At 44.4% G+C, this 57,227-nt stretch carries 61 protein-coding genes (2 of these 61 running past the window's edge); 20 read left to right on the plus strand and 41 right to left on the minus strand.

The genetic code is table 11. The annotated features are described in order from the left end of the window. Positions 1-623 carry the 5' portion of a LacI family DNA-binding transcriptional regulator gene (locus tag FFM75_RS01795; RefSeq protein ID WP_137627484.1) on the minus strand. The gene continues 316 nt to the left of window position 1, outside the view, so the window shows 623 of its 939 coding nt (coding positions 1-623); the start codon lies at positions 621-623; its stop codon lies beyond the left edge, outside the window. Between the two features lie 323 nt (positions 624-946). Between FFM75_RS01795 and FFM75_RS01800 the strand changes: the two genes are divergently transcribed. Next, a complete protein-coding gene (locus tag FFM75_RS01800) occupies positions 947-1,810 on the plus strand; it encodes a MurR/RpiR family transcriptional regulator (RefSeq protein ID WP_137627485.1) in 864 nt (287 codons plus the stop codon). Positions 1,811-2,037: 227 nt separating this feature from the next. On the opposite strand, the gene FFM75_RS01805 is transcribed toward FFM75_RS01800, so the two are convergent. Beyond that, on the minus strand, positions 2,038-3,018 hold the full coding sequence (locus tag FFM75_RS01805; RefSeq protein WP_137627486.1) for a Gfo/Idh/MocA family protein: 981 nt from the start codon (positions 3,016-3,018) through the stop codon (positions 2,038-2,040). Between the two features lie 14 nt (positions 3,019-3,032). Further along, positions 3,033-4,052, minus strand: coding sequence for a Gfo/Idh/MocA family oxidoreductase (locus FFM75_RS01810; RefSeq protein ID WP_137627487.1), 1,020 nt, complete (start codon positions 4,050-4,052; stop codon positions 3,033-3,035). Positions 4,053-4,268: 216 nt separating this feature from the next. Here FFM75_RS01810 and FFM75_RS01815 point away from each other — a divergent pair, with 216 nt between their 5' ends. The 3 genes from FFM75_RS01815 to FFM75_RS01825 all read left to right on the plus strand — a co-directional run bounded on the left by FFM75_RS01815 (position 4,269) and on the right by FFM75_RS01825 (position 9,208). Beyond that, complete coding sequence (locus FFM75_RS01815; protein ID WP_137627488.1) at positions 4,269-6,272, plus strand: Na+/H+ antiporter; 2,004 nt, start codon at positions 4,269-4,271, stop codon at positions 6,270-6,272. A 459-nt stretch (positions 6,273-6,731) separates the two neighbouring features. Further along, positions 6,732-8,483, plus strand: coding sequence for a 1-deoxy-D-xylulose-5-phosphate synthase (locus FFM75_RS01820; RefSeq protein ID WP_137627489.1), 1,752 nt, complete (start codon positions 6,732-6,734; stop codon positions 8,481-8,483). A gap of 167 nt (positions 8,484-8,650) precedes the next feature. After that, positions 8,651-9,208, plus strand: coding sequence for a cysteine hydrolase family protein (locus FFM75_RS01825; protein ID WP_171001410.1), 558 nt, complete (start codon positions 8,651-8,653; stop codon positions 9,206-9,208). 44 nt (positions 9,209-9,252) lie between these two features. Here FFM75_RS01825 and FFM75_RS01830 read toward each other — a convergent pair whose 3' ends face one another. The 5 genes from FFM75_RS01830 to FFM75_RS01850 form a co-directional block, all read right to left on the minus strand. Continuing rightward, on the minus strand, positions 9,253-9,882 hold the full coding sequence (locus FFM75_RS01830; RefSeq protein WP_137627491.1) for a hypothetical protein: 630 nt from the start codon (positions 9,880-9,882) through the stop codon (positions 9,253-9,255). A gap of 347 nt (positions 9,883-10,229) precedes the next feature. After that, complete coding sequence (locus tag FFM75_RS01835; protein ID WP_137627492.1) at positions 10,230-11,000, minus strand: ABC transporter permease; 771 nt, start codon at positions 10,998-11,000, stop codon at positions 10,230-10,232. After that, positions 10,993-11,703 (minus strand): ATP-binding cassette domain-containing protein, encoded by a 711-nt coding sequence (locus tag FFM75_RS01840; RefSeq protein ID WP_137627493.1) that lies wholly within the window; start codon positions 11,701-11,703, stop codon positions 10,993-10,995. The genes FFM75_RS01835 and FFM75_RS01840 overlap by 8 nt, the downstream gene beginning before the upstream one ends. Continuing rightward, positions 11,696-12,073: a GntR family transcriptional regulator gene (locus FFM75_RS01845; protein WP_137627494.1), complete on the minus strand. Its 378-nt coding sequence runs from the start codon at positions 12,071-12,073 to the stop codon at positions 11,696-11,698. The genes FFM75_RS01840 and FFM75_RS01845 overlap by 8 nt, the downstream gene beginning before the upstream one ends. A gap of 202 nt (positions 12,074-12,275) precedes the next feature. Then, positions 12,276-13,199 (minus strand): alpha/beta hydrolase, encoded by a 924-nt coding sequence (locus tag FFM75_RS01850; RefSeq protein ID WP_137627495.1) that lies wholly within the window; start codon positions 13,197-13,199, stop codon positions 12,276-12,278. A gap of 105 nt (positions 13,200-13,304) precedes the next feature. Between FFM75_RS01850 and FFM75_RS01855 the strand changes: the two genes are divergently transcribed. From FFM75_RS01855 to FFM75_RS01865, 3 genes are read left to right on the plus strand one after another with little or no spacing between them, the layout of a single operon-like run. Continuing rightward, the gene (locus tag FFM75_RS01855) at positions 13,305-15,107 is read left to right on the plus strand and encodes a M3 family oligoendopeptidase (protein WP_137627496.1); all 1,803 of its coding nucleotides are present in this window, start codon (positions 13,305-13,307) and stop codon (positions 15,105-15,107) included. Positions 15,108-15,127: 20 nt separating this feature from the next. After that, positions 15,128-15,544, plus strand: a complete 417-nt coding sequence (locus tag FFM75_RS01860; protein ID WP_137627497.1) for a helix-turn-helix domain-containing protein — start codon at positions 15,128-15,130, stop codon at positions 15,542-15,544. A 9-nt stretch (positions 15,545-15,553) separates the two neighbouring features. Then, the gene (locus FFM75_RS01865; RefSeq protein WP_137627498.1) at positions 15,554-16,411 is read left to right on the plus strand and encodes an SAM-dependent methyltransferase; all 858 of its coding nucleotides are present in this window, start codon (positions 15,554-15,556) and stop codon (positions 16,409-16,411) included. 130 nt (positions 16,412-16,541) lie between these two features. Here the strand turns inward: FFM75_RS01865 and FFM75_RS14110 are convergent, their stop codons facing one another. From FFM75_RS14110 to FFM75_RS01900, 8 genes are all read right to left on the minus strand, one after another. Continuing rightward, a complete protein-coding gene (locus tag FFM75_RS14110; protein WP_263390545.1) occupies positions 16,542-16,673 on the minus strand; it encodes a hypothetical protein in 132 nt (43 codons plus the stop codon). A 134-nt stretch (positions 16,674-16,807) separates the two neighbouring features. Continuing rightward, complete coding sequence (locus FFM75_RS01870; protein WP_137627499.1) at positions 16,808-17,398, minus strand: SdpI family protein; 591 nt, start codon at positions 17,396-17,398, stop codon at positions 16,808-16,810. A gap of 15 nt (positions 17,399-17,413) precedes the next feature. Beyond that, positions 17,414-17,698, minus strand: coding sequence for a LasU family protein (locus tag FFM75_RS01875; protein WP_137627500.1), 285 nt, complete (start codon positions 17,696-17,698; stop codon positions 17,414-17,416). Positions 17,699-18,040: 342 nt separating this feature from the next. Beyond that, a complete protein-coding gene (locus tag FFM75_RS01880; RefSeq protein ID WP_137627501.1) occupies positions 18,041-18,826 on the minus strand; it encodes an alpha/beta fold hydrolase in 786 nt (261 codons plus the stop codon). 119 nt (positions 18,827-18,945) lie between these two features. Next, a complete protein-coding gene (locus FFM75_RS01885; protein WP_137627502.1) occupies positions 18,946-19,266 on the minus strand; it encodes a thioredoxin family protein in 321 nt (106 codons plus the stop codon). 79 nt (positions 19,267-19,345) lie between these two features. Then, positions 19,346-20,467 carry an aminotransferase class I/II-fold pyridoxal phosphate-dependent enzyme gene (locus FFM75_RS01890; protein WP_137627503.1) on the minus strand — a complete coding sequence of 374 codons (1,122 nt, stop codon included), beginning with the start codon at positions 20,465-20,467 and terminating at the stop codon, positions 19,346-19,348. 540 nt (positions 20,468-21,007) lie between these two features. Next, a complete protein-coding gene (locus tag FFM75_RS01895) occupies positions 21,008-21,253 on the minus strand; it encodes a hypothetical protein (RefSeq protein WP_137627504.1) in 246 nt (81 codons plus the stop codon). Positions 21,254-21,371: 118 nt separating this feature from the next. Then, positions 21,372-22,073, minus strand: a complete 702-nt coding sequence (locus FFM75_RS01900; RefSeq protein WP_137627505.1) for a hypothetical protein — start codon at positions 22,071-22,073, stop codon at positions 21,372-21,374. A 245-nt stretch (positions 22,074-22,318) separates the two neighbouring features. On the opposite strand from FFM75_RS01900, the gene FFM75_RS01905 reads away from it, so the two are divergent. Continuing rightward, positions 22,319-22,756: a MerR family transcriptional regulator gene (locus FFM75_RS01905; protein WP_137627506.1), complete on the plus strand. Its 438-nt coding sequence runs from the start codon at positions 22,319-22,321 to the stop codon at positions 22,754-22,756. Between the two features lie 60 nt (positions 22,757-22,816). Here the strand turns inward: FFM75_RS01905 and FFM75_RS01910 are convergent, their stop codons facing one another. The 9 genes from FFM75_RS01910 to FFM75_RS01955 form a co-directional block, all read right to left on the minus strand. Further along, positions 22,817-24,154, minus strand: coding sequence for an MFS transporter (locus tag FFM75_RS01910; RefSeq protein WP_137627507.1), 1,338 nt, complete (start codon positions 24,152-24,154; stop codon positions 22,817-22,819). A gap of 127 nt (positions 24,155-24,281) precedes the next feature. Continuing rightward, the gene (locus tag FFM75_RS01915; protein WP_137627508.1) at positions 24,282-24,917 is read right to left on the minus strand and encodes an NAD(P)H-binding protein; all 636 of its coding nucleotides are present in this window, start codon (positions 24,915-24,917) and stop codon (positions 24,282-24,284) included. 114 nt (positions 24,918-25,031) lie between these two features. Beyond that, positions 25,032-25,448 (minus strand): MerR family transcriptional regulator, encoded by a 417-nt coding sequence (locus FFM75_RS01920; protein WP_137627509.1) that lies wholly within the window; start codon positions 25,446-25,448, stop codon positions 25,032-25,034. A 10-nt stretch (positions 25,449-25,458) separates the two neighbouring features. Further along, positions 25,459-26,112, minus strand: a complete 654-nt coding sequence (locus FFM75_RS01925; protein ID WP_137627510.1) for an NAD(P)H-binding protein — start codon at positions 26,110-26,112, stop codon at positions 25,459-25,461. A gap of 221 nt (positions 26,113-26,333) precedes the next feature. Then, a complete protein-coding gene (locus tag FFM75_RS01930; RefSeq protein ID WP_137627511.1) occupies positions 26,334-27,095 on the minus strand; it encodes a hypothetical protein in 762 nt (253 codons plus the stop codon). A 423-nt stretch (positions 27,096-27,518) separates the two neighbouring features. Beyond that, positions 27,519-27,779: a hypothetical protein gene (locus FFM75_RS01940; protein ID WP_137627512.1), complete on the minus strand. Its 261-nt coding sequence runs from the start codon at positions 27,777-27,779 to the stop codon at positions 27,519-27,521. A 637-nt stretch (positions 27,780-28,416) separates the two neighbouring features. Further along, positions 28,417-28,872 (minus strand): hypothetical protein, encoded by a 456-nt coding sequence (locus tag FFM75_RS01945; protein WP_137627513.1) that lies wholly within the window; start codon positions 28,870-28,872, stop codon positions 28,417-28,419. Positions 28,873-28,884: 12 nt separating this feature from the next. Beyond that, positions 28,885-29,265, minus strand: a complete 381-nt coding sequence (locus FFM75_RS01950) for a hypothetical protein (protein WP_137627514.1) — start codon at positions 29,263-29,265, stop codon at positions 28,885-28,887. A 22-nt stretch (positions 29,266-29,287) separates the two neighbouring features. After that, the gene (locus FFM75_RS01955; protein WP_137627515.1) at positions 29,288-30,301 is read right to left on the minus strand and encodes a lipoate--protein ligase; all 1,014 of its coding nucleotides are present in this window, start codon (positions 30,299-30,301) and stop codon (positions 29,288-29,290) included. A 774-nt stretch (positions 30,302-31,075) separates the two neighbouring features. Between FFM75_RS01955 and FFM75_RS01960 the strand changes: the two genes are divergently transcribed. Together FFM75_RS01960 and FFM75_RS01965 are read left to right on the plus strand one after the other, a co-directional pair. Beyond that, on the plus strand, positions 31,076-31,525 hold the full coding sequence (locus FFM75_RS01960; RefSeq protein WP_137627516.1) for a universal stress protein: 450 nt from the start codon (positions 31,076-31,078) through the stop codon (positions 31,523-31,525). Positions 31,526-31,581: 56 nt separating this feature from the next. Further along, on the plus strand, positions 31,582-32,487 hold the full coding sequence (locus FFM75_RS01965; protein ID WP_137627517.1) for an RluA family pseudouridine synthase: 906 nt from the start codon (positions 31,582-31,584) through the stop codon (positions 32,485-32,487). A gap of 367 nt (positions 32,488-32,854) precedes the next feature. Here the strand turns inward: FFM75_RS01965 and FFM75_RS01970 are convergent, their stop codons facing one another. The 3 genes from FFM75_RS01970 to FFM75_RS01980 all read right to left on the minus strand — a co-directional run bounded on the left by FFM75_RS01970 (position 32,855) and on the right by FFM75_RS01980 (position 36,719). Then, positions 32,855-35,221 (minus strand): phosphoketolase family protein, encoded by a 2,367-nt coding sequence (locus FFM75_RS01970; RefSeq protein WP_137627518.1) that lies wholly within the window; start codon positions 35,219-35,221, stop codon positions 32,855-32,857. Between the two features lie 233 nt (positions 35,222-35,454). Then, positions 35,455-35,835: a hypothetical protein gene (locus tag FFM75_RS01975; protein ID WP_223876585.1), complete on the minus strand. Its 381-nt coding sequence runs from the start codon at positions 35,833-35,835 to the stop codon at positions 35,455-35,457. Between the two features lie 164 nt (positions 35,836-35,999). Beyond that, positions 36,000-36,719: a GntR family transcriptional regulator gene (locus tag FFM75_RS01980; RefSeq protein ID WP_137627519.1), complete on the minus strand. Its 720-nt coding sequence runs from the start codon at positions 36,717-36,719 to the stop codon at positions 36,000-36,002. Between the two features lie 122 nt (positions 36,720-36,841). Between FFM75_RS01980 and ybaK the strand changes: the two genes are divergently transcribed. Together ybaK and FFM75_RS01990 are read left to right on the plus strand one after the other, a co-directional pair. After that, on the plus strand, positions 36,842-37,348 hold the full coding sequence (gene ybaK / locus FFM75_RS01985) for a Cys-tRNA(Pro) deacylase (protein ID WP_137627520.1): 507 nt from the start codon (positions 36,842-36,844) through the stop codon (positions 37,346-37,348). 4 nt (positions 37,349-37,352) lie between these two features. Next, positions 37,353-38,135 (plus strand): hypothetical protein, encoded by a 783-nt coding sequence (locus FFM75_RS01990; protein WP_137627521.1) that lies wholly within the window; start codon positions 37,353-37,355, stop codon positions 38,133-38,135. A gap of 62 nt (positions 38,136-38,197) precedes the next feature. On the opposite strand, the gene FFM75_RS01995 is transcribed toward FFM75_RS01990, so the two are convergent. From FFM75_RS01995 to FFM75_RS02005, 3 genes are all read right to left on the minus strand, one after another. Continuing rightward, the gene (locus FFM75_RS01995; RefSeq protein ID WP_137627522.1) at positions 38,198-38,854 is read right to left on the minus strand and encodes an HD domain-containing protein; all 657 of its coding nucleotides are present in this window, start codon (positions 38,852-38,854) and stop codon (positions 38,198-38,200) included. Between the two features lie 10 nt (positions 38,855-38,864). Further along, the gene (locus tag FFM75_RS02000; protein WP_137627523.1) at positions 38,865-39,614 is read right to left on the minus strand and encodes a LytR/AlgR family response regulator transcription factor; all 750 of its coding nucleotides are present in this window, start codon (positions 39,612-39,614) and stop codon (positions 38,865-38,867) included. A gap of 193 nt (positions 39,615-39,807) precedes the next feature. Beyond that, on the minus strand, positions 39,808-40,332 hold the full coding sequence (locus FFM75_RS02005) for a DUF1836 domain-containing protein (RefSeq protein ID WP_137627524.1): 525 nt from the start codon (positions 40,330-40,332) through the stop codon (positions 39,808-39,810). Positions 40,333-40,479: 147 nt separating this feature from the next. Here FFM75_RS02005 and FFM75_RS02010 point away from each other — a divergent pair, with 147 nt between their 5' ends. Further along, positions 40,480-40,860, plus strand: coding sequence for a hypothetical protein (locus FFM75_RS02010; RefSeq protein ID WP_137627525.1), 381 nt, complete (start codon positions 40,480-40,482; stop codon positions 40,858-40,860). A gap of 181 nt (positions 40,861-41,041) precedes the next feature. On the opposite strand, the gene FFM75_RS02015 is transcribed toward FFM75_RS02010, so the two are convergent. The 4 genes from FFM75_RS02015 to FFM75_RS02030 all read right to left on the minus strand — a co-directional run bounded on the left by FFM75_RS02015 (position 41,042) and on the right by FFM75_RS02030 (position 44,966). Next, positions 41,042-41,971, minus strand: coding sequence for a helix-turn-helix domain-containing protein (locus tag FFM75_RS02015; RefSeq protein WP_137627526.1), 930 nt, complete (start codon positions 41,969-41,971; stop codon positions 41,042-41,044). Between the two features lie 25 nt (positions 41,972-41,996). Then, positions 41,997-43,916 (minus strand): FAD-dependent oxidoreductase, encoded by a 1,920-nt coding sequence (locus FFM75_RS02020; protein WP_137627527.1) that lies wholly within the window; start codon positions 43,914-43,916, stop codon positions 41,997-41,999. Positions 43,917-44,177: 261 nt separating this feature from the next. Next, entirely contained in the window at positions 44,178-44,597 is a 420-nt protein-coding gene (locus FFM75_RS02025; RefSeq protein ID WP_137627528.1) for an Hsp20/alpha crystallin family protein, read from the minus strand. A 30-nt stretch (positions 44,598-44,627) separates the two neighbouring features. Continuing rightward, positions 44,628-44,966, minus strand: a complete 339-nt coding sequence (locus tag FFM75_RS02030) for a hypothetical protein (RefSeq protein WP_223876586.1) — start codon at positions 44,964-44,966, stop codon at positions 44,628-44,630. Between the two features lie 163 nt (positions 44,967-45,129). On the opposite strand from FFM75_RS02030, the gene FFM75_RS02035 reads away from it, so the two are divergent. Next, positions 45,130-46,500, plus strand: a complete 1,371-nt coding sequence (locus FFM75_RS02035) for a hemolysin family protein (protein ID WP_137627530.1) — start codon at positions 45,130-45,132, stop codon at positions 46,498-46,500. Between the two features lie 356 nt (positions 46,501-46,856). After that, positions 46,857-47,330, plus strand: coding sequence for a class Ib ribonucleoside-diphosphate reductase assembly flavoprotein NrdI (gene nrdI, locus FFM75_RS02040; protein ID WP_137627531.1), 474 nt, complete (start codon positions 46,857-46,859; stop codon positions 47,328-47,330). Positions 47,331-47,383: 53 nt separating this feature from the next. Here nrdI and FFM75_RS02045 read toward each other — a convergent pair whose 3' ends face one another. The 3 genes from FFM75_RS02045 to FFM75_RS02055 all read right to left on the minus strand — a co-directional run bounded on the left by FFM75_RS02045 (position 47,384) and on the right by FFM75_RS02055 (position 49,898). Further along, positions 47,384-48,553, minus strand: a complete 1,170-nt coding sequence (locus tag FFM75_RS02045) for an MDR family MFS transporter (protein WP_137627532.1) — start codon at positions 48,551-48,553, stop codon at positions 47,384-47,386. Positions 48,554-48,605: 52 nt separating this feature from the next. After that, positions 48,606-48,926 (minus strand): LlsX family protein, encoded by a 321-nt coding sequence (locus FFM75_RS02050; RefSeq protein ID WP_137627533.1) that lies wholly within the window; start codon positions 48,924-48,926, stop codon positions 48,606-48,608. 150 nt (positions 48,927-49,076) lie between these two features. Next, on the minus strand, positions 49,077-49,898 hold the full coding sequence (locus tag FFM75_RS02055) for an Ig-like domain-containing protein (protein WP_137627534.1): 822 nt from the start codon (positions 49,896-49,898) through the stop codon (positions 49,077-49,079). A 218-nt stretch (positions 49,899-50,116) separates the two neighbouring features. On the opposite strand from FFM75_RS02055, the gene FFM75_RS02060 reads away from it, so the two are divergent. Then, complete coding sequence (locus tag FFM75_RS02060; RefSeq protein ID WP_137627535.1) at positions 50,117-50,470, plus strand: SdpI family protein; 354 nt, start codon at positions 50,117-50,119, stop codon at positions 50,468-50,470. A gap of 34 nt (positions 50,471-50,504) precedes the next feature. Here FFM75_RS02060 and pdxR read toward each other — a convergent pair whose 3' ends face one another. Further along, positions 50,505-51,890 (minus strand): MocR-like pyridoxine biosynthesis transcription factor PdxR, encoded by a 1,386-nt coding sequence (gene pdxR / locus FFM75_RS02065; RefSeq protein ID WP_137627536.1) that lies wholly within the window; start codon positions 51,888-51,890, stop codon positions 50,505-50,507. Positions 51,891-51,990: 100 nt separating this feature from the next. Between pdxR and FFM75_RS02070 the strand changes: the two genes are divergently transcribed. The 3 genes from FFM75_RS02070 (at position 51,991) to FFM75_RS14115 (ending at position 54,241) form a co-directional block, all read left to right on the plus strand. Continuing rightward, positions 51,991-53,154, plus strand: coding sequence for an aminotransferase class I/II-fold pyridoxal phosphate-dependent enzyme (locus FFM75_RS02070; RefSeq protein WP_137627537.1), 1,164 nt, complete (start codon positions 51,991-51,993; stop codon positions 53,152-53,154). 13 nt (positions 53,155-53,167) lie between these two features. Then, positions 53,168-54,040 (plus strand): 4-hydroxy-tetrahydrodipicolinate synthase, encoded by an 873-nt coding sequence (gene dapA, locus FFM75_RS02075; protein WP_137627538.1) that lies wholly within the window; start codon positions 53,168-53,170, stop codon positions 54,038-54,040. A gap of 69 nt (positions 54,041-54,109) precedes the next feature. After that, complete coding sequence (locus FFM75_RS14115) at positions 54,110-54,241, plus strand: hypothetical protein (protein WP_263390546.1); 132 nt, start codon at positions 54,110-54,112, stop codon at positions 54,239-54,241. A 58-nt stretch (positions 54,242-54,299) separates the two neighbouring features. Here the strand turns inward: FFM75_RS14115 and FFM75_RS02080 are convergent, their stop codons facing one another. Continuing rightward, positions 54,300-54,938: an SDR family oxidoreductase gene (locus tag FFM75_RS02080; protein ID WP_137627539.1), complete on the minus strand. Its 639-nt coding sequence runs from the start codon at positions 54,936-54,938 to the stop codon at positions 54,300-54,302. A 142-nt stretch (positions 54,939-55,080) separates the two neighbouring features. On the opposite strand from FFM75_RS02080, the gene FFM75_RS02085 reads away from it, so the two are divergent. After that, positions 55,081-55,602: a GNAT family N-acetyltransferase gene (locus FFM75_RS02085; RefSeq protein WP_137627540.1), complete on the plus strand. Its 522-nt coding sequence runs from the start codon at positions 55,081-55,083 to the stop codon at positions 55,600-55,602. 123 nt (positions 55,603-55,725) lie between these two features. Here the strand turns inward: FFM75_RS02085 and addA are convergent, their stop codons facing one another. Continuing rightward, positions 55,726-57,227 carry the 3' portion of a helicase-exonuclease AddAB subunit AddA gene (gene addA / locus FFM75_RS02090; RefSeq protein ID WP_137627541.1) on the minus strand. Its footprint extends 2,251 nt past the window's final position, so only the last 1,502 of its 3,753 coding nucleotides appear in the window; its start codon lies off the right edge, out of view — the gene reads right to left on this strand; it ends in the stop codon at positions 55,726-55,728.

Genomic DNA, 57,227 nt, shown 5'->3' on the forward strand with positions numbered 1-57,227 from the left:
CTAGCGAGTTTGCCATAAACTTGCTGATAGGCGCTCCGCGTCACACGGGTGCTGGCACTGATCACATTGTTACGGCTCAAAACGACCCCCATCTTTTGATAGCCATGGGCTTGTGCCCAACGCAAAGCATTCACATACGATGCTTCGCGATCAGTGTAAGCCGCGGCTAACGTCCGATCAGTCCCTGGATCTTCGCAACAAACGATCTGCCCGTACTTGCGATAACGCTCCAATGTTTCCAAAGAGCTGCTCCGCGACGTAAAAATCAACGCATCATATGCTTTACTACGCAGTTGATCTAAATATCGCCGTTCAATCGTCATGTCATAATTAGTTGGTAACAAGGTAATCTTGTACCCGGCTGCAAAGGCAGCACTCACGATGCCATCAATGATTCGTGCAAAATATGGATGATTGGCATAGGGCATGACCACCCCAACCGTCTTCGTGCGACCATTACTTAAATCCCGTGCGACTCGATTGGGGACGTAGTCAAGTTGACGCATAATCGCTTCTACTTTGGCCCGCTTTTCATCAGCCACATATTTTTGGTGATTGATCACCCGCGATACTGTCGAAACGGAATAGCCCGACAGCCGGGCAATATCATGAATATTTGTCATCTACTTCCCACTCCTATCCTCCATATTGTACCGTTAGATAGGGGCCTTTGCACTCGCAATTGTGACCGATTACAATTTGACACGACCAATGCTCACGGTGACCGCCTGAGAATGTCTATACATTAGTTTATGAAACCGGTCCCAGGTCAAGCACAAAGTTGCCCCTTTTTAAAACTTTTTTCATTCAACTGTCACGTCAAACCGCATTGTAGCTAGCCGTTACACGTTATGACGCTTAAGTCCCCCTTCAAAAAAACTTGACGGCTGTTCAAGTTCAGTTGCTTCAACTATACTTTAGCTATACTCACAAATGAGGTGTCTACATGTTAATTCTGGATCAACTTCAACAAACCACTGATTTTACGGCAACCGAAAAACGAATCGCGGCCTATATTTTAGCCCACTTGCCAGCCGTAACGACCATTTACATTAAAGACTTGGCCACGGCGACATATACCTCGCATTCGGCCATTATTCGACTAGCTCAAAAGTTAGGTTACCACGGCTACCGTGACTTTCAACACGCTTTAAGTGCCGCCGCCGTGACGCAAGCGCACACGGTTCAAGCTGTGGATGTCAACTTTCCAGTCGCACCGGACGATGATGAACAAACCATTGCCAAAAAGATGGCCGACCTCACCGTTACGACCGTACAAAAGTCGTTTGCCCAACTCGATGTCCCGGCACTGCGGGCATTAGCCGCGCAACTGACCCAAGCACAACGTATTTTCATCTTTGCACAGGGTGACTCGCAAATGCGTGCTCGTAGTTTTCAAAATAAATTAATCAAAATCAACAAATTCGCCATCATCGCCGATGAATACGCCGACGATGCTTGGAATGCCGCTAACGTGGGCCCTAAAGACTGTGCCTTTTTTATTTCATATAACGGGACGACCCACGTCCATCAGCAATACGCACAGTATTTCCATGACCAACACTTACCTAGTTTACTCTTAACCGGCAATCCCAACTCACCACTGATTCCACTGGTGCAACACGACTTAGTTTCCGTTCAAGCTGAGACTAGCTTTGCTAAGATTGGGACTTTTGCCTCCCAAGCGGCCTTTGAATATTTACTCGACAGCTTATTCGCTGTGATGTATGCCCAGGACTTGAAGCACCATTTGACTGACCTACAACATAAGCAACAGTTGATTCAGGGCGGCCCGTTAGAAAACAAGTGAGCTTTAGCGCCAACTTGAATCAAAGGAGCCACCACTATTCTAGCTAGTGGTGACTCCTTTATTGTGTCTGAATGATCATCATAATTTAGCTGACCGGAAGCGACAACGAATCAGTATCTAAAAGTTCTTGTTCCAGACGCTGGGTCATGTTGTGCAAATTATAAGTGTCATTAAACAATGACATTCCAGAACCCAGTTAGGCGTTTGCCCACATGGACGGCCAATCTTTATTGACCTAAGCTAAGTTGGGCATCGGCTAAAGCCGCATCGACCACTGCCATCACTTGCTTGGAGTGTGCTAACTGTGTTTTGACGAATGCCATATCGTGGTCAGCAATCACCCGGTCAAAGCGTGCAAATTCCGCAAACATCCGATGCGGATGACGATTTAATTGCTGCGTTTTGCTAGCAGCACCACGGACTTGTTCAGTGTAACTTTCAACCGTATTAGTGGGCCCATTAACGACAATTGAGCCATCAGTGCCTTGAATGGTTGACTTAACTGGCGCATCGCAATCTTTAGCGCCAATACAGACAACTTGTACGCCGGGGTAAGTCAACGTCAGCACACCTGATGTATCGATATCACGCGCCACATTGGCTGCATAGTGCACGCTCGTTGGCGCCCCTAACAAGCCCACGACGAAGTGAATATTATAAATGTTCAAATCCATTAATGCCCCACCACCCAGTTTCGGGTTAAACGCTGGTAACACGACGCCTGCTTTAAATTGGTCATACCGCGATGAATATTGGGAATAGTTGCATTCAATGATTTTTAAACTGCCCAAGTCTGGTAACGCTTGTTTGATCGCTTGGTAGTTCGGTAAGTACTGATTCGTAATCGCTTCGACCAAGACAACATCTTGACTTAAAGCAAGTTTTTCTAACTCAGCTAGTTGGGTGCTATCTAAAGTAAAAGGCTTTTCACAGATGACATTTTTGCCTTGTTCCAAAGCTTGTTTCGTAAATTGATAATGCAATGCGTTTGGTAACGCGACATAGACCGTATCAATCGATGCATCGGCTAACAACAAATCATAATCCGTATAAACTTTAGCAATACCATACTTTGTCTGCAAAGCCTGGGCTTTGGTGACACTGCGCGGTGCACTCAAAATCCCAGCCAATTCAATTTCTGGTAAATCACCGACCATTGTTAAAAAGTCCGTGACAATTTTACCGGTTCCTAAAATGCCTAAGCGCATAGTACTTCCTCCTATTACTGTTTGACTTGTTGAATGCCTGCTTCTAATAATTCCAGTTGTAAGATGGTTTCTTCATCTTTAACGATTTTGGGTTGGCCATTAATAATACTGTCGTAGACCCCTTGATAAACTCGGCTATAATCGCCGACTTCCGAAACCACTTTTTCTTCATGATATTGTTGATCAGCATCCATATACGTTAGCGTCCCATAGTCAACTGGCCGATCGACGCCAAAGTCCGCATGGTTCGGCATGTAAAAATGCTTCAAATCATATTCTTGCCGATCAGTAGTCGCTTTCATGAACATCCCTTGCTTGCCATAAACCACAAAACTTGGCCGCGGTTTGATCCGGAAATAACTGGATTTAACCGATACTTTCAACGTGCCGTAATACAAATCAATATCAAAATAATCATTCATCCGATTCGGCCCTAATAATTGACGCACATCATTATGGACATCGTCTGGCCGCCCAAAATAGCTAATGACTTGATCTAAAGTATGACACGCATGGCCATATAAGTAACTCGTCGCCAGTGAGAAGTGGTCCACATTAGTTGGGACTTCTGGGCGAAAATAATCAAAAGACATTTCAACTTCTAACAAGTCCCCCAACTTACCACTTTCGATAACGCGTTGCACCGTTAAGAAATCTGAATCAAAACGCCGATTTTGATAACATTGGACGAGTAATCCTTTTTGCTTGGCTAAGGCAAACAACGCTTTAGCTTCCGCCGAGGTTTCGGTGAAGGGCTTTTCAACTAGCACATGCTTGCCATGATTTAACACATCTTTGGCTACTGCATAATGCGTGTGACTGGGCGTTGAAACCACCACTAATTGAATCTCGGGATCATCGTAAATGTCATTGATGTCCGTCGTATAATGCACACCATCAATCGGCGTCCAAGCTTGACGACCTGAACGCGAATAAATTGTCTTCACTTTGATCTTGTCTTTGAGTTTTAACGCGTATGGTAAATGATAGCGATTAGCACTCTTCCCATTACCGATATAAGCAATTGTTAGCATTTAAAAGCCCTCCACTTAAGTTGATAGCTTCATTATACTGAATCCCCACCCCATTCATAGCTAAGACACACAAACTGGTCACTAGGTTCAAAGCTAGTGCAGTATTCGACTTTTAACTGAACACTGGGTTTAGTGGCAAATGCGACTTTAGTGTCACAATTAATTAAATTGCGGTAAACTTAGAAAAATTAACTAATTTACAAGGGGGAATTTCGAGTGTCGACGGTTTTTCTAGTCTTACTCTTAATCGCCGCGGTGGTCGGGGCCAACGCCATCTATGCGCGATTCACCTTAGTGCCAGTCGCCTTTTTACAAATTGCAGCTGGGCTACTACTCTCACTCATTCCGCTCTATCGAAACTTCGAATTAGAGCCGGAAATTTTTTTGCTGGTCATTATTTCAGTCTTAATGTTTAATGATGGCCAAAATACCAATGTCCGTAAGTTATCGCATCAATTAGGGACCACCTTATCACTTGCTGTGGTCCTCGCAATCGTGACCATTCTGATTGTTGGTACGGTCACCCATTTCTTAATTCCGGCCTTTTCCTTAGCGTTATCGCTAGCATTAGGGGCAATTATCACCCCAACCGACGCGGTCGCCGTTTCGTCAATCACAACGAAGGTCTCAGTTCCCGGCGAAGTGATGGATACTTTGGAAAACGAATCTTTATTTAATGATGCGTCCGGTATCGTGGCCTTTAACTTGGCAATTGCTGCGGTTACGACCGGCCAATTTTCAGTGATGCATGGTATCGGTAATTTTCTCTATGTCTTTGTCGGCGGGATTATTGTCGGGTTAATCCTCGGTTACGTCATCGTGGCCATTCGAATCCAGCTGATTAATATGCATGTGGATACGCCATCGGTAATCGTACCGTATACATTGCTGACCCCTTTCGTCGTTTATTTGGTTGCCGAAGCGGCCGGTGTCTCAGGGATTTTAGCGGTTGTTGCCACCGGTTTGATTCATGGCGTGCAACAAGAACGCCTCCGATTAACGACGTCGCGCCTGCAAATCGTCATGAGTACCACTTGGTCAATTATCGCTAGTATCTTAAATGGGATCGTCTTCGTCTTACTAGGCGTCTCGCTGCCTAGTGTCATCAGCCATTTACAACAACGTGACACGAGTTCCGTCGCGATTCTAGTCGGCATCGGTATCTTGCTTTATCTCGTCATGACCTTAGTGCGGTTCTTATGGACCCAGTTTGACTTCGCTAAGATTCGCGCTTGGGATAATCACGAAAAAGCCCGCAACAGTCTCGTCTTGGCGCTTAGTGGCGTGCATGGAACCATCACCTTAGCCATGGCATTCTCATTGCCGCTCACCTTAGGCGGACATGCCTTTACTTATCGTAACGACTTAATCTTCGTGGCTGCGGTGGTCATTTTAACCAGCCTATTAGTCCCAACGATTTTATTACCAGTGTTATTACCGGCCAAAGTTGATAAAGTGACCCCCGAAGACTTAGCCCAAGCCAAAGTCGACATGGTCACCAGTGCGATTCATATGATTTACGCGCGTTACGGTGACACCCCTAATGCTAGTGAAGTCATCATGATTTTAGAAGGTCAACGCGCTGTTGATGGTCGCCCGGATAGAGCGCAATTAAACGAGTTATTCGATCAAGCCTATGACTTAGAAACCCACACCGTCGAACAGATGGTCACGGATGGCGAAGTCACGCCACAAGTGGCTGAAAAGTACATGCGGGTCGCCAGTCAAACGCGACTGCAAAACCAGCAATCGTTCGGTCAACGGGTCATTTTATTCTTTAAATTCGTGGTCTTTGGCCGTTGGTCTTGGAATCGCAAGGCCCGTGCCCGCCGTAAAGCGATTCATCAAATCAAGACCAAAGGGTTGTCGCGTGAACAATTGATTGATCGTAATCGGCACGTTTGGGATCAAATGCGGGCCGTCGAAGCCAAACCCTATCAAGCCATCGTAACTTTCTTAAATGACAGCTATGCTACCCATAACCAACAAGCGGTCGGCATCGTCCGCCGGGCTTATGATGAACGGCATCGGCGTTTATCGGGAACTCGCGATTTTCAAAATGCCCAAAACGAGTTATTGATCCAAGCCTTTCAATTGGAATATAACTTTATTCAATCACAACTCGCGACTCAGAAATATAGCCATGCACTCGGCAATGCGCTTTATGAGCAAATTTCAACTGACCAACTGGTTTATTTGCAATCGGTTAACGCCGAATAATGATCAACACATCGCTGGCATTCGTTACGTCAATAACGCTACCAACGGTCAGCACCAGCCGAATGACACCAAAGTAAGTAAACTAAGACTTAAATCAATGAAGTGGTCACTAGCAGCGTTATCAAGTCAATAAAACTTGAGACCTAACCGATTGCCCAATCTCGGCTAACACGTTTAAATCTCAACTTGAGTTGATTAGATGCTTGCATCTCACTTTAGGGTCGCTTACCACCCCGATAACGATTGCGTTAATCTGATTAGCCGTTGACGCCGGATCGTTTGCCCGACCCCCACTTGTATCACGGTCAACTGCTAACCACTTGATTGCTTTAAATCAGGGGATTTATCTTTTTTGATAAATTCCCTGATTTTTTTGATTAAAACGCTTGTGTTAGACCTAGTCTAAGGTGCTAGGATTAGTATCGTTAAATTCTTTAGCTGAAAGTGAGCGATAATTAAATGAACACACCAATTTTAAATACAATCGAAACACCGGCCGATTTACAAGGCCTGACCTTAGCGCAATTAACGGCTCTGGCCGCTGAAATCCGCCAAGTTTTATTGCACAAAGTCAGTCAAACGGGCGGTCACGTTGGCCCTAACTTGGGCGTCGTTGAATTAACGATCGCCTTTCACACGATTTTTGATTCACCGACTGACAAAGTCGTTTGGGATGTATCGCATCAATCTTATACCCATAAAATCTTAACGGGTCGTAAACAAGCTTGGCTAGACCCCGCCCATTATGACGATGTCAGTGGTTACACCGAACCCGCTGAAAGTCCACACGACTACTTCAACATCGGCCACACGTCAACTTCAATTGCGTTAGCCACTGGCATGGCAGTGGCGCGTGATTTGACCAACCGTTCCGGCAATGTCATGGCCGTGATTGGCGACGGCTCCTTATCAGGTGGGTTGGCCTTAGAAGGTCTCAATACTGCCGCAACGCTGCACAGCAATTTGATCATCTTAGTTAACGATAATGGGATGTCGATCGCTGAAGATCACGGTGGCTTATACGCGAACTTAAAACAATTGCGTGAGACTAACGGTCAAGCTGAAAACAACTTGTTTAAGGCTATGGGCTTAGATTACCGCTATGTCGACGATGGTAACGACCTCGCTAGTATGTTAGCAGCATTTAAAGCCATTAAAGACATCGATCATCCGGTGGTGTTACACGTCCATACGGAAAAAGGCCATGGCTATCAACCAGCCATCACCCACAAAGAAGCTTTCCACTGGCATGTCCCATTTGACCTGGCAACCGGGGAAACGTTACAGCCTAATACCGGTGAAAGCTATACCGATGTGATCCATCAAGTGATGGAAACTGAATTAACCGATAAGCACACCCCATTGACCGCGATTACGGCCGCAATTCCTGGGATGTATGATTTAAAACGGTTTGGTAACCAGCATCCTGAACGGTATTTCGATGTTGGCATCGCCGAACAAGAATCGATTACGTTTGCGGCGGGTCAAGCCCAACAAGGGTTGCGCCCAATCGTCTTTCATTCAGGCACCTTCTTACAACGGGCCTACGACCAATTGTCACATGACTTAGGCATCAATCAATTGCCTGTCACCATTATGGTCGCCGGTGGTCGAATCAGTGCTGGTGATCCAACGCATCAAGGCATCTTTGATGTGGCAATGCTCAGTAACATTCCGAACCTCACTTATTTAGCACCAACAACCAAAGAGGAACTCGCCGCCATGATGACTTGGTCATTACATCAAACGACCGGTCCCGTTGCGATTCGGGTACCAAGTAATGCCGTCCACTCGGCACCTTTAGCAGCTGACTTTGACGCCCATCGGATGCATACCTTGCATACTGGTCGTCAAGTCGCCTTACTCGGTGTCGGCAGTTTGTTGCCGTTAGCGGAACAAGTGCAACAACAGCTTCTAGCTCACGACATTGATGCCACAATCATTGATCCGCGCGATATCTCAACGCTAGATACCGACACGTTAGCTGGTTTAACGCCAAACCATCAATTAGTCGTGACTTTAGAAGAAGCGAGTCTCAGTGGTGGGTTTGGTGAAAAAGTCGCCCGCTACTATGGCCCGACTGACATGCAGGTCTTAACCTTTGGTGCTGAAAAACGATTTAATCACCGTGAAACGTCAACCGAACTGCGGCATGAATTCAAGTTAACACCTGACCAAATTACCGCTGCAATCACAGCTAACTTGGCTTAATTTTTAATAACAACGTCATAACTAGTGGCCTAATGAAAATCAATCTTTCATTAGGCCACTAGTTTTAACGATAAAAAAGTTAGCCCATTTTCAGCGATGATGCGTCTTTAGTTGTATTTTAATGACGAGTCAGACATACTAGATGCAACCAACTTTTAGGAGGCCTTGTGATGCCTGCAAATGAAGCTTTATTAATCATTGATTATACGAACGATTTTGTTGCAACTGAAGGTGCACTAACATGTGGTGAACCCGGGCAAGTTTTAGCGCCAAAGATTGTGACCTTAGCCGATCAAATGCTTGAAACTGGTGGCTGGGTACTCCTGCCCACTGATGTGCATACGCCACATGACCCCTATCACCCAGAAAGTAAACTATTTCCACCCCACAACGTCCGGCACACTTGGGGCCGCGAATTATACGGCCCGGTCAAGCCTTGGTTTGACGCGCATCAAGTTAATGATCACGTTTGGTTATTTGATAAGACCCGCTACAGTGCCTTTGCCGGGACTGACTTAGATTTACGGCTACGTGAACGTAAGATCGATACGCTCCATCTCGTTGGCGTTTGTACGGATATCTGTGTCTTACACACCGCAGTCGATGCTTATAATCTTGGCTATAACTTGATTATTCATCGCTCCGCGGTTGCCAGCTTCAATCCGACCGGTCACGCTTGGGCCTTAGAGCACTTTGCCAATACATTAGGTGCACAAGTGATTTAAACAATTAAAAGGCGAGTCACGGAAAAATCCGGACTCGCCTTTTTTTAATAATTTGTTTCTAAAATCAAACCGGGTTTAACCACTGGGATAATTGCCGTGGGACTCGTCTTACGACCAGCTTGCCGGGCCGTTACGGTTAGATGGTACTTCGTGGCATTAATCCCACTCAAATGAAATAATGCCGTGGTCCCACCACTATATTGTTTCGTTAACATGTTATCGTGCTGATAAATCGTCACCACGCTTGCACTTGGAACTTGCATCGAAACGAGCAAAGTTCCCATGACCCCACTACGATCAGTCTGCGTCACTCGTGGCGTTTTAGTGGTGTATGTTTCAGCGCCATATGTGTAAACCTTAGTAATTCGGGTCCCCTTTTGGTTCGTGCCATACAATTTAAACGTTCGATAACCGGTAAACGCTTTACTGATTTTAAACTGTTGTCGGTTCACTTTAGCTGTCACCTTTTTAGTGTTGCCATAAGTTAACACAACTTTTTTCACCTTAGCGCTCGCTTGCCCCTTAAACGTGGCCGTCTTGGCAGCATTGGCATACTCGACAGTGGTTTTGGTCAAGTGTCCCGTGACTTTCGTTTTAGCTTGAGCAGTCGGTCCGGCTAGTAGCCCCAATGCACTAACCCCTACAAGTCCTGCCAATAAATAAGTGTGTTTCATATTCAATTCCCCCATTATTTCACCTAACACTGATACAAACCATTATTATAACCGCTAGACGATCAAACGACCACTGCGGCAATTCGTTTGTTAGCCGTCACGCAAAAAGATAAGCCCGAGGCAATCATCTTCAAACCTTGACGGCCAGCAAGTTAACGTATTTTCGGGATGTCATCACTTAATGGCCCTAATTATCCACACAAAAGACGACAAAGAATTCAGCACTAATGTGACAGATTCTTTGTCGTCTTTGCATAATCATTGTCATTTAGCTGTAGGTCAGCAGTAATGGAAGTGGCAACAATCAGTAGCCCAAAATTTTGTGCCAGACTCACCACAATCAAGCTTTAATTAGCGTCTGTTTCGACCCATTTTTTCAAACAGATCACATTAATGGCACCTTCAATTAAGATCACGACTGCCATCGCAACAATTGAAACCCAAATTTGACTCCAATCATTATTACTAAAGGCAACTCGTGACACCCAGGCAACACCATGAATAATAAAGCCAGATAACCGCAATGTTAAGAAAATCACGACAACGTAAATGACGATATTGACGACTTGTTGCCGCATCTTAGGTAAGAAGCTGCTGGCGGCCCGCGTAATCAGGTGTACAAACGAAATCGTGCTCCAAATGAGCAAGTTCAAAATCAAATACAACACGACAACTGCAATGAGCATGCCAACGAAATCAGTCATTGCCCGTGCTGGTGGCATATTCCCCATCATGCTAGCACCACCATCACTAAAGAACGCAATGGAAACTGCAATGCTGCAGACGACTGCTTGAATAATCGTAAAGTACACCAAATTGACTAATGACGTTAATAGATTCGTACTATAAAGTTTGGTTTCTTCAACCGGCATCAAGCGAAACGAATCCGCTGTATAAGTCTTTTCAATACCGAATGCAAGTATGATGACGCCGACAACGCTTGGTAATGGTGCCCAGCCCATCGTGGCAAACATCAAGGTCGAACTTGAGAATTCACCTTTAATCGCGACCCAAATCAACGTCACCACAGTCGCAATTAATTCTAGTGCTAACAGTTGATTCATTTGCCGAAACTTGTCACGGCTCATCGCTTTAAATAATGACCCAAAACTAGTCATGCTGAACCCCTCCTTCGTACAAACTTTCATAATAGTCTTCAATTTCCAATCCAGTCTGATTACGAATTTCATCCGCGCCGCGATGGACCGCAATCGTTTGATCTTTGACGACCACAATTTCATCTAACACGGACGCAATCTCGGTCACATAATGATCACTGATCAATAATGTGGCATTTTCAGGGGTCCATTGGATGATACTGCTAATGATTTTCTTACGACTCATACTATCGATACCACTGAATGGTTCATCTAATAAGTACAACTCAACCTGTCGCGCTAACGTCAACGCGATGATAAACTTTTCACGCATCCCTTTGGATAACGCACTCAATTTCAAGTCGTCATTAATTTGTAGAAATGCTGCTAAGTCTTGGTAGCGTTTCAAGTCAAAGTCGGGATAAACGAGTTGATAGAAGCTCACCACGCGGGCTAACTTCGTACTTTTACTAAACCCATGCAGTTGTTCTGAAAAGCTCACATGACTTTTGCGTTGTGCTGGCGTCGTCGTGCCGCTCACCGTAATCGTACCGTTACCTTGGGCACTACCCGTAATGAGCCGCATCAAAGTCGTCTTCCCAGCCCCGTTTTCACCTAACAAGCCGACGATTTTTCCGGCAGCTAATGTTAAATCGACATTTGCTAAAATCAACTTTTGATTACGCTTATAAGATAGATTCTCAATCGTTAAGACATCAGTCATTTTGTGCAGCTCCTTTCTGTTCAATATACCGTTTTAAACTTTCAATAATTTCATCATCACTTAAATTCAAGGCGTGCAGTTGTGCGTACACCAGTGCCAATTGTGCCATGACTAATTGCTCCTTTAATTGGGCTAAGCGGGCCGTATCTTGCGTAACAAAGTTGCCTTTACCACGTCTAGATTCGATGACACCTTCAGTGATCATCTCACTCAATGCCCGCTGAATCGTGTTGACATTAACCGTCAAATCTACCGCTAGTTGCCGGACGGCCGGTAACTTATCGCCGGGCTTTAACGTGGCCGCTAAGATTTCATGATATAAATGTTGTTTGATTTGGTAATAAATCGGGACCTTATCGTCAAATTTCAATTTGTAACGCCTTCCTAGTGTTCTATTTAACTATTACACTATAACATCATCATCTCAGCTTGACAAGTCCACGTTTAAAAAAGGTGACCCAAAAACATCATGATTCACTGATGACTGATTTAAGTGCGACAAAAGGCCGTAGACAGTTATTTGTCTATGGCCTTTTGATAGTCACTATAGTTGAAGGTCAGTCATGTGGCGATTACTTCACATATTGCTCAAGAAATTGTTGCACATGTTGCTTGTACGTTTGATACCCATGGGTGATGGCCGTTGTATGCGCCGCACCCTTTACCAACCACAGTGTTTTAGGTTGATGGGCATTACGATACAATTTTTCCGCCATTTTAGTTGGCACAAACGTATCTTTCGTCCCACTGATAATCATAATTGGCAAGCGATTCTTTTCAATCTGAGCCACCGCATCGGCTTGGCTAAATGAATAGCCAGCCCGCATCTTCGTAATCGCACTAGTCACATCTACCAGTGGAAAAGCTGGCAAATGATAGAGTTGTTGCGCTTGATAACTAATAATATCTTTGGCACTCGTAAAGGGACTATCAACCACGTAAGCTTTGATTTGTGGGATTTGTTGTTCACCACTAGCCATCGTCATACCAGCCGCTCCCATACTGATGCCACTCATCACGATTTGAGTAGTGGCCGTCTTTTTCACTACCGTTTTAGCCCACTGTAAATCATCCAGCCGCTCTAACCAACCATACCCGATCGCATTACCTTGGCTAGCACCAGCTGCCCGAGCGTCTGGGACTAAAACGTTATAGCCCAATTCATGATACATCCCAGCCCATGCGCCCATTAAGGACTTGTTACCGGCAAAACCATGCGCTAAGACCACCGTCTTATGCGACCCCTGCTTGGGAATATACCAAGCGACTAACTTCAAGTGATCATGTGATTGAATCTGCCACGTTTGCTTTTTGACGTGCGCATACCAATATTTTTCCTTGTAGACGGGACTCTTTTTAGAGAGTTTCGTACTTTGGGTAATAAATGCCTTATCACCCCGTGCAATTGCCACGTGATAAAAATAGTCACCGGCGCCAATCAAGCCACCGCCAATAATCAAAATAATCACGCCAATCGTGATGATCCATTTTTTCATTTACTTTCCGCCAACCTTATGCCATTTATTGATAGAAATATCGCCACTATCACCATGATAACGTTTATAATTAAAGATAACTAGAGCATATTTGGAGGACTGCAGATGCACTATTCAGAAACGTGGGATTTAGACACAATTTTTGCTGGTGGGATTGACTCCCCCGCCCTCAAGGCCAAACTAACCACGATTAAACACCAGTTACATGATACGCAAACCACGCTGACGAATTGGCGCGCTGACGCGGATACGCCTAACTTTGACTGGTTTCAACAACTCACAACTGAGTTACAACAATTAGAAGCGGGCTTACTACAAAGTCAGGTATTTGTGGTGGCGATTCAATCCGCGGATGCTAGCGATACAAAGGCTGGCACCATTTTGAACCAGCTTTATCAACTGGATAATCAGCGCGAAAACTTGATGACCCAGTTCAAAAAGAAGTTGGTGGCCTTACCACAAGCGACTTTTACCGCCATTCTCGATCAACCTGAGCTTCAACCTTTGGCTTTCAACCTTACCGAAATGCGTAAGCAAGGCTTAGCGTTACTCGATGATCAAACAGAAGCGTTGATCAATGATTTGGCTGTTGATGGCTTTCAAGGTTGGAGTGATCACTACGACACGTTAGTGAGTCAAATGAAGATCACTTATACAGATGAACAGGGTACAACTCAGCAGTTATCTGCTGGTCAAGCCCAAAACATGTTGGCCGCCGCAATGCCCAATCAACAACGCGCTGATTTGATGCAGCATTGGGAAGCTGCTTGGCAACAAAACGCAGCCCCGTTTGCAGACACGCTGAATCATTTAGCTGGTTTTCGGTTGCAAGACTACCGGGCACATGGCACGACCGACTTTTTGCGCAAGCCACTTGATTTGAATCGTATGAGTCAAGCCACCCTCGATACCATGTATCAAGTCGTTGCCGACAATCAAGGCTTACTGCTCGACTACTTGAAACGTAAAGTCGCATTAATGGGCAAGACCCAGCTTGATTGGCAAGATATTGAAGCGCCATTAAGTTTAGGGGCGACGACCAATCAAATGACCTATGATCAAGCGGCCGAATTTGTGATCAGTAACTTTCAAAAATTCAGCCCCAAGATGGCTAAACTTGCTAAACATGCGTTTGAGCACCGTTGGATCGAAGCTGAAAATCGACCAAACAAACGCCCCGGTGGTTATATGGAAAGCTTGCCTGAAACCAAAGAATCCCGAATCTTTATGACCTTTACCGGTTCACCAAATGACACGGCAACTTTGGCCCATGAACTGGGACACGCCTTTCATTCCGATGTCATCAAAGACCTGCCACTTTGGCGCCAAGATTATGCCATGAATGTGGCCGAAACGGCGTCAACGTTTGCCGAACTGATTGTCGCCGATGCGAATGTTAAGGCAGCGACTGATGCGAAGACGAAGCTAAATTTGTTAGATGCGAAGATGCAAAATCCACTCGCAATGTTCCTAGATATTCGGGCGCGGTATTTATTTGAAACGAGCTTCTACCAGGCCCGTCAAGATCACGTCGTTACCCCCGCTGAACTTTCTGACTTAATGCTAACTGCACAACAAACGGCTTATGGGCATGCACTAACGACGTATCACCCGATGTTTTGGGCTAGCAAGCTCCACTTCTATATTGCCGATGTGCCGTTTTACAACTTCCCATACACCTTTGGCTATCTATTTAGTTTAGGAATTTATGCCCAAGCAAAGCACAGTACTGATTTTGAAGCCCAATATATCGCTTTACTACGTGATACGGCCAACATGTCGACCGAAGACCTCGCTAAAAAGCATCTCGGTGTTGATTTGACGCAACCAGACTTTTGGCAAGCTGGGGTCGCTTTGATCAAGCGTGACATTGATGAATTTATGGCCCTCTCCGCGCCCCTATTATGATGAAATGGATGTGACTTAATATGTTTCCAGAACGTTTAAGAGCCCTCCGCCGTGGTCAAAAGATGACCTTAGGTGAACTCGCCACTGCTTTAAATCATTTACCCGATGCGGAACTGACCCATCGTAAAAATACAGCCGCCCAAATCGGTAATTGGGAACGTAACTTACGGACACCATCGTATTTAGAAGTCCGTAAACTCGCAGAATTTTTCCATGTCACGACCGATTATTTATCTGGTCGTGCTGACCAAGAGGAATATGACTTAGGCCGGATTTTCTTGTCTGGTAAACCCTTGACCTTCAACCAAGAACAACTTTCTAGTGAAGACCGCTATGAATTGTTTCAACTAATGGATGGCTATCTCCATGGCCGTCAACAACGCGCAACGGCCGATGCCATCGGCCAAGAAGAACTTGATTTACACTTTGACAACTAGGAGTTTTACATGAATCCAAAGAAATTAAAGCAATTAAAAAAGCGGGCCAAAAAACAAAGCACCGCGAGCACGCCGTACATTGTCCAAATGCAAGCTTACCGGGAGTTGTTTCAGCATGACCCGCAAATTCTCATTTTAATCAATCACGTGTTAGAAGCCGACCGCTTGATGGCAGCTGGCTTAGCTCCACAACCATTGCCTGTCTTACAAGTGCCTGATGACTTTCAAGATCAACTCTTCAAGCGCATCAACGCCCAATATGCCATGGATGATCCTAAAGGTGACGCTGAATGGAACCAACTATCAGCGGCACTACCAGCGGTTGATCAACACTTAAGAGACTTTCGCGACTACATTGAAGACCAATATGGCATGTGGGCCTATATTAGTGCCCCGTTCTTAAAAGACTTGGCCGACTTTGTTGGTAATGGCCCCGTCTTAGAAGTGATGGCGGGCAATGGCTATATTTCTAAAGGGCTCAAGCGGCTACATCCAAGTCAAACCGTGATCACCACCGATTCGAAAGCTTGGACGAAAGAAAAAGATAATCAGACTGGCAAACAACCGGTCACGTCGATTGAAGGCCTAGATGCCGTCAGTGCGTTTGAAAAATACGCCGCTGACATTGATTATGTCATTATGGCTTGGTCACCAGATAAGCTTGCCATCGACTGGGACTTGCTTCAAGCCATGCGCGCCAGTGACCATCAAGTCCCACTGATTTGTATCGGTGAAAAGTATGGCGCTACCGGCTCTAAAGCTTTTTGGGATCATGCCGATTATCAAGCGGGTCCCGCAATCGAGCAATTGAATGCCCACTATCGGCCATTTGATTTGATTCATGACCAAGTTTATGTCATCAAGTAAAGCTTTAACTAGTGCCAATCACCGTATTATTGAAATCTAAAAATATGATAACTATCAAAAAAGGCAGCGCTGCTTGACTCACTTCAAGCAACGCTACCTTTTTATATGCACCCAAAACTGGTAGCCATCATTACTGCTTTAAGCTATTTGGCTGAGCTATTTCAGCCAAATCTTCAGCTACAGCTTGTGCGGCTAAATGCCGTTGATGATTAATTCGGATACTGATGCGATCTTTTTTATCTTTAGCAGAACCATTTTTCATTAGTTGCCCTCCTTGCTATTATTGCACCAACTAAGTACCAATCGGTGTCATAACAGCACCGTTTAGGCTTGCAATCAACAAAACTGTTTACGACTCATGACCGCTAACCACCCAATCAACTGGTCAGTCTAGATTCAAACCAAATGATTCGGTCGATGTGCCAACCAGTACGCATAGCCAATCGGAATGACCCCACTAATCAAGATCATCCCCGTCAGCAATACTGGTATTAACGACGACCGCCAAGCACTAAAGACCACCAATAGTCCACCAGTCACAAAGAGTAACCAGCCGCCCAATGCATTGGTCTTACGCCAAATGATCGGTGACCGATACGTCCACCCAATTCGAAACCCCAACACATGATTAGGCGGCGCATCCACACATAACAGTCCAAAAAAACTAAATAAAGCCCCGATACCGACCAACGGTTTATCGACAGTTTTCAACAAAAACGGCCAAATAACTGCCAACAGATTATAGCTAAACCAAGCTAACGCCCAGTGTGCCGCTACTTGCCACGCAGTCCAATGATAAGTCGTCGCCAACAGGAATGGTGCGACTAGCGAGACTAGATAAACAACCGTCACTGTTGTCAGGGTCGTTAAGGTTAAGTTAAGTTGCGGCCAATGACCATGACTAGGCACCCACAACCAAATCAATAAAATGACATTCAAACAGCTTAGCCCTAACGCCTGCCAACGCCTTTTTTCAATTTTCGACATCACACTCACCACTTCTCAATTATGTGCCATCCAGAAAATTGCCCCTAAAACAACCACAATTTCTAACCCCAGTAAATACCCATAAAACCATTTCTCACGCAATGAGTATGTCTTGACGCCACTGGCCGCTTTAGCAATGCCAGCAATAAACAAGACAATAACGGGATAAAGCTCTAACCCTAAAGTACTAAATGCTAAATAATTATGACCAATTATTGGCTGGCTTGTACTGATAAAAAAACCAGTCACTAATAGGCCCAATAATAACCAAGTTGGTGCCAATGTGATTAACTTTCGCATGCGTCCCCCTCTAATACGCTTAATTGTGTGTACAGCCAGAGTATAGCATAGGGTTATGCACAACAACAGGCAAGACGGTTCCTTAATTCCCCAAATTCAGCCACTCAAACCACGCAAGTAATGAGGCACTGGTCACGATACTGCCAAAATAAACGAGTAATTGCCAATAAACCGGTCGTACTTGTCGGTTCCGCATTCGCGCCACCTCCGTTTCGACTTCAGTATACGCGCGTTAGCTGGGGATACTTTTAGTGACGTTTTATTCGGCAACTTGGCAATCAAAAAAGCGCCGTGTCTTGGGTTACCAAGATCACGACACCAACGTTATCCACAGGGGATAACTTATTTTTTCAAATGATCATGTAAAAAGCTCACCGCAGCTTCATGCATTTTATGTGGCACATGATGCACACCACCATCCGCATGTTTGAAGACGGTTTGTTGCAACGCTGGCGTTTGCGCAAAGCGTTGTTCGAAATCTGCCACATACTTATACGGTACCATTTGGTCGGCGGTCCCATTAAAGAAGAACATTGGCCGCCCCGCTAATGCTTCAGGATGCATTGACAAGTCGAACTGTGCCAACTGGTCATAAGTCTTCGTCAATAAAGCTTCGGGTAATTGGGCCCTTAGTGCCGCTGGAATTTGCGCGACTTGGTCTTTGGCAAACGCGACTGGTTCTGGTGACCCAATTAACGATACTCCGGCTTTGACAGTCGGTTGAGTTGTCATGATGCCAGCTGCCGTAATACCACCCATCGAAGTCCCCATCACACCAATGCGTTCAGGATCAGTAATCCCTTGGGCCACTAATGCTTCAACTAACCGTGGAAATTCAGCGACTGAATGGCCAACGATTGACCAGAAGTGTTCTGGATGTTGGTCCAAATCAGTGCCATCATTACGACTACCATGGAGGTAAGCTGTCGGTAAAATCACCCGAAACCCCGCACGGACTAAGGCATAACTGGCGACAAGTTCACTTGACGTTTGCGTTGTCCAGCCATGATAATCAATAATCGTTGGTAGTTTTGTTTGCGCCTGACTGGCCGCAAATACGTGTAAGACGGGCAAGTCATCGAGCTTAGTTGCTCGGACCACAACGTCTTCAAAAGTTGCTGTTGTCATACATATCACCATTTCTTTTTGCCAGAATTAATAGTTAATAGTGTAGCAAACATTTGCCATCAAACCAATTAAAAAGCGCGCATCATGGTCGTTGTCCACAATGTGCGCGTCTAAATGCGTTATTTTTCTAAAGTATCTAAGAAATCTTCAACTTGTTTTTGGGTCTTGCGGAACTTATCCACATACCGACCAATTTCTTGACCGTCTTCGATACCAACGAAACTAGGAATCCCCATCACACCCATATCTTGAGCGATTTCAATGTTGGCGTCACGATCAACCGTGATCCAATCATATTGATCATACTTCTTTTCGATGTCAGGCATCACTGGCTTGATAAAGGCGCAATCAGGGCACCAGTCCGCTGTAAAGAATAACATGTGTTTACCCGTCTTGATGCGTTCGCGAATCTCTGCATCACTTAAAGTTGCTGTTGCCATCTCAATGCCTCCATATAATGTCATTTCGTTTCAATAAACATAGTTTAACACATACAAAAAGTAAGTAAAGCGTTTTGTTTTACTTAGCGGCGGCCGTCAACGCTTGTGCTAAATCAGCGGTTAAATCGGCCGTATTCTCTAAGCCCGTCGACAACCGAATCAAATTAGCGGTGATACCCTTTTCCTGGCGTTCAGCTTCAGATAAGTCCGCATGCGTCTGCACGGCCGGGACAGTGACTAAGCTTTCAACACCACCAAGACTTTCAGCAAAAGAAATCACGTTTAAGGCTTGTAAGAACTTATTCACATCAACGCCGCTTGCCAAGTAAAAACTAATCATGCCACCACGACCAGGATACAAGACTTTTGACACATGTGGATCTTGTTGTAAGACTTTAACCAATGTTTGGGCATTCGCTTCATGTTGCCGAATCCGTAATGGCAACGTCTTCAAGCTCCGCAATAACAACCAAGCATCAAATGGATCAAGGACCGCCCCAGTCGTCACTAAGTTAAATGCCAAAGCATCGGCATCGGCTTGTGACTTGGCGACCACTGCCCCCGCTAAAATATCATTATGCCCCGCTAAATACTTGGTTGCTGAATGCACAACGATATCTGCCCCCAAATCAAGTGGCTTTTGAATCAGTGGCGTATAAAAGGTGTTATCCACAATTAGTTTAATCCCATGGGCTTGGGTCGTTTTGGCGGTCGCCGCAATATCAATCACTTTCATTGTGGGATTCGACGGCGTTTCCAACCATAGCGCGACCGTTTGTTGGTCAATGGCTGCGGCTAGTGCTGCTTGGTCTTGACCATCCCAGACTGAAAATTCCAAATGATAGTGATCGTGTAGTAAGTCAAAAAAACGATAAGACCCACCATATAGATCATCCGAAATAATGATGCGATCACCACTATGAAATAATGTGAAGACCAACTGAATTGCTGACATGCCTGAACTCAAGGCAAAAGCGGCCACGCCATCTTCTAGCTGGGCTAGGGTCTGTTCCAAAATACATCGGGTCGGTTGCGCTTCGCGTGGATAATCAAAGCCAGTTGATTGGCCAAGTCCCGCATGCCGGTACGCTGTGGATAAGTAGATAGGCGCTGAAATTGCCCCCGTTTTATCATCATCCGTGCGATTACCAGCTTGAGCGAGTAACGTTTCGATATGTAAGTTATTAGTGGATTTTGTCATGATTAGTGGCCTCTTTCTCTTTGTTGGTGTTGATGGCGACTTGATTTGCTGGAATTTGTTCTGTCAGTCTGGGACTGGTGCTGGCTATTTAATTTGCTGAAACGTGTTCAGTCGGGCAGTTTCCTCCGCTTAGCCTAGCTAGTCAACCACCCTGGAAAGTTCACCAGGGTAATTGACTAGCTAGGCTAATGCTCAGAAACTCCCGCCCGCCTTCACACTCTACAAAAAAAGCCCCCAATCCCATCTTTCAACAGGACTAGGGGCGCATGGCGCGTTACCACCCAAGTTTTATAACCAGTCACCCGGTTACACTTATCAAGTTGCAATCACAACTCGCTGGGGTATCGGCCAGTGCCGCTAGGACAGCTTTACAACCATCACTAGGCATTCCGAGCTCATCTTCATGTTGCGCACCATTACCGCTTTTCAGTTCCAACGGCTTCCTGTGAATAGCTAACAACATTACTCTTCTCATCAACATGTTTTTTAATTATATTCTCATCATACGCTAATCATGAAATCAACGTCAAGTCCTAACGATTAACCGACTAATGCCAATTGGGCTTGAATCGCCTGTAAATCAGCTTGTAAGGCACGTTGAATATCTACATTAATTTGAACTTGGCTCGTTAACTGAGCTAACCGTTGCGTTAACAGTTGTTGCTGCGCCATCAAATAATGCTGATGGCCGCTGAGGCTTACCGAAGTGACCGCTTGAGTCAGTTGTTTTCGTGGAACCACCAGTTTGATGATTTCACATTCAGTTTGTTGCTTAACGCCTGCCATATTCGGCCACTTCCCTTCAATTGATTATCTCAAGTATAGTCGGTTAGACCTACACTAAGGCAAGCGTTTTTTTGATGAATTTCACAAAAAATAATCAAATCGTCCTTATGTTTCTGACTTAATCCAACGAGTGTTCCAAATATGCTGCTCGCAGTAAGCGGAAAGCCATCACATTTTGTAGCCGTTTAATGCTGAACTGATCAGTTGTGATTCGACTCAACCAATAAGCATCACTTGCCAATTGCCAACTACGGGATTGACCACTCACACAACAGTAATCCAACGCTTCAGTTTGACCTAATAAATGTTGGACTAACTTTTGTAGTGGTTCGGGCGTCGCTAATAATTGTAAATCAGATACTTTGGCCGCTAGCAGCCAACATCGCGCTTGATCAGCCAGGCCACGTAATTGTTGGGTCGCACTTGTCGTATCGGCTAATGGCGGTGTTTTCAAGTAATAGACAGTCAGACTCAACAATGCGGCTGCGGTATTCAGTAACGATTGATGCGTCAAACTGGCCAAATAACTTGTTAAATACCACTGGCGTTGCAAGGTCGCCGTTACTGGTTGCCCTAACTGTGTGAAAACTTGGGTCATGGTCTCTAGCAAACGTGCATAGGCCGAATTTTCAAGTCGGGTCACCAAGGTTGCCAACGCGTATTGCTCATAAATCTCACTCATATCGGTGTCGGGATCCCACATCAACAAGTCAACATCATCTCGCGCCACTAATTTGGTTAGTACCACTTGGGCGTCAGTCGACCATGCACCCATTGGTTCAAAATCATGACCATTTAGTTGTAACGCATACTGTCGCATTGATTTCACCACCTGTCTTAATTGATTGGTTTTACTTTAACACCTTCGGCCCACTCGAAGGCAACCATTTAGTCATTTTTGTTGATTAAATCGTTACGAACGTTTTAATTTACATTTCTAGGGGTAATGATTATACTTACTGTAACCCCAAGGTGATTTTTCGACTACCGTTATATCGGTAAAAATGCGTGAGCTCACCTAGTTATTATTTAGTTAACTGTCACACTTTTTAGGGAGGGTTCGAGTTGTCCTATACAATTCAAGAAGTCGCTAAGAAAATGGCCATCTCAACATATAGTATTCGTTACTATCATGATCATGGCATGTTGCCATTTGTAAAGCGCGATGAAAATAATAATCGGATTTTTGAAGATGTCGATCTCGAATGGTTACATATCATCGTGTGCCTGCGTCAAACCGGGATGCCGGTCGAACGGATTCAACATTATTTAGACCTCGTTCAACAAGGTGAACAAACCGTGCCAGAACGTTATGACATGATGAAGGCCCAACAGACACGCACACTCAATGAAATCAACGATTTACAAGTGCATTTAAAAACAATCAACTATAAAGTTGACCATTATGCAGATATTTTGATCAATCACAAAGCTGACAGCTTCGTACCATCGAACTTAGAAGAAGCCCAGCAACATGATGTTTATCAAGAAAATCAGCCTTAACCTAAAAGAAGCGTTTGAGCCTTGACAGCCCAAACGCTTCTTTTTTCTGATTAAGTTGATCTACCGTTGCCGTTCACCAGGAACAATCAGGAAGATTGCCGCTAGTAAGGCTAACAACAATAACCCACTCCCTGTTAATATCGCTTGCCGGAAACCAGCCAATGGTTTAGTTACCAAATCTTGAACAGCCACTAAAATCGCCAAGCCGACTGATCCACCAATTTGGTGCATCACATTAACGACCCCCGAAGCTGCACCAGCATCCGCCCCTTTCGTGTGAGCGACACCAGCAGCTGTAAAGGGACTTAAAGCCAAGCCTTGACCAATCCCGATAACGACCATTGGCGCAGCAATACCCAACCAATACCCCGTTTGTGGCGTAAAGAAACTCATCCAAAACATCCCAATTAAGGTTAACCCAATCCCAACAACCAATAGGCCACCGTTGCCCCATTTAGCCGTTAAACGCGCCACTTGTAAGGCCACAATAAAGTTCACGATTGTGAGTGGGAAGAAAGCCACGCCAGCCATTAACGCACTAAAGCCAAGTTGATTTTGCATTAATTGTGGGGTAATGAACCAAAACCCTAACATCGCCCCTAAATATAAGAACCGCCCGAGATAAGCCCCGATCCGTTCACGATCTTTAAACAAGCGTAGTGGCATAATCGGTTGCGCCGTTCGTTTTTCTTGCCAAATAAAAATCGCTAACATGATGACGGCCAAGATTAGTGCTGGTAACTGTAGCCAAGTCCCGACGATGCTATAAACTAACGCACTCATCCCAATTAATGAGGTCAAGGTCCCAAGCCAATCTAGACGACCACTTTGACCCTGATCGGCAGATAAATGCCGTACGGCCAAGTAAAACATCCAAATACTGATGGGCACATTGATAAAGAATCCCACGCGCCACGTTAACAGGCTGGCAAAGACCCCGCCAATCACCAAACTCACACTCGCACCGATTCCAGCCATCGCCCCATAATACGCAATCGCGCGGACCCGTGCTGAGCCCGTGTACGTATCCATTAAAATGGCTAACGTCGTTGGCGCTAAAATTGCTGAGCCAATGCCTTGAAACGCCCGCGCTGCAATAATCATTGGGGCATTAGCTGCTAAGCCAACGATCAACGACCCCAGACCAAAGATCACCAAGCCGATTTCAAAGATACGCCGCCGACCAAATAAATCACCAGCCCGGCCGCCTAACAATAAGAAGCCGCCAAAAGTTAATGAATACGCACTGCTGACCCACGACAGCGTCTGTTGGTTCAAATGCAAATCTTGGGCGATTTTTACCGTCCCAGTGAAGATAATCGAGTTATCCAGTAAAATCATAAAGTAGCTAAATAGAATAATTAATAAAATCCAATCAAATCGTTTGTTCTTAGTCATGTTCATGCTCCTTGTCTTTCAGTGAATAAATGCAGTTTAGACCTTCATCTGCACTTCAAGGCAAGGGGTTATTTTCATTCTTTTACAAAAAATCGTCAGTACAATACTGACGACCCCATAAATCAACCTAGCGATAGACCGGTGAATCCCCGTCAGTCCCTGGTTTAGCGATTCCTAAACTACTATTAGCATGTAAATCTGGTTGCACCATAATTTTCATAATTAAATCTGCGATGCTGGCTCGTGAGATAGTCGTGCCTTTAAAGGTCGTCCCCTTTTCAGTCAATTCGTAGTCGATTTCAGCCGCATTCGTCATATAACCAGCTCGAATAATCGTCGCATTAATCGCTGCAGTTTCAATTACTTGAGCGGCCCGCCGGGTATCTTCCATCACATCATGGCCAATTGATTGTTCCAACCATGCATCAAACTTAGCTGGTAATTCATGATATAAGCCTAACCCCGTCACATAAATCAAGCGATTAACGCCAGTAGCTGTCATCGCCCGCACGATGTTTTTGGCCATCGGCTCAAATGTCCCACCTAAGTTAGCATAGACCAAGTCTTGACCGATCATGGCAGCTTGCAAGGTCGCATAGTCGTTGACGTCGCCTTCAATCAGCGTTTCTCGTTGTGGGTCAATCGGTTGCATCCGTTCGGCATGCCGCAAATACAGCGTGATATGTGCCTCGGTCTCCGTTAACAAACGTTGACGAACCAAGCGGGCAATCTGCCCGTGGGCCCCTAAAATCAAAATATTCATTACTTTTAACTCCTTATTATTTTAGTAGGGTTAGTTTAAAACTTAAAGTCGACTTTAAGTCAAGCCAACGGTTTAAAAAAAGTGGCGGCCGCATTGGTCGTCACTTTAAATACGTTAGTTATTGTCAGTCATATCCGTTTGATGTTGCCGTTCCAATGCCCGTAATTCCGCTTCCGTGGTCAGCATGTGGTCATCAAAATGGGCCAATTTATAATTCAGATGGTCAATCGCGGCTTGTAAGTCATCGCGCTTTTCGGTCATCGCTGCCAATTGTTCTTGCAAAATAGCCTTTTGTTCTTTGGTATTATCCGCTTGGGCATCGAATAATTCGATGTAGCGTCGCAAACTTTCAATGCTCATCCCGGCCGCTCGCATTTGAGTCACAAACCGAATCCGCCGTAAAATACGGTCGTCAATCTCCCGATTACCCACTGGACTACGATCGATTGGTGGAATCAGGCTTTCCCTTTCATAATATCGAATGGCCGCTGACGACACGCCAGTCTTTTGACTCGCTTCTTTAATATTCATCGCGACTCACCTAATAGACTGGCCGGTCTTGGCCTTGGGTTGCTGGATCGGCAATTCCCAGACTGTCGCGTTGATAACGGCTAGGATCTTGAATCAATCGCACCACCACATCCGCAATGCTTTGACGTGACCCAGAGACCCCATTATAAGGTTCATCTTTAGTGGTCAGTTGATAGTTCACTTCATCGCGATCATTCAACCAAGGTAAACGCAACGTGGTGTAACTTAAATCAGACGCTGCTAATAAAGCATCCGAACGTTGGGCTGGTGCCATCCCACTGCCAATCATTTCTGCATTCCAGCGCCCAAATTCACCGGGCACTTCGTTATAGAGCCCTAAGACATTCGTGAATAGCACCCGTTTGACTTGCTTAGCTTGCATTGCAGCAATTACATTTTTCGTTAAGCGGTTTTGCGTATCATGATCAACGACAGCCACAAAAACGATATCTTGGCCAGCCATCGCCGTACTAACGGCCTTAGCATCGGTTAAGTCGCCTTCGACTAACGTGACCCGTTGATTATCTGCCAAGTCACTAAGGCGACTCGCTTGGCGTAAGAATAAAGTTAATTGAACATCTTGAAACGCTGGTTCAACTAATAAACGACGTTCCACAATACGGGCGATTTGGCCATTGGCGGCTAAAATTAACACATTTTTCATTTTTAATAACTCCTTTATTTAACACATTTAAATTGGTTTTATTTAACCAATGACCACACTCTAAACCTTCATGTGCGCTTTAAGGCAAGCGAAAAACTCAAGAAAATAACTTACATTTTAAACTTAATGTTATATGACTTGTTAAGCGACCAAAAAAAGGCAGCCCCAACACTGCTTATGCAATATCGAGGCTGCCTTTGATTGACGTTACCATGGGACAACTAGTCCCAGTTACTTTTTACTTGTGCGTATTGACCAATATAACTACTCTTAACCCAGCCAGACAGCCGGTTGCTGTCAGTTGAAACCACGTGATAATACGTATCTTGTTCGCGTGTGCGTGTTGCCACTTGATCAATCTTAAACTGTGCCAGATGCGGAATCGTTGTCGAATTCAGGTCTGACATGTGCCCTAATTTCTTAGTGCCATATTGCGTGTATGGGACATAATTCCATAACGTCCCACCGGCGTAAATCCCAACACTACCAGTCCAGTTGACAGGAACCGACGTGCCAGTTGTTGTCGTTGCCGCAGACTTGATACCGCCGGCAAAAGTGCCAACTCGCTTACCACCATAAACATAGCCGCGATACTTGCCATTCATGGTGACAACCTTATAATAAACGGCGCCAGTATTAGTGACTTGGTAGCCATAAGCCCGGAAGTAATACGTTGAACCTTTATAAGCTTGATTCTTGCTATAAGTGGCATAGTATTTTTGATTTGCCGTGCTATAGGTCCCAAACTTCTTCATCTGGGCCTTTGATGCCACCAGCTTAGCACCCTTTACAGTCCCAGGTTTCGTATATAAGGCATACTTACCGTTAGCTGCAACATTCCGTTTGCTTCCAGCCGTCGTCAGCTTCGTGTACTTGGTTTTAATCGTGGCCGCTGATGCAGTCGTTTGCGAGCCAGCACTAACCGCAAATAAACCCATGACGGCAACACTTGTTACTAGTAATCGCTTAGTTATTGTTTTCATGAATTAATCCCCTTTATTGATTACTATATTATACAACTGAAGCCTCAATATAATCATCAGATTGGCATTACCTTTTATCAATGATTGAAAAAGAGCTATTCAGTTGGCGTCATTATGCCAACTGAACTTAACCCGATAATCGGCGACAAACATCATATTATCAAAGTTAACAACACGTTCATCATGACACCAGTCAAAGCTGATTTGTTTGCCAACGAAGCCTAGTGGCATGGCCTCCGTGATAGTCTCACCGATGAAGACCATAGCATGGGACGAAGCAGCCAACTGATGCCCATCAAAACAGCAGCTTTCATAAAACCAAAAAACACCTAAAAAAAAGCCTGTGACGCTATCCCCTAATTGGCTACAGCATCACAGACTTTTAACATGACTTATTAAATTTAAAATCAACAATTTTAACGACTACTGTAAATAAGCCGCCACTAACAAGAAATACACGATTTCAAAGACGGCGACACCCGCAGCTACAGCTAAGGCACCTAATTGTCCCCAGCGTGAGTGACTCCAGCGCAAATCAAAATATAATTCAGTAATGATGACACTAACAAAGCCCGTGCCAATCCCAAATCCTGAATGCAATAACATCAGCCATGGCCCTAAAAGCCCCGTTAATAATGCCGCCCAACCACTAACTAAAGTTAGTCGACTTTCAAATTTCGTCATTCGACAATCACCCCACCCTGTTATTATTCGCCAATCACACCATAAACGCAATCTGGTTGCTAATTGGCCGAACAATCTTAACCTTAATTTAGGTAAAAATTGCGGGTCAACGCAGTAGTTTTAATCGCTTTTACCGTCAGGCTGACTAAAATATGGTCAAGCTAGCGATTTCGATATGACGACCTAATCTCAACGTGACCGGTCGATGCTACTAGCAAAGGCGACTACCCATTGGCAGTCGCTTTTTTAGTCAAAAAAATACGCCAACTGTTAAAAACAGTCAGCGTATTCTTTCGCGGCACTGGGAAACCCAGTGGGGGTGACGCTCCACAACGTCAGTGACCCAAGCATTCCGCATATCCGTCGGAAAAACATACCCCGCTATCAATTTAGTCACTAGCCGCTCGCGCGGAACCACCATCACTGATGATCTGACTCTATCGACTCATCGCATTGGTAATGCTATCATCTTTTAACCTATTATGCAAGCGACAATCAAAAAGGCCACCTTAACCCCAGGCGCTTCTTCCGTGAGTTAAGGTGGTACCTTTTGGTCATTTGATTGTAACATCTTGGCTCTGACACAAGTACTATCATACCGAATGATTGTAAAACTATCATAAAGAACGTGTAAAGATTAGTCCTCGTCGGCCGCCGTCATAATCGTTTCTAAACGATCTAATTGCGCATCAAACCAGGTCGTTACTATTTTTAACGCGCCCTCCCGATCAGCTAAAACATCATCAGCCGCACCAATTTCATCAATGCGTAACCCTGAGCGGAACGCTTCGGATTCCGCAATCATGTAAAGTTTGATGGGCATCGTATCTTCGGCCATCGTCACTTTACCAATTTCGGTAATTGATGCCAGTGGTAAGTTGATCACACTCGTCTCCAATCGGAAACTAATCGCTGGTTCATGATCAGTTGTGAGTTCCGCTTGGACTAGTTGATCTTTCGCAACTGCATCTAAAAAGTCAGTTAGCCAAGCCGAGACTTGGGGCTTTAGTTGTGCATAAGTTGCTTGCATCGTTGTTTTAGTTATTTGGTCGCCATTAACGGCATCAATAAAATCTTGTACATTTCGTTGCATATTATCCCTCGTTTAGTTAGTTTTTCGCCACCGGGTCAGCAATACCACCGTGTAAAAATTCACAGCTAAGCCAACGGCCCCCACGACTTCTAATAATAATTTGATTTCCATGCCGGTCGTACTTTGATAGCCCGACATAAGTGCACTGATCAGGCCAAGTGAGTAAATTACCAGCACTAGTCCCAAAACATAGAAGCCAAGCATGCGGTTCAAATAGACCGCCACCACGCCTAATAAATATAAGACTAAGGCGATCAATAACCCCTGCCACATGTGAGCGGTAGAAATCGGTTTCGTCTGCAGCTTCAACTGCGACGCCGACATCATCCAATTGACGATACCGTAACAAAAAAAGGACACAAACGCAAATGCCACCAAACGGGTGAGCTTCACACAATCACTCCTATAATCGTTTCTATTGCGCGATTAAATCAATAATGTCTGGCCGTGGAATCCCCGTAAAGTACCGGTTCAAATCCACGTCTGCCAACTTATCCGCAATCGCCGCATGATCGTAACGCAATCCAGTTAAGGCTGCCTCAATCTCATGGACGTCACCACTACCGAAGAAATCACCATAAAATTTAATTTGTTGGATATGGCCATCTTCAACTAACAAACGGGCATCGATCGTCCCCATGTCAAAATGTTTACGCCGTTTTACTGAGAACTTCGGCGATTTACCATAAACCCAGTCCCAATTAGCATAATAGTCTTCATAAATTTTATCAATGGCTTTTTGTTGTTCCGGCGTCACTTGATATTCTTTATCCGCAATCTCAGCGAGCGAGTCAACACCAAATAACTTGGTCAATAACACATCACGGAATTCAGGCACCGTGATATCTTGATATTCTGGTGCCAAATATGGCCGCAAGTTAGTGACCCGGCTCCGGACTGATTTGATGCCTTTAGAGGCGATTTTGTCCGTTGGTACCGTTAAAGCTTGGGGAACGACTTCCAAGTCGACATTTAACATCAACGTCCCATGTGAGAAGGTCTTCCCATTACGTGAATACATCGCGTTACCAGAGAACTTCCGACCATCGACTAACAAGTCGTTACGCCCACTAACGGTTGCGGTTGTCGCGCCCATGTCGTGTAACGCATCAATAATTGGTTGCGTAAAAGTCTTAAAGTCCCCAAATTCCTGGCTATCACTGTCGACCACAAAGCTGAAGCACAAGTTACCGAGATCTTGATAAACCGCGCCCCCACCTGATAACCGGCGCGTCACCGTAATATTATGTTCGCGCACATAATCAGCGTTGATTTCTTCCAACGTATTTTGATTACGGCCTACGATCAAACATGGTTCTTCATAGTAGAACAAGACCAATGGTTCATCAAATTCTACATTGTTCATTAAGTATTGTTCTGTGGCTAGGTTACGGCCAATTTCATGATCTTTCATTGCAACATAATACATGGTTTATCAGCTCCTCAGCTCTAAGATAAATTAATCATACAACAGAATAAAAAAAGGACCCACCATGTGAGCCCAGTTTTTGGAAGAATCACTAAAATTTAGTGTGGATTCTTCATCCCCCAAACATCATCGATCCACAATCCGTATCCCGGTGTGCTTTGATTGGCGGCTAACACACTCCACGGATATTTCGTGCCATCAATAGATGGAAGTTGGTCAGTCGGTTATCCGAAATTAGCGGAAACGCTGTATACTGCACTAGCTATCACTTGACGGGTTTGTTACAACAATTGGGTAACGTTGATACTGACCTTAGATTCTTCCGATAGCACTAATATAGCATACAATGTAAGCGATTGCAATAATGGTATGATGCGATTAGTTTTTGGCGAAACTGTTGTATTTCCGCTCTACCTGATTTGCCGAAACGTGTTCATTCGGGCTGCCAGTTCCGCTTGCTACGCTAAGTCAACCAACCGGAAACCCACCGGTTAATTGACTTAGCTAGGCAATGCTCCCTGGCAAACCGCCCTCACTCACACTCTAAAAAAACACCTCAGTCAGCTGACGCCAACCAGAGTGCCTAAAATTAATAGCGGTCGTAATCGCTATCCATTTGATACTTTTATTATAGGTCTCTTTGGTAGCGTTGCCAACTTTTTTGCTTGTTGTCAGGCGCGAATTTTTAAGCAACTAAACTAAAAGGCTTACACTTTCGCGATTTAATGCTAAAATAAAACTATTAATTAGCTACTAAAAACGGGGGTAACCATTATGTTACAACAATATCAAAATATCTTGGTACCAGTTGACGGTTCCAAGGTCACCGAAGAAGTGCTAAAACGCGGCATCGAAGTTGCCAAACGTAATAACACCCACCTCGATATCTTAAACGTCCTTGAAGTTAACCAATTTAGTGACACGTACGGCGGTGCGGTCAGTGGTGATGTCATTTATAAACTTTCTGAAGACGTTCAAAAACGCTTAGAAGAACTTAAACAAGAAGCCATCGACGCTGGTGTCACCGACGTTGATATGCATGTGCGGTTTGGGAATCCTAAGACGGTCATTGCCCGCGAATTTCCAGCTGATCATCATAATGAATTAATCATGATCGGCTCAACTGGGTTATCCGCAGTTGAACGTTTGATGGTCGGTTCGGTAACAACTTACGTTAGTCGTAACGCTGTTTGTGATGTTTTAATCGTTAAACCAGAAAAGTAAATCAAACCTCAAATAACGCGGTCACGCGTTATTTTTTTATGCAAAGGAGACACATGATGGCTTGGCTTAAAACACTCACAATTCCAGCCAGTCTGGACCAACAAACCGTCCGAACTTGTTTACAAACTTGGTTAGTCCCCAAGCGGATTCAAGGTCAATTACGACAAGGTCACCGCATTTGGGTCAATGCTTTACCCGCTTCGGTTGCGACGGTGGTGCATACTGGCGACCAATTACGCTTGCAGTTTATTCCCTCTGACTTTCGTACACCGACTTCAAATTATTTACCAGATACAACGGGTACGGCTGATATTCTCTATCAAACAGCTGACTTATTAGTCGTCAACAAGCCAGCTGGTATCAAGGCCCATCCAAATCAACCTGGTGAAGTGGGCTCGATTCTAAACTACTTAGCAGCCGACTTACAAGCCACTAATCAGGCCCCTTACATGGTTCATCGACTCGATCAGATGACTTCTGGGGCCATGCTAGTGGCCTTAAATCCCATTGTGGTTCCGATCTTAGACCGCTTGATTAGTAGTAAACAGATTCATCGTACCTATTACGCTTGGGTCCGGGGGCATTTTACAACGACCACCGGTCACTTTGATGACCCGATTGGCCACCACCCCACTGACAAACGCAAACGCTGGATCAACACCGTTGATGCGCAGACGGCATTAACCGATTATCACGTGTTACGTACGACTGCGCATCATAGTCTCGTCCAATTAGACTTGTACACTGGCCGGACACATCAACTCAGGGTTCATTTGGCCGCAAACGGCCATCCGATTATTGGTGACCCGCTGTACGATGACCAATTTTCACCGGCCATTCCGCGACTATTTCTTCACGCTTGGCGCTTACAGTTACAGCTTCCCTTTACCGGCGAAGCAGCCACCGTTGAAGCACCACTACCAGTTAGTTTTAAAGCCGACGAACAAATTGAGGGTTACTAACAACACCACATACTTCCCAGACAGTAAAAACTAATGGTGCCTATGATTCGAATAACACGAACAATACAGCCGCTACCAATTTCTATGGTGGCGGTTCTTTTTATACTGGTTCAAATCCATCTTAGCCGGAGGTCAACAGTAATGGAAGTTGCCGTGCAAGTGGTGTTAATGCCGGTGATTTTTACCGACATTTACACCACTTGCACGGCAACTTTTCAGGTTCGGACCGGTCGCCACGACAACTGGAATTACTGCTGACCGGAAGCAGCATTTAAAGAACAATTTACCCGTTTGGCTAACATCTCAATCGAACCTAAAGACAAAAAGCGGCGACCATCGCTGGCCGCCGACACTACTTAATTTTTACTTATTTAAGACCTGTCCATTGCCAATCATTCACTTCTGGCAAATCAGTCCCAGCATCACGAATATAAGCCGCATGCTTAGCTAACATATCATCCATTTGTTGAACAAATGCCGCACCCGTGTTTTCCATTGCTGGTTGCGCCGCAATCGCTGACTTAGCTAAGTCGAACCGATCCATTTGGTTCATGACCCGGACATCAAATGGCGTCGTAATGTCCCCATTTTCACGGTAACCATGAACGTAAAGATTGTGATTGTGACGATCAAAGAAGATATCACGAACCAAGTCTTCATAACCATGGAACGCAAAGACCACTGGCTTGTCCTTAGTAAAGTAATGATCGAATTCACGATCCGTTAACCCCCGAGGGTCTTTTTCAGGACTACGTAACTTCAAGAGATCGACAACATTGACAAAGCGAATCTTCATGTCAGGGAAGCTTTGATGTAATAATTCAATCGCAGCTAACGTTTCCAAAGTAGGTTCAGTCCCAGCCGCCGCAAAGACGATATCTGGTTCGCTACCTTGATCAGTACTTGCCCAATCAACGATTCCTAAGCCGTTATCGACCAATTGCTTGGCTTCTTCAATGTTGAACCATTGTTGCCGAGGATGCTTAGAAGTGACCACATAGTTGATCTTTTCTTGACTACGTAAGATCACATCACCAACAGCTAACAAGGTGTTGGCATCAGCTGGCAAGTATTCGCGAATATATTCAGGCTTCTTTTCAGCTAAATGCGTCAATGCACCAGGATCTTGGTGGGTATAACCATTATGATCTTGTTGGAACACCGTTGATGACGCAATGATGTTCAATGATGGGTACTTGGCCCGCCAATCAAGTTCATTAGCTTTACGTAACCACTTGAAGTGTTGCGTTAACATGGAATCCACGACCCGTAAGAACGCTTCATAACTGGCAAATAACCCATGCCGACCCGTTAAGACGTAACCTTCTAACCAACCTTCAGCTTGATGTTCAGATAATTGGGCATCTAAGACTCGCCCAGCTGGCGCTTCGTATTGGTCACTATCGGTATGCACGTCTTCTAGCCATTGCCGATCAGTGGCTTCAAAGATGCCATATAGACGGTTAGACATCGTTTCATCAGGACCAAATAACCGGAAGTTCTTAGGATTCTTCTTGATGACATCACGCAAGTAATCTGACCAAACGAGCATATCTTGTTTGACATTTTCGCCCCGTTCAGTTGTATCAACGGCGTAATCACGGAAGTTTGGTAAATTCAAAGCCTTAGGATCAATCCCACCATTCGTAATCGGGTTAGCGGCCATGCGGCTTTGCCCTTGTGGGATAATCGCGGCGATTTCAGGCTTTAATTGGCCATCTTCAGTAAAGAGTGCGGCTGGTTGATATGATTCTAACCAGTCTACTAACGCGTCAGCGTGTTGCATGTCATTTTGGTCAACTGGAATTGGAATTTGATGGGCCCGGAATGAGCCTTCAATCTTATCACCATCCCATGATTTAGGACCGGTCCAGCCTTTAGGCGCCCGGAAAACGATCATTGGCCAAACTGGCAACGTTGCATCGTTGTTTTCACGCGCATTAGTTTGAATGGCTTGAATCTTTTCAATCGCTTCATCCACAGCTTTAGCCATTGCAGGATGCATCTTTTCAGGATCATCGCCTTCAACAAAGATTGGTTCCCAATTCATGCCTTCGAAATATTGCGTCAACTTTTCATCAGACGTCCGACTTAATAACGTTGGGTTAGAAATCTTAAAACCATTTAAGTTCAAGATGGGTAAAACAGCCCCGTCATTGATTGGATTGATGAACTTGTTTGATTGCCAAGAAGTCGCTAATGGCCCAGTTTCAGCTTCACCATCTCCAACCACGACCGCCGCAATTTCATCGGGATTATCTAAGATCGCTCCAGTACCATGTGACAAGGAATAACCTAATTCGCCACCTTCATGGATAGAACCTGGTGTTTCTGGTGCCGCATGTGACGCCACGCCGCCTGGGAAGGAGAATTGTTTGAACAGTTTTTGCATCCCAGCTTTATCTTGCGTAATTTCTGGATAAATATCGGTGTAGGTCCCGTCTAAGTATGAGTTAGAGACCATCACTTGGCCACCATGACCTGGCCCTTCAACATAAAACATCTTCAAGCCATACTTATTGATAGCTCGGTTTAAATGGGCATAAATAAAGTTTTGACCCGCAATCGTGCCCCAATGGCCGATTGGGTGAACTTTAACATCACTAGCCTTTAATGGCCGTTGTAATAATGGGTTCGCTTTTAAATATAATTGGCCAACGGATAAATAATTGGCTGCCCGCCAATATTGGTCAACTTTTTGCAAATATGCTGGTGCTGAATAATCTGTTGTCATTATGGACACTCCTTAATTTGCAGTGGTTACTTGTCATCATTTAATTTCGTTTACAGGTACCATCTTATCAGGTTATTTTTAAAAATCAACCTTTTAGGCAATTGGAACGGTCCAATTAATCGAATTGGCAAAAATAAGACAAGTAAAAACCAGTGCTATCAAAGTGATAGCACCGGTCGGGGATAACTTAATTATTTTTATTTAAATTGGCAACAATTGGCAATTAAGGTGATTTACTTCAAATTAACAAATGATTCGTTGTAAGTCATTGTCCGCTTACCCGTTAGGAAAATATCGGTCTGTAAACTCTTGGCACTGGCCTTTTTCATTAAAACGGTCACTTTCTTACCACCGATCTGTCGCTTAGCAGTTTTGTCATAAGGATTGGCATTACCCGCAAAGCCAATCCGATACCACCCACCACTGGCCTTTTTAACACTCAAATCCTTACCGGCAATTTTATGATGGAACCCTTTACTACCAGCATCGATACTATGTTTGGTCAGCTTACTATATCGTGGATCACTAACGCTCTTTAAGCGTTGCGTCCAAGTATGGCGGAACTTCGTTGGTACGGTCGCGGTCGTTGCGGCTTGTGCTGGCATGGTGATCATGCCAGTCCCCCCAAGCATTGTTTGCACTGAGCATTAATTTACGCATCATTCATCCTCCAAATTTAAGTCTCCCCGATATAACGTTAACTTAACTTTGGTTTACCGGTTCACTTAAAAGAGGCTAGTGAAATCGATTACATTTTCAATCTAAGGGACTGGCTCCCTTAAACTTTGACGAAGGTCGTGTATTTCATGTATTGATAATGCAGCCGCATATTGGATACTTCAAATGGGGTACCATCATCTAAGAAGAAGATCCCACTCATCACGCCAACTGGTTCAGTTGGTTTTAAATGCAATAACGCTTGATCATTGTCGTTAGACGCATCGGCCGCAATCGATAAGAATGACTTGGTCACTGCTGCATGTTTCGTCGCTTGCACATAGTTAAAAATCGAACCACTAATAACTTCACGATTCAATTCTGGCACTAATTTAATCGGAATATAGCCCGTTTCAATCATAAACGGCTGGTCATCTAATAACCGTAAACGTTTAATCTCATATACGAACTCATCAGCTGCTAAAAATAAGTCCTGTTGCAACTCTTGACTTGCAGGAATCACTTGAAAGTCTAATAATTGAATACTGGGACGGGCACCTTCTGTGTTCAAGCTATCGGTGATGCCCAAGTTAGTCCCTTCGTATTGAAATGAAGATTGGTTTTTAAGATATAATGGGTTAATGAATGTACCAGAGCCCCGTTTCTTAAAGATCAACCCTTGATTCGCTAACACGTTTAACGCGCGTTTAATCGAACTACGACTAACCTGGTACTGTTCACTCAAGCTCCGTTCATCGGGCAACTTCTTATCAGCAAACTCATTGGCCATGATTCGCTTTTTTAAATCCGTCATGACTTGTTGATAAACTAAATCGGCCATGTTGGTCCCTCCTCTGCCTTGCTTTCTTACTTGTAGTATAGCAGAGTTTTACAACCAGTGGCGGAATTACGGCGGTCCATTTGATTAATTGGAACGCACTTTTATGATTGTGAGGATTTAAAATGTCAAAGAAGAAGAAAAACAAAGAGGCACTCGGCAAGACTTTAGTTGAAAAGATTTTGGACAAAGCCAATGTCAGTTATCAACAATACGAATTTCCAACCGAAACTGAAGGCGATGTTGAACAACTGCAAGTTGATCACTTAGGTGTTGATGAACATCATATCTACAAGACGCTCGCCTTGATTGGTAACAAAACGGGGCCACTAGTAGGCGTCTTACCACTAGATGAACATTTGAGTTACAAGAAGCTAGCTAAACTATCCGGTAATAAAAAAGTCGGTATGATTCCGTTAAAAGACTTGGAGCGGACGACTGGTTACCAACACGGCGCTAACACCCCGGTTGGGATTTGGGAGACCAAGAAATTTCCAATTTTCATCAATGATAGCGCGAAAAAACAAGGTAAAATCTTAGTATCGTCCGGCAAGATTGGCCGTTCAATTGAAATTGACGCCGAAGACTTACGCAAACTTGTGCATGGGACTTTCGGCGATCTAGCGGAGTGAGGCTTTGAAACAACTGATCATTAACAATGTGCTGGTCTTAGGCAGTTTACTAGGCTTACCAGCCGGGTTTGCGTGGTTACTGACACGCGTTAATCGCCAAACCAAGGGTAATCTAGTCAGTCGTTTTGGCCTTAACAGTCAGGTCTATCTCGGCTGTCTGGGAATTATCATTCATGAAACCAGTCATTTGATCATGGCATTAATTTTTCGCCATGGTATCCAATCCGTGCGGTTGCTAAAGTTGCCCCATCTGAATCGCGCCGATGGGGCCGATGATGATTTGGCGTTAGGATATGTCAATCACACATGGAATCAACATAGCTTTTATCAAACGATTGGTAACTTATTTATCGGTGTCGCCCCAATTTTTGGCTGTACGGCGAGTTTACTGGGATTAGATTATTGGTTATTTCCCGGGTTAGCCCATGCCATCATCAAATTAGCCGCTAACCCGACTGCCCCCGCTTGGCAAGCCAGCTGGCAAGTCTTACAAGCCGGTATCGGTAGCTGGGGCCAAATGGGGTTATTGTTGATTTTAACGATTCTCATCGTCATCGGTGGTTTTGACTTAAGTCCAGCTGATTATCAAAATAGTGCGCTTGGGCTTTCAAGTACGCTGATTTTACTACTCGTCTTTACGACGGTGGTGACATTATTAGACCAACACGCCACGGTTATTTTACAAGCCGTCATTACCTTTGGTTTCACGATTGCGATTATTTTGAGCTATTCATTGCTCATTTCACTTATCGTGATGCTCATTACACGGGTTTTACGACGAACTTAAAAAAGATGTGCTAACAAAGTTACACCAGTCACTGGTGCGGCTTGTCAGCACATCTTTTTTGATTAAGCTCGATCGTCAGCTTCCCATTCAGCCTTGAATTGGGCAACAAAGTCGCGCATCACATTCGTCCGTTGATGAGCTAAGCCTTTGGCCGCATCGGTATTCATTAAGCCTTCTAGTTTGAATAACTTCTCATAGAAGTGATTAATGGCCGTGCCGGGTTCATTACGATATTGTTCTTTTGTCATCTGTTCTCTAGGCGCAATCGTTGGATCATAGATTTTCTCCCCAACATGTCCCGAATAATACAATGCTCTAGCAATCCCGATGGCCCCAATCGCATCTAACCGATCCGCATCTTGTACGATTTGACCAGCTAAAGACAACGTCTGGGTGCCATTTAGGGATTTACTAAATGACATATGGTCGATAATATCGAAAATTTCTTTTTGGGCACCAGGCATCACGTGCATCGTTGTCAATTGGTTAGCCAATTCTTGGTGGGCCAATAACGGATCCGCCATTAATTTATCATCGATGACATCGTGTAGCCAAGCGGCTGCTAACGTTAAGTTCATATCAGCATGTTCCGCTACGGCTAACCGCCGGGCTAATTTAACGACCCGCATTAAATGGTCCGTCCCGTGACCACTGTGATCTTGGGCAAGTCGTTTTTTGGCATAAGCTTCAATGGCGGTCAATTGTGTCGCCGTTATCATTTGAATCATCCTATTCCTGCGTTTGATAATACGCGCGTAACTTTTTGATCGTCCCCCGACTGAAGGTCAACCGATCGCCATTAGTCATGGTGACAACGCCTTTATTGAAATTCACGGTGACGATGCAATCCAAGTTCAGCGCGTAACTCTGAAAATCGTTAAAAAAGTGACACCCAGTCAACTGGGTCTTAATCGTACTTAAATTTTTATGTACTAAATAAGCCTGATTTGTCGTCACGATCCGCGAAGTCCGCAACCCATGCACTTTCTCGCAATAAACGATATCTCGGAGTCTTAACTTTAATAATAACGCGCCACTCTTTAAAGTTAAAGTTGGTTCTGGGGCCTGTTGTAAAGTTAACAAACGTTTCTTGATTACTTGTAACACCTTACGCACCCGTGGGACAAACTTGGCCTTGTCGAACATGTCGACTTTTGAAATGAACCCAGTTGGCGTCGTCATGGCACTCAAAGTCGCCGGCATCATATCATCACGAACGGTTACATACACGATGAACCCGTCCGGATCATAATCCCAGATTTTGGAAGCTAATTCTATCCCATTAGTCGTCTGTTTTAAGACAATATCTAAAAAATATAAATTAGGACCACTGCTGGCTTGTACTGCCTGTAAAACATCATCTGGTTGCCAGACGGATGCCAATTGATAATCGAACTGTAAGTCGTCCAATTGTGCAGTAATGACTTCGGTTAACCAGAGACGGTGCTTTTCGAGATCGTCACTGATGAAAACCTTCATATCAATCACTCTTTCTCTTGTGACACAACCACCCGTTAAGTTGTTGTGTCACCTGACTATTTTCCTAAATTAATTGTTTACAATTGATTGTGACACCTCATCAATCATACTAGAAGCCACCCCGTCCAGCAACTAAAAAAAGGCCGGTTATCCCAATTATTTTGCGGATTCCAAGGCCTTTGACATAGATTGTTCATTTTTCAATCTGTTTTGGTTTGACGTGTGCTTGATTCAAACGCATCAACTCATCAGTACGTAATTTATCAACGATCAATTGGGCAGCAGCTGACGTTAAACTACCACTTAAATCTTGATCTGAAACGGCGACTGGTTCATCAACATGATGTAATCGGTCGACTAATTCAGTAATAAAGCCATCATAAGCCCGTTTCGGATAACCCGTTGCGGTGACTTGATCGATACCTTCCCGAATCATATCCAGTGGATAAATGGGTTTCAACAAGCTAATCACGATAATATCTGCCAATTGCATGATCTGATACTTCTTTTTCACGGGCGACAAAATCACTTTGTGCTTCACATAATTATTAATCATCGCGGCCGTCACTGGATCAACGTCCAACGGTTGTAATGTTTCATTGATCAGCAACAACACTTGATCCATATATAAATCAAAGTTTGGTAATTCCGTCCACTTAGGTAAAATCACTTTACCCATGCGCTTTTTCCAGTCCGCATACGTTGCATTCGTTGCCATCTCAATCACTCCCTATCATTTATCATCATTATATATAGTTAAGCTAGTCTTGTAAACTAGCTTAACTTATAAATGGCATTAAAATTAGCGTTTGTGGTATGATTTAAACCGATATTTTAAATTCAAACAGAAAAGTGGTTGGCTTCCATGTATGAAATGACTAAAAAACATCGCACTGGTGACGATGTTAAAGAACGTGTACCGCAAGCCGTGATCAATGGCTTATGGGACCGATTAAAGGCAATGCGCCAAGAAAAATTATTGATTGATAGTACGATGGCCGTCATGTTTAGTGATGACTATGAAGATCACAAAATTTTCTTCATGACATTACAAAAAGAAGGCGCCTTTGCTAACGAATACGATATGGCTTATGATGGCCCGAAAGACTTTTTAGGTAAAGGCACTATCGTGATTTTCAAAGATCGGCCTAAGACGATTACCATGAGCATCTCAGACGCTAATAAAGCAGCAGATGCCGCTGATCAAACGAACGAAGACACTGACACAACGGACGATGCCAAGTAAAGCTTAAAGCCTTAACTAAGCTTGACGCACTAGTCGACTAAAAAGAGGTCGCCGTAAAATACGGTGGCCTCTTTTTTTGACTAGTCAACCTATTTAAAACCATTAACAATACTAATCTCTGAAAAGCGATTGAACGGTGTAAAAGTTCGCTAATCTGAGACAGCTAAATCATCTTTGCGTTCTAACACAATAATCGTTGGCGCATTTTAGTCGGTGACTCACCATAACGTTCTTTAAATTTCTTGTAGAAGAACGATTTCGACGAGTAACCAATGTACGTGACAACTTCATCAATTGACACACGTGGATTCTCTAACAAGATTAACGCTTCACGCATTCGTCGACTATCAATCAATTGAATAAAGCTCTGTCCGGTTGCCGTTTTTAGCCGATTAGATAAATAATTGGGATTATAGTGAAACGCTTGTGCCATGATTTTTAACGAGCAGACGTCATAATTTTGATCGATATACTGCAATAAATCAGCCGTTGTCACTTGATGTGGCAAAGACTTGCGACTCGGTGCGACATAACTTTTGCGCCGGATTAATTCAATTAATAGCAAGTGCAAAAAGCCATCAATTCTAGCCGTCGCAAACTGCGCCGGGCTAACGATTTCACAAATAATCCGTTCCACAATATAAGCAGGATCATCGATTTTATCATTGTTAAAATTGGCATAACCCCAAGTACCGTAAGCTTGCTTAATCGCCTGCAACTGCTGGTGCATGCGATGATCGTCAGCAATCGGTAATAACTGTGACAATTCAGCATCGACTGGCAGTAACAATGTCACTAAAACATCGCCGGCCTTCAATGGTCCCAGTTGATACTGTTGATGTGGTTTTACAAAAAGTAGATTGCCACTAGTTAATGTCATTGTTTGAGAGGCAATTGTAACTGACGCCGTCCCCGCAAAAACGTACAATATGCTTGGTTGGCTTTGCTGATGTGTATGACAACTGCCATCTTCATTCTCTAACTTAGCAGCTACAATTGGAATTAACGACGTACTATTAGGTGCTAATGTCACCCAAGCACCAGAAGCTTGACGATGCTTGGCATCCAGTTGCCATTGTACTAAAGCCTCGCCAATATGATAAATATCCATTTTGATTCCCCCGCAATATTGACGGCTACTTAATGGATTTGGCTGCGTTTAACCCCGCTAAACGCCCAGAAGTATAAGCAAATCCTAAAGTACCGCCTTCAAAATCAACATAAATTTTGCCATACATGCCGCCAGCATCGGCCCCCGCAACATACAAATTCGGAATGGCAGTGCCATTTGTCTTGGTTGCTTGAATCTGGTCATTGATGCGCACGCCACCCAATGTCCCTAAATTTCGAGCCACAAATTTAACGGCATAATAAGGACCTTGTTTAACTTTAATTAAACGCTTGGTATTGGCAAAAAACAACTTATCTTTGCCTTGCTTAATAGCACCATTATACTGATTGACTGACTTCGTAAACGCTGCTTGATTAATCCCCATTTGATTTGCTAAGCCATCAATCGAATCACTCTTAAAGACAACCCCGGTACCGGTTAATTTATTGAGTAATGGCGCAAAGTCAACGGGCGTATTTTCTTGTTTGATCGAAGTCTTCGTACTTGATGGTTCATTGAATTCCATAAAAAATTGTGGATTATGTTTCCACTTACCAAATTGATCTTCAATCGCCACCGTTCCTTTGGCTTTGATTTTATCCAGCATGCCTTTATCAAAGATTACATATTCAGTCTGTTTAGGCTGCGCAGCAATTTCAGCACCATGCCGAGCATATAACGTCGTATCGGTTTCATTGCTAAAACGCTGGCCTTGCGTATTAACTCTCAAGTTCGGATAGGCCGTAAACGTGTTCAGCATATAATACTTATCACCAACAAGTTGCGTCATCTTTTTAACGCCAGCATTCGTAAAGGTCTCCCAGAAATAATGCGTCGTATCGGTGCCTTCTTTACCAGCGCCAACTGACCAAGCCATCTTAATGCCGTCCCCTTTATTTTGGAGCACTTGGCCCTTAGTATTGGGTTTGCCCAAATATCGATTCAGCATTTTTTGATTACCACCATAACCACCGGTCGCAATGATCACTTTCTTAGCATGCACCGTTATCTTAGCCCCAGTTGCTGTTGTCCCCACGACCCCTGTCACTTTATGATGCTGATTGGTTAACAACTTTTTAGCAGGTGTTTTAAAGTAAACTTTGCCACCTTCCGCTTTAAACTTATTTATCAATGTTTTGATGGCTACTGTGCCACCTTTTTGATAACCATGCAAAGTTGCTGGGTCACCTTGATGCGCATAACTACCGCCAGTCCCTGCATCCACTAACTTCATATCAGCGCCATTCTTATTGAGCCAATCAACGGTTGGACCAGATTGATCAATAATCCGGCGAACTAAAACACCGTTCATATAACCTTGCGATGCATCTAAATACTTGTCGTAAAGCCATTTCTTCGAAACTGTCTTGTGCGCGGCCTTTTGTTGGGCACTATCAGCTGCAAACATCCCACCAGCTAACGTCCCAGCACCCATAGGCGAAGCTGTTTTTTCCATCAAAACAACCTTAACGCCTTGTTGACGGGCCGCTAATGCTGCGGCTGTCCCGGCGGCACCAGCACCGACCACGACAACATCCGTCTTAGTTGATTTTGCTTTAACAGCTTGTTTTTTAGCAGTCTTATTCAATTGTGCGTCACTGGCACCAGCTTTCTTTAGTGCTTTTTTAGCCGCCTCAATAATCCCCTTTGAAGAATGAGTCGCGCCGGAAACAACATCTACCTTAGTCGTTTGCTGCTTCACAATTTCTTTAGTAATCTGCTTAGTCGCACTTGCGGCTAATTGCTTATTATCCTGAATACTTAGTACTTTAACCGCTTTTATTTTATTTTTATCAACAGTTACCTGAACCTTGACTGGGCCATCTTTGCCTTGCCCCGTCCCCGTGTAAGTCCCCGCTTTATACGTCGCCGATTGACTACAGCCGGTTCCACTTAACAATAAAGTCATTGCGACTAATCCCACGACACCTTTTTTAAGCTTCATGGTAATCCCCTCCAAAAAAAGTTTTATTCAAGTAAACGTTACCAGAAGGGCATAATCATTGATAAGACCATTATCGTAGACACCGATTCCGCTTTTCACAGGTCCCTATTTGGTCATAAAATGCTATTTTTGAAACAGACGTAATTTAAACGGGCACAGCTAGCACGCATTATGCCCCAGAAGCAGTAAATTTGTGTGATATCCAATGACAAAAAAAGGCCCTGCAATTAATTTTGCAGGGTCTCTAATGAGTATCAGTTGTTATTGAACTTCAATCTTACCTGTATCATCCGTTACCTTTTTAGGTAACATGACGATTAACAAACCAGCATCATAGTGTGCTTGAATCTGGTCGGCTACGACGTTTTTAAAATAAAACCGTCGACTTGCTGTGGCAACTTGGCGTTCGCGCCGTAAAACGCGACCATCATCATCACGGTACTGACCAGCCGGCTGTTGGGTCGCACTGAGTGTCAACCAATCGTCAGCGTACTTCACGCTAATCGCATCCTTATCAAAACCGGGTAATTCGGCGGTTACCGTGTAATCATCGTCGTGTTCGACCACATCGGTTTTCATCATTAAATGAGAAGTGACCACATGATTAATGTCGTGATGAACTTGTTTGAGTAGCTTGACCGGTAACAATCGATCAAACTGATTGAATAATTGCTGACGCATGGCGTTGGCCTCCTGTTAAACGACTATTTTTTAGTAAGCTTTTTGTCCGATAGCGGCCGCTAGCAATTCAAGTGCATGATCGCGGGTACCGACTTTATCCATGTCAAAAACGATGGAATCAATGTCGCCGCCTTTAAAGTCAAATTGTTCAAAATAAACGTATGGATCTTCGCCGTCAGCCTTTAAAAAGCCGTCTTCGACTGCCTTTTCAAAACCTTCCGCCCAATCTTCATCGTCCATTTGGTTGAAGTCAGTCCGAGTAAAGTAGCCTTGACTCCGAATCAAATCCATCGCTTTTTTAACATCACTATCTTCATAATCCAATTTCTTCGAATCCTCATGAATCTTAGTTTTCGTTTCTACTGGCATCACAAAAGATCTCCCTTGACTTAAGATACCTTTAGTTTAGCACCAATTTATGAAAACGTTAAACATCTCGCTTAGATTGCAAATTATGATGACTATCCTTATAATAATAGCTACTTCGCGGTATAATTTAAATAACTACTTAAATGAAATGAGGAATGATTCTTTGGACAGTGGCCAGATAATGTTAAATTTAGTCATTATTGTCATTACGTTCTTTGTCGCCGCTTTCTTCGTGGCCTGTGAATTCGCATTAGTTCAGACCCGACCAAGTGCCCTAGAAGAAGAACAAAAGAAACGGGAAAAGCCTTCCAAACGGATTGCCACTTCCCTACACATGGTGCATAACTTAAACGAATATCTCTCCACCACACAGGTGGGGGTTTCGTTAGCCGGTATTATCTTAGGTTGGATTGGTGAACAGACAACTGAACACTTCGTCTTACAATTACTAGACGTTTTCAATCTATCGATCAGCACGTCAATTTTACGTGGAATCAGTATTGTTATTGGGGTTTTCCTTTTAACCTACTTAGAAGTGGTCCTCACCGAAATCGTGCCAAAAAATATCGCCATCGATATGCCCCTCAAGGTGATGGCGGTCATCACGACACCATTACGGTGGTTCCACGTGCTCTTCTACCCCTTTGTGTGGTTGTTGAACATCTCGTCGGCCGGGGTTGTCAAAATGTTAGGGATTCCCGTTGCTAATGAAGATAATGATGTCTATTCGCAAGCAGAAATTCTCAACTTATCACGCAATGCCGTCTCTGGCGGTCAATTAGATCGTGATGATTACCTTTATATGGAACGGGCCTTTGAGTTTAATGACAAGATCGCTAAAGATGTCATGATCGACCGGACGCAATTAGTCGTCATTGATATTAACGACACCGTTAAACAAGCGATTCGCGTTTATTTACAAAAACGCTTCAGCCGTTTGCCCGTTGTTGCAAATAATGATAAGGATAAGATTTTAGGATACGTGTATAATTACGACTTGATCCGTCAAGGTGAAGTCGATGATGAAATTCGTGTCAACAAAGTCTTACGAAATATCATCACGATTCCTGAAACGACACCCATTCAAGAAATCTTGCAAAAGATGATCGATAAACAAACCCCAATCGTGGTTGTCGTCGATGAATATGGTGGGACTAGTGGGATCGTGACAGATAAAGATATTTACGAAGAACTTTTCGGGACGGTCAACGATGAAATCGATAATGTCTCGACTGAATATGTTGAAAAACAAGATAATGGGACTTATCGTATGAGCGGTAAAATGACCTTATATGATTTCGAACGGTTCTTTAAAACCGATTTAAAAGAATTCGAAGATTCCGATGTCGTCACCTTAACCGGTTATATTTTGGATAACTTCCCTAAGATTCAAGCTGGGGACACCGTTCAAATTGCCGACTTTGATTTTAAAGCCCTCGATTTTGAAAATGCATATATTAATTGGTTCGAAGTTAGTCGTCGTCAACCAGTACCAGTCGCAACGACTGACACTGATGATCAGCCAACCGACTAACCAGGATCTCGTATGGGACTATCAATCTGATAGTCCCGTTTTATTAACATAGTTATTGATAAAATAACAAAATAATTATATTAGGTGCATCGATAATGGCCAATTAAGTGCCAGTTAGGCAATTCACCTAACTAATGGTCTAATCTCAACTCGCTTAATTGATAAGACTCATCTGGTCAAAGTTCAGACTGGTCTGCGAATACCATCTTTTTTTAATCATCACCATAATCCGTCATAGCGGTACCTATTCAAGACATCGCTTACATTTGTGAGCGACTTTAATATGAAGTTGTTTGCAAAAGCATTAAGCACAGCGTAAACTGAGTATATGAAATTACAGAAATGGGGAACCAGCCGTGAGTGAAAACGTCATTAATATTATCTATATTTCGATTGAAGGAAATACCCGTTCATTTGTAACTGGTATGCAAGATTACGCTAAAACGCAGCACGCTGCTGATGAAAGTAATCCATTAATTACTTTAAAAGAAATTACGGAACAAACTGATTTTGCCATTGAAACCAAACCTTACTTTGCCTTTGTGCCAACCTATCTTGATGGGGGTAACGGCATCGATACTGGGGTCAAAGAATTAATGACCAACGTCTTGGGTGAATATTTAAACTACGATTTGAACCCTGACTTATGCTTAGGCGTCGTTGGTAGTGGGAATAAAAACTTCAACGAACAATATTGTTTAACCGCACGGCGTTATGCGGAACAATTAGACACTGATTTCATTGGCGATTATGAATTACGGGGCACTTCCGCTGACACGGAACGCATCTACAACGTCATGAAAGAACGGCTACACGCGCTTAGTAAATAGTAAGTAACCTAAATGGACCGACACCTTTTTTTAGATGTCGGTCCATTTTTTGATTAACCATTTAATAAATGTTCATGGCGAGCTTTTATTAAGACCCCAATTAACGCTAATAACATCAATGCCGTCACCGTCATAAACAGGATCGAATATGAGAACTGGGCAACCATCATCCCACCAAACAGTGGCCCGACTGCTCGGCCTAACGACAAGGCCATATTAAAACGCCCTTGATACTTACCACGTTGACTAGCAGCTGCCATATCATCGACCCACGCTGGCACGATTGGTAACCCAATGACTTCACCTAACGTTAAAACGACCATAATAACAATAAAATCAACATATTGTCGTGCAAAGACTAGGCCTAAAAATGACAACGCAAATAACGTAATTCCAAAACCAATTTGCGTGCCAATCTTAAACTTCTCGTTAAACAACGTTACGATTGGCTGACTCAAAATAATGAGTAACCCGTTAATCGTCCAGACTTCGCTGTACCGCCGGAATGGAATCCCCAGATTCGTCATGTGCACGGACAACAAGCTTTCCCACAGTGCATAACTCATATAAATCGTAAAAATCATCAAGCAAATCAGCCAGATCAATTGGCGCTTATGACTAGGCGTCGTATCTTGCTTCACTGGTTCAACTTCATCGGCCGTGTCTTTATTAGCCAAGTGCACATTAAATGTTGCCAGGACAATGATAAATAATCCAATGTAGCACGCTGTCGTCACCATAAAGACCACACTGATCCCTAAGTCGAGTAAATACCCAACTAACAACGTCCCAATCACGACACCGACATTTAAGGCCAAATACAACATATTAAACACATACCGATTACTTTTGGTTGTCACCGTTGCCGCATACGCATTCACCACCGTCATACTAATGCCATCACCAAAGCCCACGATAATTAGCCCAATCGCATAGGGCCACAAGCTGTGCCAAAAAATTAAGGTCGCTAACGTCACCGTCGAAATCGTGACCCCTAAAATAGCGGTCCAATACGGCCGCCAATGATCGAATAACCGACCACCAACATAATTGCCTAAAATCATGGCTAATGACATCCAAAATAAGACGGTCCCTGAAAACGTCAAACTTTGATGTAAATAATTGTGCATGTAGACCGTGGTTAACGGCCACATAAAAGCGGCCCCGGCATTATTTAGCAAGTTTGCTAAAAATAGCCACCGCAACCGAACTTCTTTTTGCATGTTTGTTCACCTAACATTTTCCATTTTTCTTTTAGTATACGCTACTTCATCGCTAATGCCGCCAGTGAATCCGCCGCCAATGCCACTGCGGTTCGGGGTGCCAAATCTCATAACACGATTCACTGATCAACAAACTCGCCAGCGCAAAAAACAGGCCCAACTTGATGAGATTGCCCCCGTTAAACTGACCCACCCACTGGTCACCATGATAGTACCCTTGATAGATTGGCCAACCGAGCACCTTTAACTTGAATTGCGCCACCTTTAACCACTGTCGCAACCCAATCCCAACTGCCAGCCCGATACCAACGATGCCACCGGCAATGGGTAATCCAGCTAGCGTTTCAAGTGTTAACCGTAACCATCGTTGCATCCACCCATCCCCTTTGATCTAGCTTCATTATTGAAGCTTCGAGTCAAAAGTGAAGCAAACGGGCTTTTTTAGTTTAGCTGACATACGGACCAGACCAACAAAAAAAGACGCCCACTCTAAGAGTGACCGTCTTAACACTAAGCGCTTAAACTAGAAGCTTAAGACACTAGATTTGCTGCTGGTAGCAACTTTTGAATAGCTGTAATATTGGGCACCTTGGCCAATGTTTTCTTTGACGCGGGTGTTCTTGCTGTTAACAACGTAGAAGCTTGAAGCGCTCCGGAAGCGTAAGTAGAAGGTTTCAGTCTTGCTGCCAACCTTGGCATTAACTTTCCAAAGATGCTTGTTGCTGGTACTTGCGGTGTAAGTCCCGCTTAACAAGGTCTTAGTTTTAGCACCAGACTTGTAGCGTTTAACAGTGATCTTCTTACCACTCGTTAACGTCCACTTCGTATAGTAGCCCTTGTAACTTGAAGATTTCCAAGTCCCAGCAACGCTACTTACTAAACCGTAAGTTGAAGACGTCTTTGAGCTGCTTGAACTGCTAGTCGTCGTGGTCTTCTTGCTAGTTGACTTTGCCGTTACAGTCACGATCCGGTACATGTATGAATACTTGCCATTAGTGGCGTAAACATATAACTTAGTACCTTTCTTGTAAGTCTTTGGTAATTTAACCGTAAACTTACCGGTCTTTGATGAAGCTGTGGCTGAAGCAATCTTGCTCTTGCCAGCATTCGAGCTACTTGCGCCCTTCTTAGCATAAACCGTTACTTTAGCACCCTTAGTTGCAGTACCGGTAACTGTCTTGCTACTCGTGTTAATACCATTAACGGTGATGGTCGTCTTAGTTGACTTCGTTGCTGCTTGGGCAACAGTTTGTTGACCATTTGTACCTAAAGCAGCTGGGGCAAATAATGAAACTGCGGTAACAGTTGCCAATAAACCTGAGATTAACTTCTTTGAAGTTTGCATCAAAAATAACTCCCTTTCTTATTCAGACCATATTATAACCTCTTCGATGACATCCGGCTAGCTATCTGGATTAAAAGATATAAAGTTTTTAATTTTTCTTCAAACATTTTTAAGACTTTTGCCGCGACATATCGACTGGTCTGGACCTAAATTGTTATAATAGACCTTAAGCGCTTAATCGAAGCGTTAATTTAAGCTAATTTAGCGGAGGTTATCGCATGCATGCAAACAGTTTTGGCCTAGCTTGGGGCTTCTTGATTTTTCTACTCGTCTGGGTCTACCAATGGTATCGGATGCCCAAATTCCGCTCACTGTTAGGCTATACCTCACGGCGGGCCATCCAAGATGAACAGACGTGGCAATTTGCGCAGCATTTTTATGCGATGCTGGGTGTCGAAATCTTTACGTTATTACTAATCGCAGCCATTATCGGGGGACTATTTAAGATCACCTGGCTCCAAAGTATGAACGTCCAAGCAATCGGCTTAGGCGTCGGTCTCATCTTACAAAACTTGGCAACTGAGCGGGAATTAAAGCACGCCTTTCCAGGGCAGCCAACGCCTAAACCTTAATATCAAGATTAAACTAGCGGCTAACATAATCGTGTTAGCCGTTTTGTTGTGCCCGCAAGTCTGCACACACCTGAATCAATTTTGGCACGGCGACCTCGATTTCACGAACCGTTAACGCGGTAAAGCCCAACAAATAATAATCATGACTCGGCATCGCTTGCCAATTTGAATCTAACGGATAAATCCTGATTTCAGCTTGGGCTAGCGCTGTTAGTACTGCAGCTTGTGGGATGTCCGGAATCTGTACGACTAAATGCAACCCAGCACCAGTTGCAATGGGATGAATCAAATCAGTCACGTCTAATAGTTGACAGAGTCGTTGGTATTTTTGTCGGTTCAAACTCCGACTCCGACTTAAGTGGCGATAATAAGCCCCGTTTTCAAAATAATTGACCATCGCTTGTTGTAATAACCCGGCCACCATCGCAGACCGATACTGATACTGCTGTTGGTAGGCCGTAACCAGTTGTGGTGGCAAAACTAAGTATCCCATGCGTAAAGTCGGATCGATCCCTTTGGCAAAAGTACCTAAATAGGCGACTTGATTCGCAGTCGCTAATGATTGTAACGCTGGCAACGGCTGCGCATTATAGCGGTACGTACTGTCATAATCATCTTCAATAATCAAACATTGCTGTTCAGCGGCCCATGCTAACAAAGACAGTCGTTGCGCAATCGGCAAGACATAACCCAAGGGAAATTGATGCGCCGGTGTCGTATAGACGACTTGCGGTCGCGCTGCTTGAATCGCTGCTAGTGAGACCCCTTGTTTCGTCACTGGTAACGGCACTGTTGTATGACCATAACCAGCCGCCAAGGCCGATAGTCCCCGATAACCCGGGTTTTCAATCCCGACTAATCCCCGCGGCAAAATACTTAATAACAAACTAAGCCCTTCTTTGGCCCCGTTAGTAATGACGATTTGCGCTGGCGTACACTTAATCCCGCGCGTCGTCGCCAAAAAGCGCACGAGTTGTTCACGTAAGGCCAGTAACCCTTGCGCATCCGGATCACTGACTTGCTGTGGTTGTTCGGCTTGGCGTAGGGCTTCTCGAACGGCCCGTTTCCATGCATTCCAACTGGGCCCTAAGAGTTGCATCCGACCGTAATGGAAATCATATTTAACTGGTGTTTGTGGCGTTAGCGGTGCTGTAATGGCTGTTGGCTTGGCTGGTTTAGTTGGCCAATGTTGAATATCGTGATAGAAATAGCCACTCCCCGGCACCGAATAGATATAGCCCTCAGCTAGTAGTTGGTCATAGGCCTGCTCAACTGTTGTCTTAGAAACGGACAGACTTTGGGCCAACTTACGGATTGACCAAAGCTTCTGACGCGCTTGTTTTGTCGGATCATATTGATCACGTAATTGTTGATACAGCTGTAAGTAAAGTGGTTGTTTTGCTGAACGGTCTAATGGCATCGGCTAACTGTCCTTTCATTTTAGTTAAAATTGTCTCTTTTTCTCATGACACTTGCGTTTTATTATAGAACACAATTACTTTGAGAGGAAGTTGATTGCCATGACGACTACTAATCGGATTATGCAACAAATTCAAGTTTCTGGGATTCGACGCTTTGATGAGGCCATTAGCTCGGTGCCCGATATTATTAAGTTAACCGTTGGCGAACCAGACTTACCAACACCTGCCCATGTTAAAAAAGCAGGGATTCAAGCCATTCGCGACGATGTCAGCCACTATTCACCTTTGATGGGCTTTCAAGCACTTCAACAAGCAGCGAGTCAATATTTTCATCAGAAATATGGGCTGACTTATGCCCCAAATGAGATTCTCGCCACGGTTGGTGCAACCGAAGCAGTCGCGACGGCTTTGCTGAGTGTCTTGAATCCTGGCGACGGGGTCTTAATGCCCACCCCAGGTTACACGAGTTACCAGCCAGTCGTCGCTATGGCGCAAGGCAATTTGATTCCCATCGACACCACTAAAGCTGGTTACAAATTAACCCCAGCAGCTTTAGCAGCGACGATTCAAGCCCATCAACACGACCATTTGAAAGTCTTGATTTTTAACTATCCAACCAACCCAACCGGCGTCACTTATACTAAAGCTGAACTAGCTGCGTTAGTAACGGTTATTAAGCAAGCTGGCCTGTTAGTGCTCAGTGATGAGATTTATAGTGAACTCACTTATGAACAACCGCACACTGCGCTAGCAACCCTCTATCCAGAAAAGACGATCACCATCAACGGTTTATCTAAATCACATGCCATGACGGGTTGGCGCTTAGGGTTTATCATGGCGCCGTTAGCGCTCATTAATGAAATGAAGAAGACTCATCAATACTTGGTGACATCGACGAGTTCAATTAGTCAAGCTGCCGGTATTGAAGCGTTAACCCATGGCTTAGATGATGGCCCCAAAATGCGCGACATTTATCAAGCCCGCCGCGATTATTTAGTCAGCCGCTTAAGTGAAATCGGGATTAACTATCTCTATCCCACCGGTGCCTTTTATGTTTTCGCACAAGTACCGGCTGATTTTAACGGCAATAGTTGGGACTTTGCCACCCAATTGGCGCAAGAAGCCCACGTGGCTGTCATTCCTGGATCAGCCTTTGGCACGAGTGGCGAAGGCTGGTTTCGAATTAGTTACGCTGCCAGCATGGCCAACTTGCGCAATAGCATGAATCAGTTGGCCACCTGGCGCGCTCAAACATTAGTTTAACGGAGGTTTTAACATGAATTTTGATAATGCTCATTTAATTACGGCGATGGTGACCCCTTTTGACGATCACCATGCAATTGACTATAGCCGTTTAGCACAATTGATCGAACACTTATTGGCTCATCATACGACTGGTATTTTAGTGGGTGGCACGACTGGTGAAGGTCCCACTTTAAGTACCACGGAAAAGTTAGCGTTATATCAAGCAACGGCCCGTATCGTTGCTGGTCGCGTCCCGGTCATCGCTAACACCGGATCAAACAACACAGCCGCTACCATTGATTTCACCCGTCAGGTCAGTCAAATCGTCGGCATCGATGCCGCTTTGGTCGTGGTACCACCCTACAACAAACCTGACCAAGCAGGGATGATCGCCCACTTCACGGCAATTGCTGATCGTGGTGGGTTGCCAATCTTGATTTATAATATTCCTGGTCGTGTTGTTGTCAAAATGGCAGTTGCCACCGTCGCCAAATTAGCCCAGCACCCCAATATTATTGGGATCAAGCAATGTACGACCCCCGCTGAACTAGCTGCCATTGTTGACCAGACACCGGCTGATTTTTATGTTTATACAGGAGAAGACGACCAAACTCTGATTGCCCAAGCCTATGGGGCCCAAGGGGTCATTTCGGTCGCCAGTCATTTATATGGTGATACGATGGCCAGCTTACAAACAAGCTTAGCCCATGGCAACGTCGCCACCGCCGGCCAACTGCAACGGCTGTTAAGCCCTAAGATGGCAGCACTATTCAGTCACCCATCACCCGCCCCCGTCAAAGCGGCCCTAAATCAACAAGGGGTTTTAGTTGGCCAACCACGCTTACCAATCTTGCCGTTAACAGACCAACAACAAACGACTTTGCTGGCAACTTTAAACGCATAAGTTAGCGCAGTAATTGTACGAAAGATAGCGTATAATGAGGGTAAATTTCAACCGAAAGTGGTGACACATATGTGTGGTAATTGGTGGTCAACTGGCATGTCTTGGTGGGGCATGGGCGGTTCATTTTGGGCGTTTTTATTACTCGTTATCGTGGCCCTGGGTGCTTTATGGGCCGTTAATCGGTCACAACATTCTAAATAAAGCAATCGACCAGCTAGCGCGTTATCCATAAACGCTAGCTGGTCGATTTTTATGTTGACTATTGTTGTACGGCCTCAGCAATTGGCGTCTCACCATTGATCAAGGCAATCGTTTGGCCAATCGTTGTTGCAGTTTTTAACGTTTGCACGGCAAATGTCGCCACATCGTCACGAGTGATCGCACCGCCCGCCGCCGGATTAACCGTGACCCGACCAGTCCCTGCATCGTTAACTAAACTACCTGGTTGTAAGATCGTATAATCCAATTGTGTGCGGGTCTTGAGCCATTCATCTGCATAAAACTTCGCCACATAATATGGCCGTAATGCTTTAGGCCACTTTTCCCGGTCAGTCGTAAATTCAGCACTAATAATCACGTAGCGTTTGACGCCCGCAATTTCAGCAGCTTGCATCGACTTAACTGCCCCATCCAAGTCAATCATCAATGTCATATCATAACCTGTTTGACCACCAGAACCGGCCGCAAACACCACTGCATCCATCCCTTTTAAAGCTAAGGCTTGTTCATCAGGCTGGGCTAATAAGTTGAATTGTACCGGTTGGGCACCAGCATCTTCAAACGCTTCCGCTTGGTCAGCTTGCCGAATACCAGCATAGACTTGGTCACCTTGGGCAACTAATTTCGAGACAATTTTTTTACCGATTTGACCATGTGCACCAATCACAAAAACTTTCATACCTGATCACTCCCAATAATTGTTAGTTATCATTATAGAACTAATTACCAAGTCACAGCCATCAATCTGCTTTCAAGTTTGTCGCACCGTCCCAAAAAGACTATAATATTAACCATTCTAAACAGAGAGTGAAGTGGTTGACATGCCTAAATATGTCCGCGCCGCAACCGACGCCGACCTACCTGCTATGCAGGCGATTATCGCCCAAGGCAAACATCTTTTGGCCGTTGATGGCATTCCCCAATGGCAAGGTGCCTATCCACTGGCTGCCGATATCCAAGCAGATATCGATGCCCACCGTGCTTGGTTGCTGATCGTTGATGGTCAAGTTGCTGGTACTGCAGCATTATTAACAACACCAGACCCCAACTATGCCAACATTTATCAAGGCAGTTGGGCCGACACTAATGATGACCGCTATGCTTCTATCCACCGCATTGCGATTGCAGGTGGTTATCATGGCCAACATCTAGCCGACTTTTATTTCAGTAATTTATTGACATTAAGTTATCAACAAGGCATCCACCAAGTTCGCATCGACACCCATGCGGCCAATCAACGCATGCAACACATCATTACCAAAGCTGGCTTTACTTATCGTGGTATTGTCTATATGGCCGACGATCCTAACGATCAACGCAACGCTTACCAACTTGTGTTATAAAACCAGTCCAACCATAAAGTGACCTGACTTAAAGGCGCCCGCTGATGATAGTTAACCTATCATCAGCGGGCGTCTTTTTAATTATCATCGAAATGATTCAATCGATTCTTTGACCTACGCTTATTATTTAACCGGCACTAGCGTTTGTTTCGTCAACGCGTATAAATATTGTTCCGTCACTGGTCGTTTGAGCATAGACTGTAAGGCCGCACCATATAACTTCACTTGTCCGGCATACTTAGCTACTAGATTGGTGGCCTGTGCCACGTGATCAGTCTTGTAATCAAACAAAATCAGGTCATCATCGGTCGCTAAATAACCATCAATTATCCCATGAATCAAGATTTTACTTTGGGGATCATCGTCAAAGCCTTCAAAAATCGTTTGGGCTGGCAATAACAGTGAGAATGGGACTTCCCGTTTAACCTGATCTGGATGAGCCAAGAGCTGTTGTCCCAATGGACTTTGATAAAACCCAACAATCGTCTCAATTTTAATATAAGTTGCAACAGCTGCCGGTAAAATCCGCTTGACCACCAGATCGTCAATCGTTGCTTGGACTGCATCAGTGGTTACGGGCTGATGGATATCCAGTTGTTCAAGGACCAAGTGGGTCGCGCTCCCGACTTCAGCTCCCGTTGGCGCTTGGGTCGTTTGTAAGAACTGCGGTACCGCTAAATGGTCCGCCACATAACGATTGTGCACCTGTGCGTCGCGATCACTCACTGTCGGATTGGCATTCATCAACGCCGTATCGGGATCTTCAAAGACCCGTTTGACTTCAGAGACCGATTGATACGCCGTGGTTGTCGTCGCCGCTTGGTGGGCATAATGTAAATTCAATACTTGTCGTAGTTGGGCTTTGGTTGCGGCGTCCAACTCAAACGACACATCGGCTTCAACTTGAGCCACAGCACTTAATTGATCATCGGTTTCAGTTGGCATCGTCTCAGCTGAAACGGTGGTCTCATCACCCAATTCCAAGGTCAAGTGCGCATCGGCCGTGGTAAATTGATATTGTGGCAAGTCTCCCGCCCAGTAGTCTTTGAAATCTGGATGGCGAATCAAACTCAGACCGACCCAATCCAACTGACTATTGGCCGCAATTCGCAGCGTTGCTGGTAACACTCGGTCAGTCGTACTAAACGTTCGCCGCCACTGTTTGGCCGCTGAATCAATGTCTTTAACCGTCCCGACTAAATACAATTGCTGTTCTGCCCGCGTGATTGCCACATATAATTTTCGCATTTCTTCTGCTCGTAGTTTTTGCCCCACGATTTGGCGCGTCACCAAACGTGGCAACGTCGAATATTTGACCCGTGTTTCAGGATCCAAATAAGTGATGCCAATACCAGCTTGGCGGTCTAGTAATGCTGAGGCATTTAAATCCATCTGATTAAACCGTTTGTCCATATCCATAACAAAGACAACCGGATATTCCAGCCCCTTACTCCCATGAATCGTCATGACGCTGACTGCTTCAGTACTCGTTTCAGCCACTGCTTCAGCTAAATCTTCATCTTTTTCCTGCATGCGTTTAATGAACCGTACGAACTGGAACAACCCTTTAAAACTCCCAGTTTCATACGTATGGGCCCGCTCATATAAGGCATGTAAGTTGGCTT

This window comes from Lactiplantibacillus daowaiensis (genome assembly GCF_005405085.1).
GTDB classification, from domain to species: Bacteria; Bacillota; Bacilli; order Lactobacillales; family Lactobacillaceae; genus Lactiplantibacillus; species Lactiplantibacillus daowaiensis.

Excerpts from the sequence above, each read along its gene's own strand:
- FFM75_RS02060 (WP_137627535.1), top strand. The coding sequence starts at position 50,117 with ATGCATGCAAACAGTTTTGGCCTAGCTTGGGGCTTCTTGATTTTTCTA.
- FFM75_RS01830 (WP_137627491.1), bottom strand. The coding sequence starts at position 9,882 with ATGAAACACACTTATTTATTGGCAGGACTTGTAGGGGTTAGTGCATTG.
- FFM75_RS01870 (WP_137627499.1), bottom strand. The coding sequence starts at position 17,398 with ATGTCGAAAATTGAAAAAAGGCGTTGGCAGGCGTTAGGGCTAAGCTGT.
- FFM75_RS02080 (WP_137627539.1), bottom strand. The coding sequence starts at position 54,938 with ATGAAAGTTTTTGTGATTGGTGCACATGGTCAAATCGGTAAAAAAATT.
- FFM75_RS01900 (WP_137627505.1), bottom strand. The coding sequence starts at position 22,073 with ATGCGACAGTATGCGTTACAACTAAATGGTCATGATTTTGAACCAATG.
- FFM75_RS02085 (WP_137627540.1), top strand. The coding sequence starts at position 55,081 with ATGCCTAAATATGTCCGCGCCGCAACCGACGCCGACCTACCTGCTATG.
- FFM75_RS02070 (WP_137627537.1), top strand. The coding sequence starts at position 51,991 with ATGACGACTACTAATCGGATTATGCAACAAATTCAAGTTTCTGGGATT.
- FFM75_RS01800 (WP_137627485.1), top strand. The coding sequence starts at position 947 with ATGTTAATTCTGGATCAACTTCAACAAACCACTGATTTTACGGCAACC.
- FFM75_RS01810 (WP_137627487.1), bottom strand. The coding sequence starts at position 4,052 with ATGCTAACAATTGCTTATATCGGTAATGGGAAGAGTGCTAATCGCTAT.
- dapA (WP_137627538.1), top strand. The coding sequence starts at position 53,168 with ATGAATTTTGATAATGCTCATTTAATTACGGCGATGGTGACCCCTTTT.
- FFM75_RS01865 (WP_137627498.1), top strand. The coding sequence starts at position 15,554 with ATGAATCCAAAGAAATTAAAGCAATTAAAAAAGCGGGCCAAAAAACAA.
- FFM75_RS02030 (WP_223876586.1), bottom strand. The coding sequence starts at position 44,966 with ATGCCAGTAGAAACGAAAACTAAGATTCATGAGGATTCGAAGAAATTG.
- pdxR (WP_137627536.1), bottom strand. The coding sequence starts at position 51,890 with ATGCCATTAGACCGTTCAGCAAAACAACCACTTTACTTACAGCTGTAT.
- FFM75_RS01915 (WP_137627508.1), bottom strand. The coding sequence starts at position 24,917 with ATGAATATTTTGATTTTAGGGGCCCACGGGCAGATTGCCCGCTTGGTT.
- FFM75_RS01835 (WP_137627492.1), bottom strand. The coding sequence starts at position 11,000 with ATGACTAGTTTTGGGTCATTATTTAAAGCGATGAGCCGTGACAAGTTT.
- FFM75_RS01930 (WP_137627511.1), bottom strand. The coding sequence starts at position 27,095 with ATGAAAACAATAACTAAGCGATTACTAGTAACAAGTGTTGCCGTCATG.
- FFM75_RS14110 (WP_263390545.1), bottom strand. The coding sequence starts at position 16,673 with ATGAAAAATGGTTCTGCTAAAGATAAAAAAGATCGCATCAGTATCCGA.
- FFM75_RS01855 (WP_137627496.1), top strand. The coding sequence starts at position 13,305 with ATGCACTATTCAGAAACGTGGGATTTAGACACAATTTTTGCTGGTGGG.
- FFM75_RS01840 (WP_137627493.1), bottom strand. The coding sequence starts at position 11,703 with ATGACTGATGTCTTAACGATTGAGAATCTATCTTATAAGCGTAATCAA.
- FFM75_RS01850 (WP_137627495.1), bottom strand. The coding sequence starts at position 13,199 with ATGAAAAAATGGATCATCACGATTGGCGTGATTATTTTGATTATTGGC.
- FFM75_RS01945 (WP_137627513.1), bottom strand. The coding sequence starts at position 28,872 with ATGCAACGAAATGTACAAGATTTTATTGATGCCGTTAATGGCGACCAA.
- FFM75_RS01885 (WP_137627502.1), bottom strand. The coding sequence starts at position 19,266 with ATGGCAACAGCAACTTTAAGTGATGCAGAGATTCGCGAACGCATCAAG.
- FFM75_RS01980 (WP_137627519.1), bottom strand. The coding sequence starts at position 36,719 with ATGGCCGATTTAGTTTATCAACAAGTCATGACGGATTTAAAAAAGCGA.
- FFM75_RS02000 (WP_137627523.1), bottom strand. The coding sequence starts at position 39,614 with ATGAAGGTTTTCATCAGTGACGATCTCGAAAAGCACCGTCTCTGGTTA.
- FFM75_RS02025 (WP_137627528.1), bottom strand. The coding sequence starts at position 44,597 with ATGCGTCAGCAATTATTCAATCAGTTTGATCGATTGTTACCGGTCAAG.
- FFM75_RS01880 (WP_137627501.1), bottom strand. The coding sequence starts at position 18,826 with ATGACAACAGCAACTTTTGAAGACGTTGTGGTCCGAGCAACTAAGCTC.
- FFM75_RS01925 (WP_137627510.1), bottom strand. The coding sequence starts at position 26,112 with ATGAAAAATGTGTTAATTTTAGCCGCCAATGGCCAAATCGCCCGTATT.
- FFM75_RS01910 (WP_137627507.1), bottom strand. The coding sequence starts at position 24,154 with ATGACTAAGAACAAACGATTTGATTGGATTTTATTAATTATTCTATTT.
- FFM75_RS01960 (WP_137627516.1), top strand. The coding sequence starts at position 31,076 with ATGTTACAACAATATCAAAATATCTTGGTACCAGTTGACGGTTCCAAG.
- FFM75_RS01875 (WP_137627500.1), bottom strand. The coding sequence starts at position 17,698 with ATGCGAAAGTTAATCACATTGGCACCAACTTGGTTATTATTGGGCCTA.
- FFM75_RS02050 (WP_137627533.1), bottom strand. The coding sequence starts at position 48,926 with ATGCAACGATGGTTACGGTTAACACTTGAAACGCTAGCTGGATTACCC.
- FFM75_RS01860 (WP_137627497.1), top strand. The coding sequence starts at position 15,128 with ATGTTTCCAGAACGTTTAAGAGCCCTCCGCCGTGGTCAAAAGATGACC.
- FFM75_RS01975 (WP_223876585.1), bottom strand. The coding sequence starts at position 35,835 with ATGATCACCATGCCAGCACAAGCCGCAACGACCGCGACCGTACCAACG.
- FFM75_RS14115 (WP_263390546.1), top strand. The coding sequence starts at position 54,110 with ATGTGTGGTAATTGGTGGTCAACTGGCATGTCTTGGTGGGGCATGGGC.
- FFM75_RS01820 (WP_137627489.1), top strand. The coding sequence starts at position 6,732 with ATGAACACACCAATTTTAAATACAATCGAAACACCGGCCGATTTACAA.
- FFM75_RS01805 (WP_137627486.1), bottom strand. The coding sequence starts at position 3,018 with ATGCGCTTAGGCATTTTAGGAACCGGTAAAATTGTCACGGACTTTTTA.
- FFM75_RS02045 (WP_137627532.1), bottom strand. The coding sequence starts at position 48,553 with ATGCAAAAAGAAGTTCGGTTGCGGTGGCTATTTTTAGCAAACTTGCTA.
- FFM75_RS01970 (WP_137627518.1), bottom strand. The coding sequence starts at position 35,221 with ATGACAACAGATTATTCAGCACCAGCATATTTGCAAAAAGTTGACCAA.
- FFM75_RS01940 (WP_137627512.1), bottom strand. The coding sequence starts at position 27,779 with ATGACGAAATTTGAAAGTCGACTAACTTTAGTTAGTGGTTGGGCGGCA.
- FFM75_RS01890 (WP_137627503.1), bottom strand. The coding sequence starts at position 20,467 with ATGACAAAATCCACTAATAACTTACATATCGAAACGTTACTCGCTCAA.
- FFM75_RS02015 (WP_137627526.1), bottom strand. The coding sequence starts at position 41,971 with ATGGATATTTATCATATTGGCGAGGCTTTAGTACAATGGCAACTGGAT.
- FFM75_RS01995 (WP_137627522.1), bottom strand. The coding sequence starts at position 38,854 with ATGATAACGGCGACACAATTGACCGCCATTGAAGCTTATGCCAAAAAA.
- FFM75_RS02010 (WP_137627525.1), top strand. The coding sequence starts at position 40,480 with ATGTATGAAATGACTAAAAAACATCGCACTGGTGACGATGTTAAAGAA.
- FFM75_RS02005 (WP_137627524.1), bottom strand. The coding sequence starts at position 40,332 with ATGGCAACGAATGCAACGTATGCGGACTGGAAAAAGCGCATGGGTAAA.
- FFM75_RS01955 (WP_137627515.1), bottom strand. The coding sequence starts at position 30,301 with ATGTATTATGTTGCAATGAAAGATCATGAAATTGGCCGTAACCTAGCC.
- ybaK (WP_137627520.1), top strand. The coding sequence starts at position 36,842 with ATGTCAAAGAAGAAGAAAAACAAAGAGGCACTCGGCAAGACTTTAGTT.
- FFM75_RS01895 (WP_137627504.1), bottom strand. The coding sequence starts at position 21,253 with ATGGCAGGCGTTAAGCAACAAACTGAATGTGAAATCATCAAACTGGTG.
- FFM75_RS02055 (WP_137627534.1), bottom strand. The coding sequence starts at position 49,898 with ATGCAAACTTCAAAGAAGTTAATCTCAGGTTTATTGGCAACTGTTACC.
- FFM75_RS02020 (WP_137627527.1), bottom strand. The coding sequence starts at position 43,916 with ATGAAGCTTAAAAAAGGTGTCGTGGGATTAGTCGCAATGACTTTATTG.
- FFM75_RS01920 (WP_137627509.1), bottom strand. The coding sequence starts at position 25,448 with ATGAATATTAAAGAAGCGAGTCAAAAGACTGGCGTGTCGTCAGCGGCC.
- FFM75_RS01965 (WP_137627517.1), top strand. The coding sequence starts at position 31,582 with ATGGCTTGGCTTAAAACACTCACAATTCCAGCCAGTCTGGACCAACAA.